We start from the raw sequence: 57,671 nt of genomic DNA on the forward strand, positions 1-57,671 counted from the left end.
AGCATCGAGCCGAAGGTCTTGGCAATGACGAACGTATTGATCGAACGCACCTGGGTGTTGCAGATGAACTCGGCCGTAGCCTTGATGCCCGAGACGAACATGCGCTGACGGCGTGGACGATGAATGCGCAGTTCCTTGGCGCCTTCGGCAATCGCGTTGTAGTGCTTTTGCAGTTCATCTTCGGCCTCACGGGCGGCCATGAAACCCTGAACACCCTTGCTTTGGGCGTAAGCCTGAATGGCCGTGCCGATCAGGATGGCGGCGACCATGATCAGGAACATTGGCCACGACAGAATGGCCAGGTAGCCCATGCAACCCAGGGTCACGGTGACGGAAATGGCCAGCGGGGCGAAGGCGAAAGCGAAGTCGCTGATGGTGTCGACGTCGTGGGTCAGCACCGGGATCAGGCGGTGGCTGCGATAGCGCTCGATTTGTTCGATCGGTGCCGACAGGACTTTTTCACCCAACTGTTTACGCAGCTTGGCGATGATGTGCTGGCCGACATAGTTTGTACCGATGTCCGAGCAAATTGAACTGGCCAGTGCCAGCAGGCACAGGCCGGCAAACAGGGCGACGACGCCTTGGGTCAGGCCGGTGTCCGAATGCAGGGCGTTGTTGATGGTCGCCAGCAATACCGTGACGCTCAGGCCGCCGACCATGCCCAGGAAAATGGACACGGCGACGATGAGCCGAAACGGTTTCAACAGGGCGAACAACTCGCCGATGGCGCCACGGGTAGGCTGGGTCATGGAAGACAGTTCCTTGGGTCGTAAAGGCAGATACCCAGTAGAACGTCTGGTGGAAGGCTTAATTTAGCGGGGGGCCGACTGGCGGCGAGGCAATGGTCACTGACTCCACAAAACCCTGTGGGAGCGAGCTTGGTCCGGGCGGCGTTCCGACGATGACTGCATCACAGTCGATAGATATGTCGACTGTTAGTCCGCTATCGCGAGCAAGCTCGCTCCCACAGGGTAAGGGGTGTGGCTTAAAGGTCACGCACTATGCGGAACCCCATCCAGTCGCCGCGTTCTTGCGGGTACTGGCTGTTGCGGTTGCCGGAGCGGGAGAACACCGGCGCTTCGCCCCAGTCGTTGCCGCGAATCCGCACGGCTTCGCATTTGGACTCGACCCAGGCGCTGCCATCGGCGGGGGCACCGACGTAGTCCGGGTGTTCGCAGTCTTCGACCCATTCATAAACGTTGCCGTGCATGTCGTACATGCCAAAGGCGTTCGGCGGGTAGCTGCCCACTGGCGAGCTGTAGCTGTAACCGTCCGCCGGGCCATAGGTGTTGGCGTGCTTGGCGATGCTGTATTCCTTGCCCTCATCGAACGGGAAGGGGAACGGCCCTTTGCTGCCGCCGCGCGCGGCATATTCGCGTTGGGCTTCGCTGACCATGTGGTACTTCTGCCCGGTTTTTTTCGACAGCCAGGCGACGTAGTTTTTTACGTCATCGAAGTTCATGCATACCGCCGGCTGACGCGGGCTTTGCGGATAGCGCGGCTTGCTGGCGACGCACTCGCGACCCGGTCGGGTGTCGCCATTGGCGATGGTCACGCCACTCTCGCGCACGTAGCTGTCCCATTCACCGGCAGTGACCTGGAAGCGGCTCATGGCGAACGGTTTGGCAAAGGTCACCTCGTGCATCGGACCTTCATCGGGTTCTCGCCCGACTTCGTCATCGGGGGTGCCCATGGTGAAGGTGCCGGCGGGCAGCACGACCATTTCCGGGCAGTCTCGGCAGTCCTTGAACACCTTGCCCGGTTGCGCCGTTGCCGCGGCCTGGGCGGTGGTCGGCAAAAGTCCGACCATGAATGCGGTCAGGGCCAAGGCTTTGAGCGGCAAGGTCAATTGATCTCGGTTCATGAGTCATCTCGATATAAAAAAACGGGTGTCAGGCCAGGTCCAATGTGGGAGCGAGCCTGCTCGCGATTGGGCCATCACATTCAACATTGATGGTGACTGATCCACCGCTATCGCGAGCAGGCTCGCTCCCACAGGGTTCTGCGTCATGGCGTCAGGCGGTTTTGTTCAGCACGGCAATGAAACGGTCGATATCGTTTTCGGTGTTGAGCAGGCCGGGGGCGATGCGGATCACCGGGCCGACGTCGCGGTCGACCGAGTCGCAGACCACGCGGTTTTCCATCAGTTGGACGGCGACTTTTTCACAGTCCCGATCCTTGATCCGGAAGAAGGTAAAACCGGCCGACAGGTCCGGGCTTTTTGGCGTCACCAGTTCGATCTGCGGGTGCTCCAGCAAGCGGTTTTTCGCATAGGTATTGAGCGCGTGGATGCGCGCTTGCACCTCGGCCTTGCCCAGGTCCAGGTGCAGCTTGAAGGCTTCGTTCAGGGCCCAGCGATGTTCGAAGCTGTGATAGCCGCCGGGGGTCATGATGGTCGAGAAGGTGGTGGCTTCGGAGAACGTCGGGATGGTCGGCGTCACGTCCTTGAGCTCGGCCGAACGCGCGCAGATGATCCCGGTACCGCGCGGGCCGAACATCCATTTGTGCGTGCCGGCGATGAAGAAATCGCAATGCATGTCGGGGAAGTCGAGGTCCTCGACGCCGAAGCCATGGACGCCGTCGACCACATACAGAATGCGGTCCTTTTCTGCGCGGTTGCGGTTCTGTTCGTCCACCAGTTTGCCGATCTCGCCGATTGGCAGTTTGACGCCGCTGCCCGATTGTACCCACGTCATGCCGAGCACTCGGGTTTCGGGGCGAATGCCTTTGGCAATCGAGCCCAGCACTTCATCCACGGAAATGCTTTGACTGTTCTCGAACAGCTTGAGCTTGCGAACCTTGACCCCGTCCTTTTGCTGGCGATACCCCAGCGCATAGTTCGTCGCGTAGTGTTCGTGTTCGCTGGTGAGGATTTCCTGGTCGGGGCGCACATGAATGCCGCCGTAGATCAGTGAAAGACCTTCGGTGGTGCTGCCTGTGAGGGCGATCTGCTCGGGCTTGGCCTTGAGGTAACGACCGGCCCAGACGCGTACTTCCTGCTCGCGTTTTTCGGTTTCCCCCAGGTCCCAGTCCATGGCCAGGCCAGGGTTGCGGTCGAGGTTGGCGCGGTGCAGGTCGATGGCGTCACGCACAGGTTTGGGGTGTGAGGTCACCAGAAAGTTGGCGAAGTGCAGGTAATCCGGGTCCTGATCGAACATCTGGCGTAGTTGCGCCCATTTATCCTTCGGCAGCGGCGCAGGATTGGCGGCAAGCGCCGGCAGGTTCACGGCAGCGCCCAAGGGCAGGCCGGCCGCGAGAATACCGGCCTGCTTGAGGAATGAACGACGGTTGGTCATGAGCTCGGTTCGCTTCTGCAGAGGGGATCAGTTTTTCGCCACAGGCTTGGAAGACTTCTGCACCTGGTCCCAGACCCGCAGGAAGTTGCCGCCCCAGAGCTTGGCGATATCGGCTTCGCCGTAGCCACGACTGATCAGCTCGGCCGTTACGTTGCGTGCCTCGCTGACGTCTTTCCAGCCGTCCAGGCCGCCGCCGTCGTTGAAGTCGGAACTGATGCCGACGTGGTCGATGCCGATTTTCTTCACCGCGTAGTCGATCGCGTCGCCGTAGTCCTTGAGGGTGGCCTTGGGTTCCTCGTCGACGATGGCGTAGAGCTGGCTGGCGTACTCGCCGAAACGTTGTTCGGACCAGACGGTGATCACCGGATCGCCCGGCATCAGCGCCATCTCCAGGCCTTGCAGCGGTTGCAGGTCGAAGCGTGCGCGCAGGGCGTTGAGTTTGTCCTGGGTAGCCTGGCTGAGTGGGCGGATGTAGGTCGGGAAACCGACGATCTGCACCACGCCGCCGCTGTTTTTGATCAGCTGCATTTCCTGATCGCTGAGGTTGCGCGGGATGTCCACCAATCCGCGTGGTGCCGAGTGGGACGCGACCATCGGCGCACGGCTCAGCTGGGCAACTTGCTCCAGGGCCTTGGTCGACATCTGCGAAACGTCGATGATCACGCCGAGGTCGTTGAGGCGGTGCACGGCTTGCTTGCCAATCTCCGAGAGGCCGCCGAGGGCGTCGCGGGAATCGTTGAAAAAAGGCAACGGCCGGGACGAATCAGCCCAGGCGTTGTTGCCCACATAGCTGAAGCCGAACATGCGCATGCCGCGCGCCGCCCACTTGTCCAGGGCGTTCAGGTCGTTGCCCAGCGGATAGGCGTTGAGCATGCTCATGAAGATCGCGAACTTGCCTTCGCCATGCAGGCGTCGGAAGTCGTCGGGGGTGTAGGCGATGGCAACCTGATTGGGGAAGTCGCGAACCAGTGTGCTGATGATTTTGTAGCGGGTTTCCTGCTCGAACCGTGCTTCGTCGACGAACCCGGCGGTGGGGCGGTGCGGGGCGTTGGCGCCGTTCCAGATTTCCGGCCAGCCAAAGATGGTCAGCGCCGCGCCGGACAAACGTCCGCGCCCGGTCTTGACCAGGTCGAATTGCCCGGTGCCGTCCTTGTCGGCTTCATTGCCGGCGGTGCCGAAGTCCAGCGGGACGGTGACGTGGCTGTCGAAGGAGAGGATTCGCTCGTGCAGCTCATCGGCCTGTTTCATCACCTTGACCGGGTAACCGGGATTGTCCTTGAACCCGTAATCCCAGGCCGCAAAGCCTGCACCGGCGCTGATCGCCAGGGCCAGCGGCAGGCCGATGTAAAGAGCCTTTTTCGAACGTGGTTTTGTCATTGCCGTCTCAGTCAGGTTCGCCGTTGGGGTGCAGGCACAAGGGGCCTTTGCTATCTGGGAAGAACGAGTGGCCGACGAAGGAATTTAGTGTTTGTGCTGACGCCATCGCGAGCAAGCTCGCTCCCACAGGTGATCTTCAGTGTTCACAAATCTTTGCTCGCGATGCTTTTAAATTTGTCGGCACAACAAACGTTCTAGCTTGGATAAAGCCTGCTTCATGGCTGACACAGGTAGGGCAATGACGATTTCTCGACGATGGTTCATGGCAGGCCTGGCGCTGACCGGTGCCGCCGTGCCTGCGGCTTTTTATGGGCATCGTGAATGGACGAAACCGGATCCGACGATCACCCCCGGCGAAGCGTCATTCGATGTCGCGGATGTCGCTGGCCAGCACTTGGCGAACACTTTGCGCGGTGTCTGGCAGATTCGTTTCGAAGGTCATGACGCCGGCATCGAAGGCCTGCCACGGGACGGGCTGGAGGTGTTTCTCGACATCGGCCACAAAGGTCGCGGCCTGAGCGGGTTCCTCGACACCGCCGAGCGTTTGCGTTCGAGCGAAGCGCCGCGTTATCGGGTGCTCGGCGACCTGGCCGGCGCCAAACCGGCGCAACTGAGCTGGCGGCTGCTTAGCTCCAGTGGCACAGCGGATTATGAATTCAGCATGGCGCTGGACGAAGTCTGGGCCGGTTTCGGCAACGCTGGCAGCGGCACTCTCAGTGGCCGAGTGGTGAATCTGGATCGTCCGCTGATGTTGACGGCCCAGGACAACTGCTTCATTGCCGTCAAGCGCGTGTTCCCCGAAGCCCGCGAGCGCACTGGTCTCAATCCGACGTTGCTGGCCTGGCTGGTTTCGCCCGAGCATCGGCTGTTTCATCAGCTCTGGCATGCCTCCCGGGACAAATGGCACACCCTGTCCGAAGACAAGCGCGGCGCCTTGCGCGGCATTGGCTGGCAGCCTGGCCCGCGGGACAAGGAGCGTGATGCCCGTGGCGCGCGCAAGGATCGTAACGGCTCGGGTGTGGATTTCTTCTTCATGCACCGGCACATGCTCGGCAAGGCGCGCTCCCTGCAAGACTTGCCGTCCTGGTCGCACTTCCCCTTGCCACAGCCGGAACTGGCGCGGGATCGCGTTGGCTTCGCTAATTATTTCGACAACCATGACGGCACCGCGCTGCCGCCGATCTGGCTGGCCGACGACGATGCCGAGTACTCGCAATGGGTCAGCGACATCAAGACCGCCGAGACCTACCACAGCAATTTCGAGGTCTGGGAATCGCAGTACCGCGATCCGCGTTACCTGTCGAAATTGACCTTGGGTCAGTTCGGTTCAGAGGTCGAATTGGGGCTGCACGACTGGCTGCACATGCGCTGGGCCTCGGTGCCGCGTGATCCGTCCAACGGTCAGCCGGTGCCGTTTGCCCGGGATCCGGCGGACTTTTCCGCGCGCTGGTATGCGCCGGAAAACGATTTTCTCGGCGACCCGTTTTCGTCTCATGTAAACCCGGTGTTCTGGCATTTCCATGGCTGGATCGATGATCGACTGGAAGACTGGTTCCGTGCGCACGAGCGCTTTCATCCGGGGGAGGTCAGTCGGCTTGAGGTCAATGGCGTGGCGTGGTTTGCACCTGGGCGTTGGGTCGAGATCGACGACCCGTGGCTCGGCCCGAGCACCCATGGATGCAGTACTACGCCGGGATTGCAGGCTGGCAAGTCGGTGGAGATGGACCCGGAAACCATGAAGCTGGCGTTGCGGATTACCTTTGGTGACGACGAGAAGAAACTGGCGGACTTGTTCCGCAAGGTGCCGCAGCGGCCTTGGTATGCGCGGCATTTGAAGGCTAAGCAAAGCCAGGTTTGATGACTGCGTTATCGTTCAATCGCGAGCAAGCTCGCTCCCACAGGTTATGTGTCGTGCCCAAATCATGCGGCAAACACAACCCCCTGTGGGAGCGAGCTTGCTCGCGATAGCGGCCTCTCAGCCACCCCAATCACAACGCCTGCCACCCGCCGCCAAGCGCCTTGTACAACGCAATGCTCGCCTGCAACCGCGACAACCGCAGTTGCACGTTCAAATCCTGCGCCGCATACAGCGTGCGCTGTGTCTCCAGCACCGTCAGCAAATCCTCGGCACCGGCCTGATAACGGCTTTGCGCAATGTTGAATGCCGTCTGCGCCTGGTTCAGTTCTTCACCTTGCCACTGCCGCTGTTCGTCCAGTCCGCGAATGCTGTTCAACGCTTTTTCCACATCGGCGAAGCCATTGATGATCGCCCCGCGATACGTCTCCAGCAGTTCTTCCTGACGGGCCGTGGCCTTGTCGCGCTCGGCGCTCAAGCGCCCATTGTTGAAGACCGGTGCGAGCAGTCCGGCGGTGAGGTTGTAGAAGGGGTTGCGCAGGACGTCGGCGGCGCGGTCGGCACCGGAGCCGATTTCTGCGCTCAGGGTTACGGCCGGCAGCATGGCGGCACGGGCGACGGTGACGTTGGCTTGTGCGGCAGCCAATTGCGCTTCGGCGCGGGCGATGTCCGGGCGACGGCTGATCAGTTCGCTGGGCAGGCCGGCGCCAATGGTCGGCCATGACAGTTGATCAAAGCGTTCCTGACCCAAAGACAATTCCTGCACCGGCCGGCCGAGCAGGGCGGCAAGGCTGATCTGTGCGTCCTGAGCCTGTTGCTGCACCAACGGCAATTGTCGTTGTTGCGCGGCGACCAGGCTCTTCTGCTGCGCCAGTTCCAAAGCCGTCGCCGAGCCTGAGTCAAAACGCGTCTGCACCAGTTTCAATACATTTTGCGCGTTCGCCAGATTCAACTCAGCGATGCGACTTTGCTCGCGCAACGACAAGCTTTGCGCGTAACTGTTGGCGACGCTGCTGAGCAGCGTCAACTCCACTGTCGCCTGATCGAATTCGCTGGCCTGCAAGCCGAATTGCGCACTGTCGCGGGAGGCGCGTTGGCCGCCCCAGAAGTCGACTTCGTAAGTGGCGCTGAGGTTGGCGTCGAAGTAGTCCACAGCCTTGTTGCTGCTGTCGGCATCCAATTGGCTGTAGCCGTTGCCGCGCAGCAGTTTCTGGCGGTTGGCGTTCAGGGCAGCCGTGACTTCAGGCAGCAACGTGCCGCCGGCAATTACCGTGTCGGCTTGCGCTTGACGCACCCGAGCGATAGCGGCGGCCAGGTCGTAACTGCCGACCCGGGCCTGCTCGATCAGGCGATCAAGCTCCGGGCTGCCGAACTGCGTCCACCATTGCAGATGGTTGCGGGTAGCGCTTTGAGTGTGTGGCGATTGCCAGGCGGCGGGCGGCTGGAGGCCGCTGTCCGGGCGCTGGGCGGGACTGCCGCAGGCGCCGAGCAACAGGCATAGGGTCAGCAGGCTGAGTTGCGGCTTCATAGATCGATCATTCACTGGTAAGGGCCGTGACCGGGTCGAGTCGGGCAGCTTTGCGGGCCGGCATGAAGCCGAAGACAACACCGGTGACCAGGGCGCAGCCGAAGGCGCCGAGCACCGCTATCAAGGAGAACGCGACGGCGACTTCGCTGAGGATCAGCACGCCACCGACGATCATCGCCAGGGCGATCCCGGCGAGCCCGCCGACCACCGAGAGCATCACCGCTTCGGTGAGGAACTGGCGCAGGATGTCCCGTTGGCGAGCGCCGGTGGCCATGCGGATACCAATTTCACGGGTGCGTTCGCGCACGGTCATGAGCATGATGTTCATCACACCGATCCCGCCCACCAGCAACGAAATCGCGGCAATCGAGCCGAGCATCAGCGACAGCGTATTTTGCGTGCGTGCCTCGGCCTGAATCATCGCCGCGTTGTTGGTCAGTTCGAAATCCTTCTTGCCGTTGTGCAGGCGCAGCATCAATTGTTCGATGGCTTTTTCCGTCTCTTTGACCTTGCGCGCATCGGCGGCGGCGATGGCCACGTATTCGGGGTTGTGGGTGCCAAACAGTCGGACACTGGCGGCGGAGTAGGGGATGGCGATGCGGTCGTCGCTGTCGGAGTCGCCCGAGCTGGCACCTTTTTCCGCGAGCACGCCAACCACCTGGAACGGCACGTTCTCGATCAGGATGTACTGGCCAATCGGGTTAGCGACGTCCTTGAGCAACTTGGTCCGCACCTTGTGGCCAATCACCGCGACCGCCGCGGCGTTGCGTTCATCGTCTTGGGTGAAATAGCTGCCTTCTACCACCGGCCAGTTGAAAATCGCCGGAAAGTTGGTGTCGTTGCCGCCGACGTAACTCAAGTGGTCGAGGTTGCCGAAACGCACCCCGGCCTCCTGGCCGTTGACCGGCATGATCCGCGTCACTTGCGGCAGGCTCGCCACCGCCGCGACGTCATCCAGGGTGACGATGCCCAGCGGTGTTCGCGGGTTTGGCGACGAGCCGCTGAGGTAAATGATGTTGGAACCGAACGCGCCCATTTGCGCCATCACCTGGCGCTTGCTGCCTTCACCGACGGCCAGCATGACCACCACCGACGCGACGCCGATGATGATCCCGAGCAACGTCAGCGCGGTGCGAAAGCGGTTGATCCACATCACCCGCCACGCGGCTTGCACCGCATCGATCAGTTCGCCTTTCCAGGCCCCGGTGGCTTCGGCGCCTTCGGTCAGGCGCTTGCGCAGATCCACCGCTTGCAGCGCGCCAGGGTTGGCCGAGGTCTGCGCTTCGGGATTGTCGCGGGCACTGTCGCTGATGATCAGCCCGTCGCGAATTTCGATGATGCGTTTGGCTCGAGCCGCGACTTCGCGGTCGTGGGTAATGAGGATCACCACGTGGCCCTGGCTCGCCAGTTCGTCGAGCAGGGTCATGACCTCGGCGCCGCTGTGGCTGTCGAGGGCACCGGTGGGTTCGTCGGCGAGGATGATGTGGCCGCCGTTCATCAAGGCGCGGGCAATCGATACCCGTTGTTGTTGGCCGCCGGAAAGTTGATGCGGACGGTTGCCGGTGCGCGAAGCGAGGCCGAGGCGGTCGAGCAGGGCGGCGGCGCGGGCGTGGCGTTCGGCGGCCGGTAAGCCTGCGTAGATGGCCGGCATCTCGACGTTTTCCTGGGCCGAGCCGGACGGAATCAGGTGATAACCCTGGAACACAAAGCCAAAGGCTTCGCGGCGCAGCCAGGCCAGTTCGTCGCTGTCGAGTGCGGCGACGTTTTCCCCGGCGAAGCGGTATTCGCCCGAGGTCGGGCGGTCGAGGCAGCCGAGGATGTTCATCAGTGTCGACTTACCGGAGCCGGACGCGCCGACGATCGCCACGAACTCCCCGGCATGAATCGACAGGTCGATGCCGCGCAACACGTGGACTTCTGGTGAATCGCCGCCGCCGTAGGCTTTGCGGATGTCGTGCAGGTCGATCAGGGGCGTCAGCATTCAGCCGCCACTCCCGTCGGCCGGGCCGATCAGCAGGTGATCGCCTTCCTGCAAGCCATCGAGAACCTGCACCCGCAGGCGATCGCTGATGCCGGTGCGGACGTCGCGCTGTTCGATGCGGCCGTTTTTGGTGACGACTTGTGCGGTCTGATTGTCCGTTCCAGTGCCGGCTTGCAGGGCCGCGATGGGCGCGGTGAGGACGTTTTTCGCCTGCTCGGCGACGAAGAAGACTTGCGTGGTCATTTCCGCCATCAGCGTGTTGTCGGTGTTGTCGACGTCGAGCAATACGGTGTACAGCACCACGCGAGCGCTGCCGCTTTTGCTCGAACTGGCGGGGCTGCCGCCGCCCTGGCTGGTCTGGTCCAGCGGTTTGGGCGGCACCGGCAGAATCTGCCGCACGGTGCTGTTCCAGCGACGGTTGCCACCGCTGAGGGTGGTGAACCAGGCCGTCATGCCGGGTTTGACGTGACCGATGTCGGCTTCCGACACCTCGGCCCAGACGGTCATCGGCGACAACTTGGCGATGCGCAGGATCAGTGGCGTTTGTTGTTGGGCGTTGAGGGTCTGGCCTTCTCGGGCGTCGAGTGCGACGACGGTTCCGCTCATGGGCGCATAAATGCGGGTGTAACCGAGTTCTGCCTGATCGCTGCGCAGGCTGGCCTGGGCCTGGCGGATCTGCGCCTGGAACATGTCGATGCGGGCCTGGGTGGCGCGCAGTTCGGCCTGGGCGGTCTGCACGTCTTCTTCGCGGGTAGCGCCGCCGGCCTTGAGGTTCTGCTGGCGCTGGAATTTCTGCCGGGCGAGGTCGTGCTGCGCCCGTTGTTCCTGCAGCTGCGCCTTGAGGTTTTCGATGGAAAATCGCCCAGCGTCGAGTTTGGCCTGTTGCGTGGACGGATCGATTTCCACCAGCAACTGACCTTCCTTCACCACATCGCCGACTTCCACGTGAATCTTGTGGATCTGCCCGGACGCTTGGGCGCCGACGTCGACATAGCGTCGAGGTTGCAGGGTGCCCAAGGCCGTGACGCTGCTTTCAATGTCGGCGCGGGTGACCTGCACGGTGGCGAACTGGTCTCGACCGGGCGGGATGATCTGCCAGGCGGCGACGGCGATAACGGGGATCAGACAAAGTGCTACAAGCAGGGCGCGTCGGGTCTGTCGGGGACGTTTCATGCAGGGTTCCGGCCAATGGGTATCGGCCCGTCGTTCAACCTGCGCACGAAAAACGGCGGCAGGTGAACGCTGTCGGGGAGCCGACAGACACGGGGAGCTGTCCTGTAAACGAGGAAAGTCGCGGGGAATTTAGGTGCGGAAACAGGTCGATACAAACGGGGATAAATCCCATCGCCACATAGGTGTAGCACGACTATTTATCGGGTAAGTCAAAGCAACACTTTAAATCTATATGAGAATTACTATAAATTACGCGGCTCGAACTGCCACCATCTTGCCACTGCCCATTTGTGCGGTCGCAGAAGTGGCTCAAGGATAGAAACCGCACCCTGTGCGGCCGGGAGTCATGTTGGAAAACTACTATCGCGAGCTGGTGTGTTTCCTGAACGCCAAGCTAGGCAACCGTCAGGTGGCCGAAGATGTGGTGCATGACGCTTATCTGCGGGTGCTGGAGCGTTCCAGTGACACGCCGATCGAGCAGCCCCGGGCCTTCCTTTATCGCACCGCGCTGAACCTGGTGATCGACGATCATCGCCGCAACGCCTTGCGCCAGGTCGAATCGCTGGACGTGCTCGACAACGAAGAGCGCTACTTCACCCCGTCCCCGCACAACTGCCTCGATCATGGCCAGCGCCTGGAGATGCTCCAGCGTGCATTGGCGGAATTGCCACGGCTGTGCCGCGAGAGTTTCCTGCTGCGCAAGATCGATGGCCTGTCGCACCCGGAAATTGCCGAGCACCTCGGTATCTCGCGCTCGCTGGTGGAGAAGCACATCGTCAATGCCATGAAGCATTGCCGCGTGCGGATGCGCCAGTGGGACGCCCATTGATCCCTTCGCTCTAAATTTTTTTTCATTGTCCTCGTTCCTACTCAACAGACGACCTGCTGTCTTGCATCAGGTTACTTAGGCTTATTCCCCTTGTTGAGGGGTTCATCCAGAGGACACTGGAAATGACACAGGCAATTGCATCGCCCATCGTTCACGACCTGATCGGCGTCGGTTTCGGCCCTTCGAACCTGGCGCTGGCCATCGCTCTGCAAGAGCGCGGGCCGAGTCAGGGCGAGCTGGATGTTCTGTTTCTCGACAAGCAGGCCGACTACCGCTGGCACGGCAACACCCTGGTGACCCAGAGCGAGTTGCAGATTTCCTTCCTCAAGGACCTGGTGACCCTGCGCAACCCGACCAGCCCATATTCGTTCGTCAATTACCTCAAGCATCACGGGCGCCTGGTGGACTTCATCAACCTGGGCACCTTCTATCCGTGCCGCATGGAGTACAACGACTACCTGCGCTGGGTCGCCGGGCAGTTCAACGAACAGAGCCGCTACGGTGAAGAAGTGCTGACCATCGAGCCGGTGGTGCACCAGCAGCAGGTCGAGGCATTGCGGGTGATTTCCCGTGATGCATTGGGGCACCAGCATATTCGCACCACCCGTTCGGTGGTGGTCAGCGCTGGCGGTACGCCACGCATTCCCGAAGCGTTCAAGGCGCTCAAGGATGACAGCCGCGTGTTCCACCACTCCCAGTACCTGGCGCAGATGGCCAAGCAGCCGTGCGTGAACAACCAACCGATGAGCATCGCAATCATCGGCGGCGGGCAGAGCGCGGCAGAAGCGTTCATCGATCTGAACGACAGCTTCCCGTCGGTGCAGGTGGACATGATCCTGCGTGGCTCGGCCCTGAAGCCGGCGGACGACAGCCCGTTCGTCAACGAAGTGTTCTCGCCGGAGTTCACTGATCTGGTGTTCCAGCAGGCGAGCAGCGAGCGCGAGCGTCTGGTCAACGAGTACCACAACACCAACTATTCGGTGGTGGACATCGACCTGATCGAACGCATCTACGGCATCTTCTATCGCCAAAAAGTCTCGGGCATCGCGCGTCATGCGTTCCGCACCCTGACCACCATTGAAAAGGCCACCGCCACCGAGCGCGGTATCGAGTTGGCCGTGCGCAACAACGCCACTGGCGAAGTCACCGTCCGTCATTACGACGCCGTGGTGCTGGCCACCGGTTACGAGCGCCAGATGCACCGCAAACTGCTGGCTCCGCTGGAGCAGTATCTGGGCGATTTCGAGGTTGACCGTAATTACAAACTGATCACTGACGAGCGCTGCAAGGCCGGTATTTACATGCAGGGCTTCTGCCAGGCGAGCCACGGTTTGAGCGATACCTTGCTGTCGATCCTGCCGATTCGGGCGGATGAGATTGCCGGTTCGTTGTATGACCATGGCAAGGCTCGTGGGCATGGTCGGTCGGTGATGGATTTGTTGCTGGCCACCGCCAGCTAAGATTTCCGGCGCCTGTAAAGCCGCTATCGTCGGAACGCCGCCCGGAGCAAGCTCGCTCCCACATTTGATCTCTGTCTTACACAAAATCTGTGTTTACTGAAGATCCACTGTGGAAGCGAGCTTGCTCGCGATGGGGCCCTCACTAGCTCCACAAATCCCGAATCCTGAACCCTTCCTGAAGAACCCCGCAATTCCCCCGCCACCCACCGTTCCTTCGTTTACTCTCCAGAAATCGGGGCGTAAGCTTCGCGCGTTTTCAATCAATAGCGGAGACCCACAGTGGGTACTTGTTCGAGTGACAGTAGTCGGCCGGTTTCGATAACCGGCACCTTCCCGGCAAGATAACGCGCAACCTTTTGTGCCGTTGTCTCGCCGAAAAGCGAGCAGCGGCATCCCGATCGCGGCCAGTCCTGGTCCGTATCCCGACGTCCCTCTCATCGACGCTGAACCGTGCGTGATGTTCGACTTTGTGTCGTCATCGCGGCGTATCGACACGCCTGCTTGAAGGTTTCCCGGCTGACCCTGGGGGAACTGCCATGAACCTGACCCTGCTCAAAGAATTCTTCGCCGGATTCCTGCGCACTCGCCACATCGCCCGACACTTCCGTCGACTGGCGCTGCTGGAAAACTTCACCGACACCACGGTCAGCCGCGAGGTGCCGCCCACCCTGGCGCAAACCCTGGTGAGCGCTGCCAACAGCGACACCGGCCGACTGCTGGACAATCTCGGCAGCCACACCGATGGCCTGAGCGAACTCGAAGCCGATGCACTGCGCGTGCAATACGGCCTCAACGAAGTCGAGCACGAACAGCCGCTACCGTGGTGGACGCACCTGTGGCACTGCTACAAAAATCCGTTCAACCTGCTGCTGACCTTGCTCGCGGTCATCTCCTGGCTGACCGAAGACATGAAAGCCGCCATCGTGATTTTCTCCATGGTGGTGCTCTCGACCTTGCTGCGCTTCTGGCAGGAAACCAAATCCAACAAAGCCGCCGATGCCCTCAAGGCAATGGTCAGCAACACCGCTACGGTGTTGCGTCGGGATGCGTCGCGCACTGAGCTGCCGATCAAGCAATTGGTGCCAGGCGACCTGATCGTGCTCTCGGCCGGCGACATGATTCCCGCCGATTGCCGGGTGCTCGGCGCCAAAGACTTGTTCGTCAGCCAGGCCGCGATGACCGGCGAATCGATGCCGGTGGAAAAATTCCGCCGTCAGCAAGACAGTGACACCCGTAACCCGCTGGACCTCGACAACATTCTGTTCATGGGCACCAACGTGGTGTCCGGCACGGCCATGGCGGTGATTCTCACCACCGGCAACAACACCTATTTCGGCGCCTTGGCCCAGCGGGTTGGCGCTACCAATCGCGCACCCACTTCATTCCAGACGGGCGTCAACAAAGTCAGCTGGCTGCTCATCCGCTTCATGTTCGTCATGGCGCCGCTGGTGTTGTTCATCAACGGCTTCACCAAGGGCGACTGGACCCAGGCGTTGCTGTTCGCGCTGTCGATTGCCGTGGGCCTGACCCCGGAAATGCTGCCGATGATCGTCACCTCGACCCTGGCCAAGGGCGCGGTGTTCCTGTCGCGTAAAAAAGTCATCGTCAAACGCCTCGATGCGATCCAGAACTTTGGCGCCATGGACGTGCTGTGCACCGACAAGACCGGCACCCTGACTCAGGACAAGATCTTCCTGGCGCGTAACGTCGATGTCTGGGGCAGCGATTCCGATGACGTATTGGAAATGGCCTACCTCAACAGCTACTACCAGACCGGCCTGAAAAACCTGCTGGACGTGGCGGTGCTCGAGCACGTGGAAATCCACCGTGAACTGAAAGTCGGCACGGCGTTCCGCAAGGTCGACGAGATCCCGTTCGACTTCACTCGCCGACGCATGTCGGTGGTGGTCGCCGAGCGCGATTACTCGCACCTGCTGATCTGCAAAGGCGCGGTGGAAGAAGTACTGGCGGTCTGCACGCGGGTGCGTCATGGCGAGGTCGATGAAGCACTGAGCGATGAATTGCTGGTGCGGATTCGCCAGGTCACCGCATCGTTCAACGCCGAAGGACTTCGTGTCGTCGCCGTCGCCGCACGGCCAATGATTGAAGGGCGCGATACCTACAGCCTGGCGGATGAACAGGCGCTGACGCTGATCGGTTACGTGGCGTTTCTCGATCCACCGAAGGAAAGCACCGCGCCAGCCCTCAAGGCATTGGCCGCTCACGGCGTGGCCGTAAAAGTGCTGACCGGCGACAACGATCTGGTGACCGCGAAGATCTGTCGCGAAGTCGGCCTGGAGCAGCAAGGCCTGCTGATGGGCAACGACATCGAGCGCATGAGCGACGCCGAACTGGCAGTAGCGGTGGAGACCACCAACGTCTTCGCCAAACTCACCCCGTCGCACAAGGAACGCATCGTGCGTTTGCTTAAGGGGAACGGTCATGTGGTCGGTTTCATGGGCGACGGCATCAACGACGCGCCAGCGCTGCGCACCGCAGACATCGGCATTTCGGTGGACAGCGCCGTCGACATCGCCAAGGAAGCGGCGGACATCATCCTGCTGGAGAAAAGCCTGATGGTGCTGGAGGAGGGCGTACTGGAAGGGCGGCGGACCTTCGCCAACATGCTCAAGTACATAAAAATGACCGCCAGCTCGAACTTCGGCAACGTGTTCTCGGTGCTGGTGGCCAGTGCGTTCATCCCGTTCCTGCCGATGCTGCCGATGCACCTGCTGGTGCAGAACCTGCTCTATGACATTTCGCAGATCGCCATCCCGTTCGATCACGTCGACGAGGACATGCTGAAAACACCACAACGCTGGCAGCCGGTGGACGTCGGGCGTTTCATGCTGTTTTTCGGACCGATCAGCTCGATCTTCGACATCAGCACGTTTGCCTTGATGTGGTACGTCTTCGACGCCAATACCCCGGACCATCAAACCCTGTTCCAGTCCGGCTGGTTCGTGGTCGGGCTGCTGACCCAGACCCTGATCGTGCACATGATCCGCACGCCGAAAATCCCCTTCCTGCAAAGCCGCGCAGCGATGCCACTGATGGTGATGACTGGAATCATCATGGCCGTCGGCATCTTCTTGCCGATGGGACCGCTGGCGCACTACTTCAAATTGCAGGCGCTACCGTCGCTGTACTTCGTGTTCCTGCCGGTGATTCTGCTGGCGTACATGGCACTGACCCAGGCGGTGAAGGGGTTCTATATCCGCCGGTTTGGCTGGCAATAAAGCCGAACAGTTCCTTTGTGGCGAGGGAGCTTTCCTGTGGGAGCGAGCTTGCTCGCGATAGCGGTCTGACAGTCACATAGACAGTGAATGTGCCGCCGTCATCGCGAGCAAGCTCGCTCCCACAGGAAAGCCCCCTCGCCACAGGAGTCGTGTGTTACTCAAGGATTTTTTATGCAAGCGCTCAACAACATCAACCTGACCTCCTTGGTCGACACCCTGGTCAGCCTCAGCGCGGCCTTCATCCTCGGCGGCCTGATCGGTTTCGAGCGCCAGTACCGCCAACGCACCGCCGGCCTGCGCACCAATGTGCTGGTGGCTGTGGGGGCGACGATCTTTGTCGACATGGCTAACCGCCTCGGTGGTGCCGAAGGTGCCGTGCGAGTGGTGGCCTACGTGGTCTCCGGGATCGGCTTTCTCGGTGCGGGGGTGATCATGCGCGAGGAAGGCAATGTCCGCGGGCTCAACACCGCTGCCACCCTATGGGCTTCGGCGGCGGTGGGGGCTTGCGCAGGCGCCGACCTGCTGCTCGAAGCGCTGCTGGGCACGTTGTTCGTACTGGCGGCCAATACCTTGCTGCGGCCGATCGTCAACAACATCAACCGTCAGCCGCTGGATGTGATTTCGGCGGAAGTCACCAACATCGTGTACGTGATCGCCCGGCGCTCGCAACAACAGGCGGTACTGGCCTTGTTAGAGGCAGAGCTTGAGCGCAGCAACTACCCGGCGAGCGATATGGATGTGCACGCGTTCGGCACGGATGAGATCGAAATCGAAGCAACGCTGGCGACAACGTCGGTCGATGGCGATGAACTGGATGCACTGGTGGGGCGGATTTCGACGTCGACGTTGGTGGTGCAAGCGTTCTGGAGTCCGAGTACCACGGAATAGTCGTTCTTTCGATTTTCCTTCTGCCACCGGAGGAAGCGCCCTGGTTTTTAGGAAGTCCTACAGAAAGCTCGGCGGGTCTTCCGTAGCCTTGCGCCCTCACGAATCTGCCACTCTCCTGGGGGCCCACGTTGTTGAACAAAGCCTTACGTATCCTGATCGCCGACGAGTTGCATTTTCACCGCATGAAGGTCGAGCGACTGTTCAATCAACTCGACTACTACCGGATAGCACCGGTGCACAGCCTTGAAGAACTGCTGACCCTGGTCGAGTACGGTTGCGAGCCATTTGATCTGGTGGTCATCAATGCATCGCTGGCGGGTGGAGCGTTGAATCTGCTCGATTTTTTCCTCGATAACCCACAGGTTCATCACGCATTGATCTACGACGGTCAGCAAGCGCAGTTGCCGCCCATTCCTGCCTGCGTCCAACAGACGGTCGAGGTGAGCCACGCGACGCTGCCTGATTTGGCGTCCATTGGGCGGCTCATGGCGATCATCGATTCACATCTACCGTTCGTCGGTACTGTCATTTCTGTCAGGTAGTTGTGCCCGGTTTTCCATGCAAAAGTCTATGCGCAGCCGGTGCGTTCAACCGGGCCGGGTTCATGGGCATTGATTGCTCAATCGTCGTGTTTTTTTGCACAGGAAGTTGCCATGAAGTCAGTGTTGATTGTGGACGATCATCCGGTGGTTCGCGCCGCAGTCAAAATCGTACTGGTGCAGGAGGGTTTCAAGCAGATACACGAAGCGGCGAGTGGTAATGAGGTCTTATCGAAGATCCGCGAACACAAGCCTGATCTGGTGGTACTGGATCTGGTGATGCCCTCGCTCGACGGGCTGGATGTACTGGCGCGGATCAAGACCAGTGGGGTGCCCAGCCGAGTACTGGTCTTCACGTCCCTGGAACCCATGTTTTATCAGGATCGTTGCATGCACGCCGGCGCCGCAGGCTATATCGCCAAGTCCAATGACTTGCAGCACTTGCACCGCGCCGTGCACGCCGTGATGGCCGGTTACACCTATTTCGCCCAGCTACCCTCGGCGTCGGTGTCGCTGACTTCGATGCAACGCAGTGAAAAGCAGATGATCGATAAACTCTCCGACCGGGAACTGACGATCTTTCAGCATCTGGCCCGGGGCATCAGTAACAAGGCGATCGCTGAAATCATGCACTTGAGTCACAAAACCGTCAGCACCTACAAGACCCGTTTGGTTGGAAAACTCAACGTGGAATCGGCGGTGTACCTGAGGGATTTTGCCAAGCGTAATCATCTGATCTGAGTGAGCCCGATCATGCGCGATTGTTTGTGGGCTCTGTTGCTGTTCTGTGGACTGGGAGCACCGGTGACGGCGGCCGATGAGCCAAAGCTTTTGCATGTGCTGGGGCGTTCCGCGGTGGAGGGTTATCAGGTCCAGCTGGATGAAAAAGACTGGCAGTGGTTGCGTGGCAAACGAGTCTTGCGCCTCGGGGTGTCGGGGCCGGACTACCCACCGTTCGAGATCACGCGAAACGTTGATGAGCTGGAAGGCATCACCGCAGACTATGCCGCACTGTTGGGGCAACTGCTGCACGTAAAAATCGACGTGCTTCGTTATCGCACACGCGAAGCGGCCATGGATGCGCTCAAACGCGATGATCTGGATCTGCTTGGCACGTCTAACAACTTTGAGGCGGCTGACCCGGAGTTGACCCGGTCCAGTGCCTATGCCGAAGATCAGCCGATGCTGGTTACCCGCCTGGACGACTCGATGCCTGTCGACCTCGCGGGCAAACGCATCGCCATGGTCGATGACTATCTGCAGGCGCAGACTGTCGAAGCCTTCTATCCCGAGGCGAGCTTGCAACGCTACCCCTCTGCACTCGACGCGATCGGGGCGGTGGCGTTCGGGCAGGATGATGTGTACCTCGGGGACTTCATCAGCGCCAATTACCTCATCAATAACAACTACCTCAGTAACGTTCGCATGGTGGGGCCTTCCGGCCTGGACGCCAATCCGTTTGGCTTTGCCTTCAGCCGGGGCAACCCCCGTCTGAAGAGCATTGTCGATAAGGCTCTGGCGGCGATTCCCATGGATCAGCGCACGGCCATCGAGCAGCGCTGGAGTGCCGGAAGAGCCAACATGGCGGGTCAAGAGCGAGTACGTTTGAGCGCCAGTGAGCAACGTTGGCTGGATCAACATCCGACGGTGGAAGTGGGGGCCGTCGAGAGCTTTGCACCGCTGACTTTTTACGATGCACAGGGACAACTCAGCGGGTTGACCGCGCAATTGCTGACGTTGATCAGTCAGCGCAGCGGCTTGACCTTCAAGGTGCAGCGGGGTAACTCCCTCGATCAGCAGATCCAGCAACTCAAGGACGGCAAGATCGACGTGTTACCTGTGGTCACGCCCGGTATCGAACGCGAAGTCGACCTGCGTTTCACTCGGGCCTACTTGAACAATCCGTTTGTACTGGTCAGTGCGACCACCCCGGGAAGCCCCAGGACCCTGGATGACATGGTCGGTAAACGCCTGGCGATTTATCGCGGTCATCCGTTGCTCGGGTTCATCCGCGCTCGGGCGCCCAGTGTACGTCTGGTCGAAGTGCAGAGTCCGGCGCAGGGTATGGAGTGGGTGATCAAGGGCCAGGCCGACGGGGCAGTCAGCTCATTGATCGTGGCTCGGTATCTGATCACCCGGCAATACCGCGAGCGTCTGCGGATCAGCAGCACCGTGGGTGATGAACCGGCGCGTATCGCTCTGGCCACCAGCCGTGGAGCGCTGGAGTTACACTCGATTCTGAACAAGGCACTGCTGAGCATTTCGCCCCGGGAGATGGATGAGCTGTTAGCCCGCTGGAGCAATGATGTGGTGGTCGATGACAGCTACTGGCTGCGTCATCGCCAAGGCATTCTCCAGGCGTTTGCCGTTGCGGGCGCCTTGCTGTTGCTCGCACTGGCCTGGATTGCCTGGCAGCGTCGGCAGATAAGTCAACGCCAACAACTGCTCGGGCAATTGCAGGACGCCAAGGACGCCGCCGACGATGCCAACCGTGCCAAAACTACCTTTCTGGCGACCATGAGTCATGAAATCCGCACGCCGATGAATGCCCTGATCGGCATGCTCGAACTGGCGCTGAAGCGAGCGGAAGAGGGCTTCACTGATCGCTCCGCCATCGAAGTGGCATCCAATGCCGCGCAGCAATTGCTGGCGTTGATCGGCGACATCCTGGACATCGCCCGCATCGAGTCCGGGCATTTGTCGCTGACCCCTGAGCGGGCGAATCTACGCACGCTGGTGGAGTCGGTGTGCCGGGTTTTCGAAGGTCTGGCACGGCAGAAGAACTTGCAGTGGCGGGTCGAATTGGCCGAACACAGCGATCGTGACGTGTTAGTCGACCCCACGCGCTTCAAGCAGGTGCTGTCCAACCTGCTGAGCAACGCGATCAAGTTCACCCGTGAAGGTGAGGTGAGTCTGACACTGCGAGTAGAGCCCGGTGTGTCGGGGCATCTGGCAGTCAGTGTGCGTATTGAGGACAGCGGCATCGGTGTCAGTGTGGTCGATCAGCAACGACTGTTCAGCCCGTTCGTGCAGGCCGGTAACAGCCAGCAGTCAGGCCACAATGGCTCCGGCCTGGGACTGGTGATCAGCCGCACTTTGTGCGAAATGATGGGCGGCCGATTGCAGCTCGACAGCGTCCTCGGACTGGGTACGCAGGTCGACTTCAGTTTTGATCTGATTGCGTTGCAACCATTGACCTGCGGCGAGTGGGCGGATAGCGGATTGCAGGTGGCCACTCGGCTGCTGACGATTCTGGTGGTCGACGATTACCGGGCCAATCGATTGTTGCTCTCACGGCAGCTGAGCTACCTGGGGCATCGGGTGCTGGAGGTTGAGGATGGCGAGCGTGGTCTTGCGCAGTGGCGCGAGCATGAGCTCGATTTGGTCATCACCGATTGCAACATGCCGGTGGTCAATGGTTATGAATTGGCGGGTGCGATACGCGATGAAGAGCGCGCTAATGGCTTGCCACCCACGCTGATTCTTGGGTTTAGCGCCAATGCGCAGCCGGAGGAAAAGATCCGCTGCCTTGAAGCGGGCATGGACGACTGTCTGTTCAAACCGATCCGGCTGGCAGATTTGAGTGCCTGGTTGGCGTCCCGATTTGTGAATGAGCCGCCAGCGCCGGTTGAAGAGCAAGCAACGTTCGAGATCGACTTGACCGGCCTGGAGCTCTATGTCGGTGAAGACCGGACGCTGATCAATCAATTGTTGCGCGAGCTGGCTGAGACCAATCGCTACGATCGCGATGATCTGCTTGCAGCGCACGTCAGTGGCAATCGTCACCGGCTGCAAGACCTGGCGCATCGCATCAAAGGGGGGGCGCGGATGGTTCGTGCAAAACGTTTGATCGAGTGTTGCGAACATCTGGAGCGTGCCTGCGCCGAAGGGCGCGCGACGTTGATCGACGAGGCCGTCGATCAATTGCAGCACGCCATGGCACGCCTGGATCAGAGCCTCAAGAGAGCCTGACGCTTAATCCCAGTGGGGCGCGATGCCTTTGGGGCTGGTCAGTCGATGGCCACGATCCAGACCCGCGATCAGCGCCATGTCGGCGTCGCTCAAGGTCAGTGTGCGGGCGTGCAGGTTACTTTGCAGGTTGGTGCGTTTGGTCGACGAGGGGATCACGGCGTAACCCAGTTGCATGGCCCAGGCCAGGGTGACTTGTGCCGGCGTCGCCTGAAGACGATCAGCGATCTGCTGGATGACCGGGTCTTTTAGCACTTCGCCGTAAGCGAGGGTCATGTACGAGGTGATCTGGATGCCCTGGCTCTGTGCGAATTCAACGACTTTGCGGTTTTGCAGGTAGGGGTGCAGTTCAATCTGGTTGGTCGCGATGTGTTCGGCACCGACCGCGGCGATCGCCTGTTCCATCAGGTCGACGGTGAAGTTGGACACGCCGATCTGCCGGGTCAGGCCCAGTTGTTTGGCTTCGAGCAGGGCACCCATGAACTCCTCGACCGGCACCTGATCTTCCGGAGACGGCCAATGGATCAGGGTCAGGTCCAGGTAGTCGGTTTGCAGCTTTTGCAGGCTTTCCTTGAGGCTGTCGATCAGGCGATCCCCGGCGAAGTTGGCAACCCAGATCTTGCTGGTGATGAACAACTCGTCACGGGCAATGCCGCTGGCGGCGATGGCCTCGCCGACCTCGGCTTCGTTCTCGTAGATTTGCGCGGTATCGATGACTCGATAGCCCAGTTCCAGGCCAGTGCTCACCGAATCGATGACCACCTGGCCTTGCAAGCGAAACGTACCAAGACCGAATGCGGGAATAGACATCAATGACTCCAGGGTTGCAGTGGGAATGGGCACGAGTATCCGCGCCCGCACCCATGAGAAAAACCGCTGGATCGGCAAAGCAATGTTTACCGCAAGTCATGAATCAAAATCTTAAGCTCTACCCCCGCGCCTCAAGAATCATGCAGGTGGTCGACCCCGTCGCATACAACCGCCCATCCACGTCATAAATCCGCCCCTCGGCCAGCGCCGTCGAGCGCCCCAGATGAACAATCTTGCCCTCGGCCCGCACCGGTCCGCTGGCACCGTTCAGCGCACGAACATAGCTGATGCGCAAATCCAGCGTCGTATAACCCTGACCCTTTTTCAGCTGCGTATGAATCGCACAGCCCATGCACGAATCCAGCAACGTCGCGGCATAGCCGCCATGCACGCTGCCCAACGGGTTGTAATGCCGCGAATCCGGCGTGCCTTGAAAAATGAACACCCCGGCAGACCATTCGATGGGTATGAAGTCCATCAGTGTGCCGATCGGTGGCGAGGGAAGTTCCCCGTTGCCGATGCCTTCGAAAAACTCGGTGGGTGAAAGGGCGCTGACCTCGGCCATGGACAGACTGCCAGGGCCGGCGAGACGGGCGCGCATGGCCTGTTCCTGGGCGATCCATTGGGCGAGCGTGGCTTCGCGGTTCGGGCTTTGCATGGGGATGTCCTCGGGCGGAGTGAATATTATGCTTGTAATCCGGATTGATATTATGTCCGAAATAAAAACTCCGCCAGCCCCGCGTGTCGTGCCCCTCAAGCAATATCGCTGTGGCTGAATTCCTCGCCCAGAAAGTCGATCAATGCGCGCACCGACGGCAGCAGCCCACGGCGTGACGGGAAAATCGCGTGCACGATTCCGCACTTGGGGGCCCAGCCCGGCACCAGTTCCACCAGGCGTCCTGCGGCAATGTCATCGCGCACCACCACGCTGGGCAGGTGAGCGATGCCGATCCCGGCCACCACGGCGTGACGCAATGCCAACAGGTCATCGGTGACCATTCGTGGCGCATGCCGAATCACCGCGCAGGCCCCGTCCGCCCCAAACAATTCCCACTGATATTCACGCTGCGCCGCGCCCCAGTGCAGGCTCGGCAACCCGCTGAGGTCAGCCGGGGAGGCCGGTGATGACAGGCGCGGCACGAAGGCCGGACTGCCCACCAGGCACTGAGTGCTGTTGCCCAGCACCTTCATCACCATGTCGGTGTTTTCCAGCGGCGGAAAGCGCACCCGCAGGGCGATGTCGAAACCCTCGTGGATCAGGTCGACCCGGCGGTTGGTGCTCTCGATGAACAACTCCACCAGCGGGTACTTGAGCATGTAGCGAGTCAGCATCGGCCCGACCCAGGAGTTGAGCAGCGCGGTCGGGCAACTGACGCGCACCAGGCCCTGGGGTTCGGAGCGGTTGCGTTCGATCAGTTCGGCAGCGCTTTCCGCTTCCACGCGCATCGCCAGGCAACGCTGGTAATAGGCCTGGCCAATTTCCGTCAGTGAACAATGCCGGCTGGTGCGGTGCAGCAGGCGTACGCCGAGGCGCTCTTCGAGCTCGGCAATGCGTCGGCTCAGCTTCGACTTGGGCATGTCCAGCGCCCGGCCAGCCGGGGCGAAACCGTGGTGTTCCACCACTTGGGTGAAGTAGTAGAGGGTGTTGAGGTCTTCCACCATCGTTCTCCATATAGAACGCTAAGGCTGATTTTTGCAGTCTAGTGCATCAAAGGGTTCAGTTTTAAGCTTTGTCCATCGCGTCACTCACCAGATTCGGAGGCGGAATGAAAAACATCATCGGTATCTACACCAGCCCACGGACCCATTGGGTCGGCGACGGTTTTCCGGTTCGCACGCTGTTTTCCTACGACAACCTGGGCAAACACATCAGCCCGTTTTTGCTGCTCGATCACGCCGGTCCCGCTGAATTCACCCCGACCACCGAGCGTCGTGGCGTCGGCCAGCACCCGCACCGCGGTTTCGAGACGGTGACCATCGTCTACAAGGGCGAACTGGAGCACCGCGACTCCACCGGCAGCGGCGGCAAGATCGGGCCGGGCGACGTGCAATGGATGACGGCAGCCTCCGGGATTCTCCACGAAGAATTCCACTCCGAAGGATTCGCCAAGCGCGGCGGCACCCTGGAAATGGTTCAGCTGTGGGTCAACCTGCCGGCCAAGGACAAAATGGCCGACGCCGGTTACCAGACGATTCTCGATGGCGACATCCCGAGCATCCCGCTCAAGGACAAGGCCGGCAGCCTGCGCTTGATCGCCGGTGAGTTCGACGGCCGCACCGGCCCGGCGCGCACGTTTACCCCAATTGACGTCTGGGACCTGCGCCTCAACGGCGGCAAGTTGCTGACCCTGGACCTGCACGAAGGTCGTAACACAGCATTGGTAGTGTTGCGTGGCACGGTTCAGGTCAACGGTGTGGAACTGGTGCGCGAAGGGCAGTTGGCGTTGTTCGAACGCAATGGCAATCAGCTCAGTCTGGAAGCCAATAACGACGCAGTGGTGCTGCTGCTCAGCGGTGAGCCAATCGACGAACCCATCGTCGGCCATGGCCCGTTCGTGATGAACAGCGAGCAGGAAATCCACCAGGCCTTTGCTGACTTCCAGTCAGGCCGGTTCGGTCGGATGAGCGGATGAACTCATTGTTGTAACGCTGTGGCGTGTCGGGCGTGGGCGACTACCCTTGCTTGGCCGCGTTTTAACCAACTTTCAGGTTTCTCTCACGCCGGCCTGTTCGGCATCGATAAAAAGCGAGGATTACTCCCATGACTACCTCTTACAAACGTCTCGACAAGGATAACGCCGCCGTTCTGTTGGTCGATCACCAGGCGGGTCTGCTTTCTCTGGTGCGCGACATCGAGCCGGACCGTTTCAAGAACAACGTGCTGGCCCTGGCTGACCTGGCCAAGTACTTCAAGTTGCCGACGATTCTCACCACCAGTTTCGAAACCGGCCCCAACGGCCCGCTGGTGCCCGAGCTCAAGGCGCTGTTCCCGGATGCGCCGTACATTGCCCGTCCTGGCCAGATCAATGCCTGGGACAACGAAGACTTCGTCAAGGCGATCAAGGCCACCGGCAAGAAACAACTGATCATCGCTGGCGTGGTGACCGAAGTATGCGTGGCGTTCCCGGCGCTGTCGGCTCTGGCTGAAGGCTTCGAGGTGTTCGTGGTGACTGACGCTTCCGGCACCTTCAACGAACTGACCCGTCAATCGGCCTGGGACCGCATGTCGGCCTCCGGCGCACAGTTGATGACCTGGTTCGGCCTGGCCTGTGAGCTGCATCGCGACTGGCGCAATGATGTGGAAGGCTTGGCTACTTTGTTCTCCAATCACATCCCGGATTACCGCAACCTGATGACCAGCTACAACACCCTGACTAACAGCAAGTAACCCCTGACAACATAGATCCCCTGTGGGAGCGAGCTTGCTCGCGATAGCGGTATGCCAGCCACCATCAATGGTGACTGGCATGGCCTCATCGCGAGCAAGCTCGCTCCCACATTGTTTTGCATTGTTCTGAAGACATCAAACACTCCTACACTGTGCCCAATGTGTGAGATCTTCGCGCCATTGGCCTTCGCTGGAGTTGCTTGATGCTGTCACTGCTCACCGATCACCCGCTGCTCTGCGCGATGGCTTTGATCCTTATCGATCTTGGGCTGTGGCGCCTGCTCAGTGCCAATGGCAGCAACTGGAAGCTGGTCGTGCGGTTGGTGATTTTCTCGTTGTTCAGTGTCCTGCTGTTCAACGAAGGCCTGAACCCCATGGAGACGGCGCCCTGGGCCGACAACGTCCCGCTGCACCTGGCGGCCACCGGATTGCAGATCGGCTGGTGGTTGTTCGGCGCGCGCACCCTGACGGTGCTGATCGGCGCAGTGATGATGCAACGGGTCGGGCACACAGGGCGCTTGCTCCAGGATTTGCTCGGCGCGGTGATTTTCCTGATCGCGATCATCGCGGCTTTGGCGTACGTACTCGATCTGCCGGTCAAGGGTGTGCTGGCGACCTCCGGCGCGTTGGCGATCATCGTCGGCCTGGCCTTGCAAAGTACCCTCAGCGACGTGTTCTCCGGGATCGTCCTGAACACCACCAAACCCTATCAGCTGGATGACTGGATCTCGATCGACGGCACTGAAGGCCGGGTCACCGATATCGACTGGCGCGCGACGCGCCTGCAAACGTCCCAAGGCAGCATGGCGGTGATCCCCAACTCCCTGGCGGCCAAGGCCAAGATCATCAACTTCAGTCGGCCCAGTGACATTTTCGGCGTATCCATCAGCCTGCAATTGAGCCCGCACGCGCGTCCGCAAACCGTCATTGAAGCGCTGGAGCGGGCGATGGAGGGTTGCCGTTATCTGTTGAGCAAACCGGCGCCGTGTGTCGCGTTGAAAGGTTCCAGCGCCACCGGCGTGGAATACGAAATCAGTGGTTTCGTGGTCTCCATGGACCAGAAACGCATGGTCCGTAATCTGCTGTTCGACCTGGCATTCCGGCACTTGCAGGCCAGCGGTGTCAGCCTGCTGTCGAACGTCGAACCCAATGCACCTGCCAACCTGTCGCGGCCACGGGCATTGCTGGACGCGTCGAACATTTTCTCGACCCTGCGTCAGGAAGAGAAAGAAACCTTCAGCCAGAACATGACCCTGCAAACCTTCCGCGCCGGTGAAATGATCCTGCCGGCGGGGGAGGTCAGCGATCATTTGTTCATCATCGAGTCCGGTGTTGTATCGGTGGAGCTGAGCCGTGGTGGGGTCAAGTTCGAATCCGGGCGCATGGGGCCAGGTGAGGTGATCGGCGAGGGCGGGATTTTGTCCGATACGGCACTACCGGCGGACTTCAGCGCCAAGACGTTCTGCAGCTTGTACCGGATCGAGAAGGAGTACCTCAAACCGTGTCTGGATGCGCGACATGACATCAGCGAAGCGATGAAGGCGTTACTGGATTTCCGCTTGAACAAGGCTCAGACGTTGACTCAGGAAGCGCCTAGGGTTGTGCAGAAGAAGGGGTTTTTGCAGTGGCTGCGCAATCGAGCGTAGGGGCTTGAAGGTCATGGGCGCGGGTGCAATCGAGTGAGTCGGCAGCAGGCGCCTGGCCAACAAGCTGTGTGCCGACCTGGGTACGGTCATGACTGTTCCAGTACTCGAACGGCGCATGTTGCCAAATCATGCCGACGGGGCCGGCGATCAACAGCAAGGCTAGATACACCAGGGTTTGTCGACGCGTCAGCGGTTTTTTGCTCGCCGACCGCCGCGCTGCGATCCGGGCGCGGCCATGTCCATGAATCTGGGCGAGCAGAAAGGCTTCGCGTGCCTGTTCCGGCATTTCCCACAATAAGGATTCCAGGTGCCAACGCGATTCGGAATTCGGCGAAGTAGAAGGTGGCAAAGGCATTTCGGATGAGGACGACATGAGCAGGATGTACTCGATTCCGGCGTCCCGGCCGCGTTATCAGGAATGAATCGCATTCTAGTGGTGTCGGTGCGGTGATGGCAATTACCCATCTAGATTATTTTCAAGCCCGCCCATTGGCATCCTCAACTTCCCAATAATTGGCTATTTGCTGCCTGTCAGTGCGGGATTAACTTAGCTCCACACCCCTGACTGGAGCCCACCATGCAACCGCGTATCGATTTCTACACTGCTTCCCCAGATGCACTCAAAGCCATGATCGCGCTGGAAACCGCTGTCTCGAAGCTGCCTCTGGAAAAATCCCTGATTGAACTGGTCAAGCTGCGCGCCTCCCAGATCAATGGCAGCGCCTTCTGCGTCGACATGCACACCGCCGATGCCCGCAAGGGCGGCGAAACCGAGCGTCGGCTGTATGGGGTGTCGGTCTGGCGGGAAACGCCGTTCTTCACACCCCGCGAACGTGCGGCGCTGGCCTGGACCGAATCCCTGACGCTGCTGAGCCAGTCCCATGCCCCTGACGAAGACTACGAACTGGCCACCGCGCAGTTCACCCCCAAGGAAATGGTCGACCTGACCGTGGCGATTTCCACCATCAACAGCTGGAACCGTCTGGCGGTAGGTTTCCGCAAAATGCCTCAGGAGTGATACCTGGGCTCAATGAGCATCCGCACTCGGCGCGGCCGGTGGTTGCACCTTGCGCATCAAGGGCACCATCGCCGTGGCGATGATGAAGCAGACCATGATCATCAGGAACGCATCGCCGTAGGTTTGCGTCTGCGCTTCGCGGTAGGTCAGCAGCCACAGCTGATGCAGGCTGGCGGTGACACCCACGTCACCGCTTTGGCCTAGGGCGGCGAAGTTGTTGCCGACCTGGGACAGCCACTGATTCAGTGCTTCATTGGTGCTGTTGAGGTTTTCCGCCAACCGGGTGAAGTGCAGGTTGGTGCGGTCATTCAGAATGGTCGCGCACGCGGCAATGCCAATGGCGCCACCCAGGTTTCGCATCAGGTTGAATAACCCTGAAGCATGTTTGAGCCGCGCCGGTGCCAGCCCACCCAAGGTCAGCGTCACCGCCGGCGGCACCGCCAATTGCTGGGCAATCCCGCGCAAGGCTTGCGGCAACATCAATTCTTTAGCCCCCCAGTCATGGGTGATCGGGCTGAAATCCCACATCGACAACGCGAACAACCCCAGGCCGAACATCATGATCCAGCGCAGATCGATGCGGTTGGCCAGAAAGGCGTACAGCGGAATCGCCATGATCTGGAACACCCCGGTGGAGAAAACCGCCAGACCAATGTCCAGCGCACCGTAGCCACGCACCCGGCCGAGAAACAGCGGCGTCAGGTAAATGGTGGCGAACAGGCCGATGCCGGTGACGAACGAAAAGAAACAGCCAAGGGCAAAGTTGCGGTCTTTCAGGGCGCGCAAATCGACGATCGGGTTGGCGACGTGCAGGGTTCGACCAATGAACGCCAGGCCGGCCAGTCCGCTGATCCACGCCGTGGTCACAATCGTGCTGTCGCTGAACCAGTTCCAGCGCGGGCCTTCTTCGAGGGTGTATTCCAGGCAACCGAGAAACAGCGCCATGAACACCATGCTCAAGTAGTCGGCACCTTTGAGCAGCGACAATTCTGGCTGGTCGATTTTCACCAGCATCGGCACCGCCACCGCGACGAAAATCCCCGGCACCAGGTTGATGTAGAACAGCCAGTGCCAGGATGAAATGTCAGTAATCCAGCCACCGATCACCGGCCCCAGGGTCGGCGCCAATGAGGCCACCGCGCCGATGGTCGCGGCGGCGATCACCCGTTGCTTGCCAGTGAAGAAAACGAACGCCGTGGTGAACACCAGCGGAATCATCGAACCACCGAGAAACCCTTGCAGGGCGCGGAAGGCGATCATGCTCTGAATGTTCCAGGCCGCGCCGCAGAGCAGGCTGGCCAGGGTGAAACCCACTGCGGATGCGCAGAACAGCCAACGCGTTGAGAACACTCGGGACAGCCAGCCGGACAGCGGGATCACGATGATTTCGGCAATCAGGTAACTGGTTTGCACCCACGCCGTTTCATCGGTGCCCGCCGAGAGCCCGCCGCCGATGTCACGCAACGACGCCGAGACGATCTGGATATCCAGCAGCGCAATGAACATGCCGATGCACATGGTGGCGAAGGCGAAAACCTTGGTCGCCGTTGCCATGTCGGCGGCATTGAACGGTTGCGCGGGGACGGCGAGGGCGCGGCTCATGGTGCGCTGGCTACGGCGGGCGTTTCAGGTTCCTTGCGCGTGTCCACTTCAGCGGTGACCGACAGGCCCGGACGCAGATGGCCGAGCACGCCATCGGCCGGATCAAGCACGATGCGCACCGGCACCCGCTGAACGATTTTGGTGAAGTTGCCGGTGGCGTTTTCCGGTGGCAGCACGCTGAACTGTGAACCACTGGCCGGCGCGAGGCTGTCCAGATGACCGTGGAATTCCTGCCCCGAGAGCACGTCGGCATGAATGATCACCCGTTGCCCCGGTGTCATTCGCGATAGCTGATCTTCCTTGAAATTGGCATCGACCCACAGCCCGCTGGCCGGTACCACCGACAACAGTTGCGAACCGGCCTGGGCATACGCGCCGACCCGCGCCCGACGATTGCCGATCACGCCGTCCACCGGGGCCTTCAGTTCGGTGTAACCCACGTTCAATTGCGCCAGATCACGTTCGGCACGAGCCTGCATCAGCGCGGCGCGGGCTTGCTGTTTCTGGGTTTCGATCACGTTCAGCTGACGCTGGGACGCGAGCAGTTCAGCCTGGGCCCGGGCGCTGAGGGCTTGGGCGGTCTTGAAGGTGGCGTTGGCGCGTTGGGCGCTTTCCACCGAGACGGCGTTGCTGCCGACCAGTTTTTTGTAGCGAGCATCGTCATCCCGTGAGCGGGCGGTTTCGGCGCCGGCGGCATCGATCCCGGCGCGGGCCTGGCCGATCACTGCGTGTTGCAATTGTTCGGTGGCATCAAGGTTGGCGAGCAGCGCTTCTTCGGCGGCCACCGCACCTTCGGCCTTGGCGAGATTGGCGCGGTAATCGCGGGAGTCGAGACGAATCAACACATCGCCGGCCTTGACCTTCTGGTTGTCGGTGACCAGCACCTCTTCGATGTAACCCGCCACCTTCGGCCCGATCACCGTCACATCGCCGCCGATGTAGGCATCGTCGGTTTCTTCGATGAAACGGCCGGCGGTCCACCAGTGCGTCGCGTACAGCCCGGCGAACACCAGGGCAGCGATGACCGCAGCCAGCAAGATCAACCGTTTGAGCAAGGGAGGCTTGGGTGTGCTCACCGGGACAGCAAGGTCGGGTTCAAGGCTGGGCATGCTGGTCATGGAGATTACCTGTGGGAATCGGGTCTTTATTACGCATGTAATATGACGTAGGTAATATTTTGTGGCAAATGATTTCTGTTGCCGGTCGTCAGGTGGTTATTTGAGCCACTTGCCCGGGGTGATGCCGGTCATGTCCTCGAAGAAGGCGATGAATGCACTGTCACTGGCAAACCCCAGGTCGAAGGCGCTGTAGCCAATGTTCCGCCCGGTAGCGAGCAGCTCGATGGCGCGCATCAGCCGCCATTGCTGATAACTCGTGCCAGTTTCACGCTGGAAAATTCGCCCGATGGTCCGTGGCGTCAACGGCCAGCCATATGAGCATTTCGCCAATCCCTATTTGAAGCTGAATGTCGGTTCAAAGTCGGAGATGTTTGTCCTGTTTATCGAGAGGTTTCGCTAGCACTGATATCAAAAGATAGCAGCCGTGACAGCTCCTACTGGGGGATGCAGTTCCATGTAGGAACTGTCGCAGGCGTCCTTGCGGCAGGTGCTGTGGAACAGACGTATTAACCAATCGCGGTCCGATTGCTCTGTGCTATCAGTAATTAGTTACCAATAGAACTGCTAGTGTATTGGGCTTACGCTCACGGCTGGGCTAAGGAAGTCTATGTGATAGCCGGAAGATCCATCACCAATTGCTAAGTGAACCCCACTGATACCTTCATTCATCTGTGAGTTGATTTTGTAGTCAATACTTGGCGCGATAGCCTCGTTTACCCCGATAGCGAACTCGGTCAGCGTAAGTCCGCGAGAACCAGCCGCAAGATCCAGAAGTTTTATATGTTCCTCGTTGTTTACTTTCAGTGAGGTGATGATGTTGTCTTCAACTGATAAGAATGCCCCTGCTTCCGATACGCGATCACTCAGCCATTTTAATGAGATCTTCAATCCTTCTGGCAATGTCGGGTTAGGTTTTCTCAGTACTGTCAGTATTCCTGCGATTTTCAAAGTTCCGCTAAAAGAAAACGGGCAAGATTCTTGTGGGTTCATATGTGCATAATGAACTTCAAAAAATTCTGCCACGGACTGAACAAAGTCGTGTTCGATGTCTTCGGCAAGTAGTGCGTATGGTTGTGCGTGAGGGAAAATAGTGACGCGCGCATCAGCGTCATTACCAGACAGGAAAAAGGATTCATTTGAATTGAGCATGTTCAACACAGATCGCTGTGTGCATAAGGCATGTTCAAAATTGTTGCTCAGCAAGAGCTCCAGGCTGTAGAGTGCACTAGCTAAGGAAGGCTCGAACACTTGCGTTGCGCAAAAAACGCTTTTTTTGTTTTTTGTGTTTTTTGCGATATCAAACGTCAATTTTGCAGCGTCATTGCTAAAGGAAAAAATAATACTATTTTTTGGTAGTTTCTCAATCTCAGAAATATTTGCCGTATTGAAACCTAGGTGCGCACATTCTCTGAGAAAGTCTTCTGAATCCGAAATTATAGATAACTCCCCCTGACCGAAGAGCGCCGATATCATTTTTGATGTTGACATAAAATCCTCCTCTTTATTTCCAATGAGCGGCAAGAGAGTTCTTGTCGCTCATTGGTATTATTTACTCTCCAGTGTGAGCCCACGCCAGAGGTGCCCAACCAAAATTATCCGGGCCAGAAGTGATTCGGTTGAGTTTTTCTTTGGTGATATTTTTCTTTTTCATTTGATCTTCCTTTTTCATTTTGTTGGTTTGTACTCCCTGGAATGTTTGGGAGTGGACTAATTAATACAGAATTTTTTGATGTGTTAAATGGTTTATTAGGGGGTTTTTAGAATTAATTTGACTGTTGGAGTTCTCGTAAAGCTCAATAGGTTATTTGTGTAGGGCGTATCTGTAATCCTGTTCTGAAAATTTAATATTTCCATTTTTTTTGGTTGTGGTTGATGACCTGATGTCGTTAGGTTTGTTTGTGGAGTTTGTTTTTTAAAGCCAAATGTTCAACAGTTAATAGAGGGCTATATAGTGCATGCATCAAAGAAATACCTGACAGATACGTCTGTCCATCAAGCCCTGCTACTGGTTGATCTTACCGAGGCAAGCGCTCCCGATCACGCCGTCCGACTATTGTTAAATGAAGTTCTTCAGGGGCTTGCTGAAAAAGGCTGGCCCCAAGCGCAACTTCAGACCGGTCCGCGAATTGTGTCCGCTGAAGAAAATTACGGTTTGCTGGGTTATGACCCAGCAGAAGTCACTCTTGGGAGTGAACACACCCGTTGGGTCGATGAGTGTTCCCTTTTGCGTACACAAACCACCAGTCAAATTCCGGCGGCACTTCAGCGTGCGGCTCATGTGCGGCAACCGGGGGAGACGATATTGCTGGCCGCGCCAGGTATCACTTTTCGTCGAGATAGTCGGGACCGTTGGCATTGCGCAGAACCACATCAAATGGATATCTGGGTGCTGGGTGATTCGGAACTGTCGACGCATGACCACTTGTTGCGTCTGGTCAGCGATATCCTCAAAACAGCAGTTCCTGACAAGCGTTGGGTCTACAGCGATAGCCCGCATCACTACACGGAGGGCGGAATCGAAGTGAATGTGTTGAATGACGGCGCTCCGGTCGAGGTGCTGGAGTGCGGTCGTATTGCTACGTCTTTGTTAGAGCGCTTGAAGATTGATCCGCAGCGTCATGGAGGGCTGGCGCTCGGGATGGGGTTGGATCGACTGACCATGCTGCGCAAGGGAATTCCGGATATTCGCTTGCTACGTGATCAGAACGTACGAGTACAGGCGCAGATGCATGATTTGAATCCCTGGAGCGCTGTATCACGTTTGCCTTCGATTGCTCGTGATATTTCGTTGGCGGTAACGCCGGGGTTAAGTGAGGAAGTGTTGACCGAGAGGATGTTACAAGCTGCTGGCGACAACTCTGACTGGATCGAGGAGATGCAGGTCAAGGGACGTTGGGGATTCTCGGATTTACCTGTGCAGGCAATTGAACGCCTCGGACTGCTGCCGGGCCAGGAAAATGTGCTTCTGCGCGTTGTACTGCGTGATTGTTCGCGATCAATCACTACCCACGAGGCGAACGCCTTGTATGCGAACATTCAGTCAGCGTTGCATGAAGGTGCGCCGGGGGCGGGTTACAGAATGGATATTCCAAAGGCTTGAAACCGCCATTGTCGAACGCCCAAGTAGTCACTGAGGCACCGTGTAATCGTTCATCGCGAGCAAGTTCGCTCCCACAGGGACCGCGTAACTGCCGTATGAAGCGGGTCATCAGTGATGACTGTTTTGAAAATCCCGCGGGAATCCAGCATAGAAATGACACAAACGGAAATCGGAGACGGTCATTTCGGAAACCTCCCACATCCAGAATTTGAGCTTCCCGGTAGGGTCAACGGCCCCGGCGTCCTGCCGGGACACCTCCAAGGAAGAACGAACCATGACCAGAAAGGCCGTTATCGTATTCAGCGGCGGACAAGACTCGACCACCTGCTTGATCCATGCATTGCCGATGTACGATGAAATTCATTGCATTACGTTTGATTATGGCCAGCGCCATCGTGCGGAAATCGAAGTGGCGCAACAGCTATCAAAACAGCTTGGCGTGAAGGTGCACAAAGTATTAGACACCTCATTGTTGAGCGAACTGGCCATTAGCAGTTTGACGCGCGACCACATTCCAATTGCAAGGAGTACGGGGAACGGCGTGCCTGATACGTTCGTGCCTGGCAGGAATATTTTGTTTTTAACGTTGGCTTCTATTTATGCCTATCAGGTTGGCGCTGAAGTTGTCATTACAGGTGTGTGTGAAACAGAGAGCTCTGGTTATCCTGATTGTGGTGATGAGTTTGTTAAGGTGTTGAACAGCGCCATCCACTTGGGCATGGACTATAAGATACGAATCGAGACGCCGCTTATGCGGTTGAATAAGGCAGAGACATGGGCCTTGGCTGATTACCATAAGCAGCTGGATTTGATTCGTTACCATACATTGACTTGCTACAACGGGATAATGGGGAGTGGATGTGGTGACTGTGATGCTTGTAGTCTTCGTTCAAAAGGGTTGAGTGAGTTTTTGGAAGATAGAGCAGAGGTTATTCACAGTCTAAAAGTTAAATTAGAACTATAGGATGTAGCGCATAACGGGGGAGGGGCGATTAGCCGCTAATTTACACTCCCCTAAGTCTTATGCGGTTTTAGCTTCAGATATGTATCTTTTAAATAATGATCTTGCCACATAGGCTGGCAGAATATTGAAAATGGCGAAGCACATTTTTATGGCTATTTGTACATAAATTATCTTAAGGATATCGCTGTTTTGCATGGTTTCATAAAACGCAATAAAGCAAAAAATGAAACTGTCTATTATTACGGCAAAAAAAGTGCTGAAAAATACTCGCAAGAATAAAAATCTTGAGTTTGTATTTTTTTTTATTTTGCACAGAAGATAAGAGTTGACGTATTCAGAAAAAAGGAAAGAAATGCAGGATGCTACTAATGCAGATGACACATGTGTAATCACCTCGCTGTAGGGTTCGTCAAGTTTCCAACCAGTTAAGCCTGGAAGATAGCTGGTGGTGCTCAGCAAAATTATAATAAATGCATTACTTGCAAAAGCGAACAGTATGGCTCGTCTCGCGAGTCTGAGTCCGTAAGATTCATTCAGTATGTCAACAACTAAAAAGGTTAGTGGGTATAGAAAAACACCCGGCGTAACAACGATGTCAAATAGTTTTATGTATACCAGTTTCGTCGAGGCAACATTTGTGAAGATGTAAAGTGCGAAAAGAAGCAGGTTGAGGGCAACGTAAGTCATCCACGACCTTTCATTGCGATCATTCATTTCGTAGGTGGTTAACGCAGTACCGCCAGAATAATATTTTCGGTATATGTCCTTGATTTCCACCTTGCTGAGGTTATCTATTATTTCGCTTTTCAGTATCTCGCCTAGCTTTACTTTTATAATTTTCCCTGTAGAGATCACCATGATAACGACAAGGTTTTTATTTTTCTCAAAACCCAACAATTTGTATTTGCTATTTTCGGCTTCGTTGTTAGTTGCCATTAAATCTTTCCTCGATCACTGTTCCAATAATGTAGCTAGTTTCAGTGTCAAAGCCGTCAGTGGTAATGCGTAGTTTTTTTGTTGTTTTATCGTATGCCAATTTTTCTCCATCGCCACTCGATAAACCCTTCTTGACTATCAAGATATCTCCGGGCTCGTTCATTCCACTAATTCCATTCTCCAGAAGCACGCCTATTAAATTGCAGGCCGTGCCGAAGTAATATGTCAGCGGATGCGTGATGGCCAACTCACCAATTCTTTTGTCCAGACTTTCAATCAGCAAACTCTCTCTAATGACCGGGACTGCTGCGGGATTCATGTTCCCATGTGGTGAGACGCTACTCTCTATTATTTCTTTCTCTTCAAAATCTAGTGTCTCTATTTCCTTATAAGACACGCCAAAAAAGTCCGATATTTTTTGAATGGTAGATTGTTGTACGTGGACAACCCTTCCTTCCAAAATGTTATAGATGGTCGTTCTGGTCAATCCGCTAGCATTGCACAAGGAAAGCCGAGTCTCTCCACGGCTCTTTATCAGATACTTGATGTTGTTTTTTAACTTTTCCGTTCTATCTTTCTTGTGCATTAGATATTTACCATTTGCTTGTCGTTGCAATAGATTGCACGTATGGAGGTGATTCGCTTTAAGTGCAGCATCCTACACGCCTGGCCACTGGACAAAAAAGATAATTTTTCACGCAGGTTAAACATCTGTGGAATATTTTCTATTGCCGCGATTGAGTTCTGATATTGCATGTAGGACGCCGCCTACTCAGGCTATAGAATTTTCTTACAGTAACTAGGAAGAGCCAAAAAATATTAATTTGGCGAGAATCATTTAATTACACAGATGTTCATTTATTTGATTAATTAAATGGAATTTTCTGGTAATAAATCTACCGGTCCGCCCTGTATAGCCGTCACCCAATCCTGGTTGAGGGCAAGAGACGGACGCTTTCTTACCCTTGCAAGGAGCTCCGGCATGAAAAAGATCACCTCAATCGCAATTGAACCGTCAGACCTTCCGGCCGACGACACCGTCGATTCATCCAGTCCCGCCAAAGTCACCGAACAACTCGTCAGCGTGCCCCTGCGCAATCACACACGTCCCGCATCTGCCAACTATTTCTTCGCCGTCGTTCCGGATGTCGACACGGAATCCCTGCTCTGTCACGCCTCTGAAACCCTCGCCTCCCTCAGTGTCATGGCCACCGATCTCGCCCGTGAACTGGAAGGCCCTCGTCGCCATGTCATTGTGGGTATTCAGCAACTGTCCGCGCTGGGCGAATTGCTGGTCAATCGAGCGCTGGACAACCTGGAACCGCCCCGGGGTTCGTCTGAAGGTCGTCCAACTGCCAACGCTGAATAATCGTGTGCCTTTACCCAATGGAGGTTTTTCATTCATGGATCGATACATGCCTATCACTGGCATCGACTGCAACATCCCATCATTGCTGATCGACACTGAAGCACCACTGGACGTGTTGCATGAAACCGCGGCCTACCGCATTCGTACCGCAACGCAACTGCTGGAGAGCATTGCGTTTGGCGAGGGTGTTCACAGTGAGCTGGCGCGGGTGTTGGTGACTTCACTGCGCGATGGCTGTGATTTGATGGATGTCGTCGGACGACGATTGCAGGGGCAGGTTTCAGCGTAGAAAAAAGGCGCCTTTGGGCTAATGCCAATCAGTTAAGCCGTAATGCAATCTGCAGCTGGCGAAGCCTGCGTTCGGCTGCGCAGCAGTCGTGAAATCAGACGATGCGGTGTTTCAGGAAGACCGCAAACTCAGGTTTTACGACTGCTTCGCAGCCGAACGCAGGCTTCGCCAGCTGCTACGGTCCGTGTTGTTCCTTAACGGGTCGGCTCCTACGGGATTTTTAATCCCATTGCTTCAAGTTAATAGGAAGCATTACTATTCACGCCCCGTCTTCACAGCACACCGCAATGACCCCCAAGCTGCCCCGCAGACACGGCTTTTTCGAGCATTACGAAGAGTTGGTCGGGACCTGGACCCGTCGCCTGAGAAATCGTCAGCAGGCCGAGGACCTGGCCCACGACACCTTTGTGAGGGTGCTTGAGTCCGATTCGGCTTTGGTTGCACAACCTCGGGCGTATTTGCACCAGACCGCACGCAACATCGCGGTGGATGGTTATCGGCGGGAGGATCGGCGGGGCGCCATGGAATCGGAGGCGGTTGATCACAGTGTGTCGTCGTCCGGCGACCCGGAGCATTTCATGCATGCGATCCAGTTGGCTGACTCCATCGAACGGGCGCTCACCGAGCTGCCGGTCAACTGCCGCAAGGTGTTTGTCTGGCAGAAGATCGAAGGCCTGACCCAGGCCGAAATCGCCGAACGCCTGGGGCTGTCCAAGAACATGGTGGAAAAGTATATGATCCGCACGCTGCGGCATCTGCGCGACCGCCTTGACGGATTGCAGCCATGATCGGCGGTGCCTTCTCATCCCCAGCCAAACAGGAACTTCCATGATGGATACTCGTGATTGTGCGTGCGGGCAAACAACGGTTCGCGACGAGGCGGCGCGGTGGTTTGTGCGTTTGCAGGAACCTGCGGTGAATGTCGAAGAGTATCGGCATTTCGAAGCCTGGCTGGACGAACACCCTCAGCATCGCGACGAATTCCAGTTGCTCCAGGGCTTGTGGTCGGCGGCGGATTTGCTGCCAGCGGCGCGCCTGCAAGCCTTGTGTGAAACCCCGCCGGCCCGCAGCAAGCGTCGCCCGCTGGTGCGTTATGCGGTGGCCGCCAGTGTGTTGGCCGTCGCGCTCGGCTTGGGGTTGTTCAGCGGTTTGAATCACCCGGCGATCTACACCGCCGAATTTTCTACGGCCTTGGGTGATCGACGTCATGTGGCGTTGCCGGACGGTTCGGTGATTGACCTGAACAGCCGCAGCCGCGTTCAGGTGCGCTATGAAAACGACCGCCGCGTCATCGAGCTGGCGCAGGGCGAAGCGATGTTCAGCGTCGAGCACGATACCCGTCGGCCCTTTGTGGTCGAGGCGGGCAGCGGCAAGGTCACGGTCACCGGCACCCGTTTTGATGTGCGCCGCGACACCGCCCAAACCCGGGTCGTGGTGGAGCAGGGCACCGTCAAGGTTCAGGGGCACGCAGCGGCGGACAGCGATTTCATCAGCCTCACGGCCGGCCTCGGTACACACATCGATGGCCAAGGCAAAGTGGCCGCTGCCTACGCGGTCAACCCTGCCGAGTTGACCGCCTGGCGCTGCGGAAAACTGGTGTTCACCAACGCGAGACTCAGCGACGTCGCCGAGGAAGTCTCGCGCTATCGGGAGAAACCGCTCACCGTCGACAACGATAAAGTGGGCAATCTGCGCCTGACCAGCGTGTTCAAATCCGACAACACCGACGCGCTGCTCAAGGCCTTGCCGAGCATTCTGCCGGTGGCCGTGCGCACCCTCGATGACGGCAGTCAGGAAATAATTTCAAAATAAATTCAGGTTTTTTTCGAGTTGATCGTCTTCCTGTCCAACTGCAACTGGTTTGCATTAACAAGCGCACACTCTTGCGATCCACAGGACTCCGTTCGACGTGAAAAAAGCCACCGCTAAAAACAACAAATCACCTTGGTTGCCGCTGGCCCTTGCGCTGGCGGTCAACATTGCGCTGCCCCAGGCCTTTGCCGCCGACGCAATTCACATCCCGGCGCAACCCCTGGGTCAGGCCCTGAGTGAACTGGGCCAGCAAACCTCGCTGCAGGTGTTCTTCAGCCCTGAGCTGGTCGCCGGCAAACAGGCCCCGGCGGTGGACGGCAACCTTTCGCCAGAAGACGCGCTGCGCCAACTGCTGCAAGGCAGCGGTCTGCAATACCAGATCGACGAAGGTTCGGTCACGTTGATGCCTGCACCGACGTCTGCTGCCAGCGGCCCGCTGGAGCTGGGCGTAACCGATATCAAGGTGGTCGGCGACTGGCTCGGTAACGCCGATGCCGCCGTGGTGCAGAACCACCCCGGCGCGCGTACGGTGATTCGCCGCGAGGCAATGGTCGAGCAGGGCGCGATGAACGTCGGCGACGTGTTGAAGCGCGTGCCCGGGGTGCAAGTGCAGGACGCCAACGGCACCGGCGGCAGCGACATTTCCCTGAACGTCGGCGTGCGCGGCCTGACTTCACGCCTGTCGCCACGCTCCACCGTGCTGATCGACGGCGTGCCGGCAGCGTTCGCCCCGTACGGCCAGCCGCAGTTGTCCATGGCTCCGATTTCCTCCGGCAACCTCGACAGCATCGACGTGGTTCGCGGCGCCGGCTCCGTGCGCTATGGGCCGCAGAACGTCGGTGGCGTGATCAACTTCGTCACTCGCGCGATCCCGGAAAAAGCCACCGGTGAAATCGGCTCGACCCTGGAAACCTCCCGGCACGGTGGCTGGAAGCACATCGACACGGCGTTTCTCGGCGGCACCGCGGACAACGGCATCGGCATGGCGCTGCTGTACTCGGGCGTGAACGGCAACGGTTACCGTGAACGCAACAACGGCAACGACATCGACGACGTGATCCTCAAGACCCACTGGGCACCCACCGATGTGGACGATTTCAGCCTCAACTTTCACTACTACGACGCCAGCGCCGACATGCCCGGCGGCCTGACCCAGGCGCAGTACGACGCCAATCCGTTCCAGTCCGACCGCAACAACGACAACTTCAGCGGCCGTCGCAAGGACGTCTCGTTCAAGTGGGCACGGCAGATCGACGACCGCACCCAGGCCGAAGTGCTGACCTACTATTCCGACAGCTTCCGTGGCAGCAACATCGCCGCTCGCGATCAGAAAACCCTCGGCTCGTTTCCGCGTACTTACTACACCTTCGGGATTGAACCGCGGGTGTCCCGTGTGTTCGACGTCGGCCCGACCACCCAGGAAGTCAGTGTCGGTTATCGCTACCTCAAGGAAGGCATGCACGAAGAGGCGAGCCGCCTGGCGCTGGTCAACAACGAGCCGGTCGTGACCAAGAGCTCGGACGGCCATGTCTATCAGGATCGCACCGGTGGCACTGAAGCCAACTCGGTGTACGTCGATAACAAAATCGACGTCGGCAACTGGACCATCACCCCCGGCATCCGCTTTGAACACATCAGCACCGACTGGCACGACCGCCCGGTGCTCGACACCGCCGGCAAACCGGTGCTGGAAAAGAACCGCAGCATCGAAAGCAACGAGCCGCTGCCGGCCCTGAGCGTGATGTATCACGTGTCCGATGCCTGGAAACTGTTCGCCAACTACGAAACCTCGTTTGGCAGCCTGCAGTATTTCCAGCTCGGGCAGGGTGGCGCGGGTGACGAACCCGCCAATGGCCTGGAGCCGGAAAAGGCCAAGACCTACGAGGTCGGCACGCGCTACAACAATGATGTGTGGGGCGGGGAAGTGACGCTGTTCTACATCGACTTCGATAAAGAGCTGCAATACATCAGCAACGATGCGGGCTGGACCAACCTCGGCGCGACCACGCACCAGGGCCTCGAAGCCTCGGTGCACTACGACATGGCGGCACTGGACCCACGGCTCGACGGCCTGACCGCCAATGCCGGTTTCACCTACACGCGCGCCGTTTATGAAGGCGAGATCCCGGGCTTCAAGGGTCGTGACCTGCCGTTCTATTCGCGTCAGGTGGCGACTGCCGGTCTGCGTTACGACATCAACCGTTGGACCTACAACCTCGATGCGTTTGCCCAGTCCAAGCAGCGTTCGCCGGGCGTGGCTGTGAACGCTGATGGCAGTTTCAGCGGCAACTACATCACCGAAGGCACCGCGGACGGTCAGTACGGCGACATCCCGGGCTACGTCACCTGGAACGTGCGCGGCGGTTATGACTTCGGCGCGACGCTTTCGAACCTGAAAGTCGGCGCCGGGGTGAAGAACATTTTCGACAAGCAGTACTTCACCCGCTCCAGCGACAACAACTCGGGGATGTACGTTGGCGCACCGCGCACGTTCTTTGTGCAGGCTAGCGTCGGGTTCTGATAGACCGAGTTGCCCTCATCGCGAGCAGGCTCGCTCCCACAAGGTTTCGTGTGATCCCTGTGGGAGCGAGCTTGCTCGCGATGCTTTTCAGACCTTCAACACCTTCCCGCCAATGGCCACCGCCACCAGCAACACCGCCATCAACCCGAAAGCAAAACTCAAACTGCTGCCGTGGGCGATAAACCCGATCAACGCAGGCCCTGCAAGAATGCCCGCATAACCCAGCGTGGTAATGGCCGGAACGGCGACACTTTCGGGCATCACCGTCTGTTTACCCACCGCGGTGTACAGCACCGGCACAATGTTCGAACAACCTGCCCCCAAAAAGGCATAACCCACCAGCGCCGCTTCCCAACTCGGGGCGAACGTCGCCACAAACAGGCCCGCTGCGGCCGTCAACCCACCGAATACAATCACCCGCGTAGCGCCGAGACGACGCACGATTGAATCACCGGTCAAACGTCCGACGGTCATGGTCAACGCAAACGCCGCGTAACCCAGCCCCGCATAAGCGGTGTCGATCCCGCGTTCCTGCGCCAGGAACACCGCGCTCCAGTCGAGCGCCGCGCCTTCGGCGAGGAACACGATGAAACACATCCCGCCGATGAACAGCACGATGCCATGGGGAACGGCAAACGCCGGCCCCGAACTTTCGCTGCCGTAAGGCAATAGGTGCGGCGCGGCCTTGGCCAGGGCGATCAGCAACATCACGATCACCACCAGCGTCGCCCCCAGCGGTGAAACCCCGAAGCCGAGCAGGGCGCTGACGCCCGCCGCACCGACAATCCCGCCGAGGCTGAACAGCCCATGGAAACCCGACATCATGGTCTTGCCGCTGGCCCGTTCGACGATGACCGCTTGCAGGTTAACCGTCGAATCCACCGTGCCAAGGCCCGCGCCGAACATGAACAACGCGCCAATCAAGGCCGGAATCGACGACACCGTCGCCAACAGCGGCAGGGCCGCGCAAATCAGCAACACCCCGGCGCTCACTACTCGGCGACAGCCGAAACGCGTGGCCAGAAGCCCTGCCATCGGCATCGCCAGAATCGACCCCACCCCCAGGCACAACAGCAGCAAACCGAGCGTCCCTTCATCCAGCCCGGCCCGAGCCTTGGCGTAGGGCACCAGTGGCGCCCATGCTGCAATGCCGAAACCGGCAATGAAAAAGGCGATGCGTGTGGACATCTGTTCCAGGCGTCCGGGAACAAATGCGGTTTGAGTGTTGAGGTTGGTCATATCAATCCTTGGCAAAAAACGTCGCGTACCCAAGGGACAGTGATCGACCTGCGAGGGTTCGATCAGCGTCCGCACAGATTCGCGGTCAGGCAGGGTGACATCCTTGCACAGCCTGCCCCTCCATCGCGAGCGCGGCTGTCAGTGCCCTTCGCACAATCCACGCAGGCGTTCGTCACGCACTTGCAGAATCTCGAACAAACCCAACGCCCGTAACGCCGGCAAAGCCTCGACGATGTCGTGCTCGGCCAGCCGCCGTTGTTCTTCGCTGGCACCCGGATCGGCAAGCCTGCGCGCGTTGATCAAAAAAGCCCCGACTGTGCCTTTGCGCACAGCAATGCCGTTGAATTGGCCTTGGTCGAGATGATCGGGAAGCAGGTCTTCAGCGCGCATAAGGGTGTCCCTTCTTTTGAATGAGTGCTCAGCCTAAAACGCTGTTCATGGCTAAACTGCGTCATCCAGGTCATTCGATAACGTAAAACTGCCAATGGTTAAACCGCTGATATCCACTGAACTGGCGCAGTCTTCCACGGCGGCGCGGGTGATCGCCGTCACTCAGGACAGCCCGGTCGAGCGCCAAAGTGCCTTGCACCAGCATGCCCGCGGCCAATTGCTGGGGGCACGGCGCGGTTTGCTGTCTGTGGACGCGGCTGATCATCATTGGGTGGTGCCGGCCACCCACGCGGTTTGGATTCCGCCGGACTGCCTGCACGGCCTGCGTTCCCACGGGCCGTTCCATGGCTGGAGCGTCTATGTGGCGGCGCCGGATTGTGCAGCGTTACCGGAGCAGCCGTGCATCATCGCGACCTCGGGCCTGCTCCGAGAGGCTGTCGACCGCGCTGCGACTTGGGGGGAGGGCGCCCTTGATGAGCGACAGGAACGGATCGCCCAACTCATTCTCGATGAAATCGCCGCATCGCCCGCCAAACCTTTCGGCCTGCCGCTGCCCCACGATCCGCGATTGCGCCGGATCACTCAGGCGCTGGTCGATGACCTGGCAGACAACCGCTCACTGGAACAATGGGCGCAGTGGGGCGGTGTGTCGGCGCGAACCCTGGCTCGACGCTTCGTCAGCGAAACCGGTTTCACCTTCAGCCAATGGCGCCAGCGCGCGCGGTTGTTGCGCGCGCTGGAGCTTTTGGCGGCAGGGGAGACGGTGACGATGATTGCGTTGGAACAGGGTTATGAAAACGTCAGCGCGTTTATTGCGATGTTTCGGCGCACGTTTGGGGTGACGCCGGGGCGGTATTTTAGTGAGCCTCATTGAAAAACAGCGCTACTGAGGCTTGATACTCTCAGTCAATTTCAAGAACCGCGGAACCACCGCTTCGGGGGGCGGCGTCAGGTCTTTCAGCCCATCAGTGCCTTGCTTGAAGGTGAACATCTGCACGGCCATTAATGGACTGGCAAGACCACCGACATGTGCAATGGCAAACCAGGCGCGTTCCTTCTCGCCGGACTCGGGGCGAGGGTCCAGACGCCAGCCTTCGAGGGTGGTCATCCGCTCACCAAAATAAAACTTCTCCATGATCTTCGACTTTTTCCATTTTTCCGCGTCGTAGCCTGGGTGGTGATCGGTGTCGTAGGTGCCGGTGGTGGCTTTGGTTGGATCGTCTTGCGAGGAGTTGATGATGCTCATGATTACGTTTGGCGTACTGGTGAAGCGCAGGCTATTTTTGACACTAAAACTGGTTTTTCCATCGTCGTGGATAAAGCCGTAGGGGATGCAGACGCCGGGGCCTTTGGGGACTTGATAGAGGTCGCGCGTTTCGAAGCGGGCGATCAACTCTTTGATGCGTTGTGCCGAATCGGCAGTAGGGTTGTTCATGCTGAAGTAGTAAATGCGTGAATTGCGCCATAGCAAAAATTCGTGCGGTGTTGATTTACTGCCCAGAACGTAAGCATCGGGAATACCCAAGTCATGTTCGTGGATCGTTGCTTGGGTGATCGACTGTTCCAGCTTGTTGATATCGTTTTTCTGATTGGTGACGTCCGCTGACGCGTAGTTCGAATCTTCCAGGTCTTTCAGAATTCTTTTGTTCGAGTCCAGATCCTTTTGCAGCGATTTCTTGAAGTCTTCAGATTTTCGAAAAATGTAGTTGCGCTGCCGATCAAGTTTCTCGCGGTCTACCTTTTGGCTGACTCGGATGACCAACCCGTCGTAGTCGTATGCAATGGAGTCGCCAACAGCGCTAATTTCCTTGCTGAATGAATGTCCTCCCCCTTCACTGATTTGACTGCGGCTGAACGTGAAGGTCGCCCATTCCATCCCTTCGGGACTATCGAACGTGATACGGCCCAGGCATTCAGGTCGTGAGGGCTCAGCTAAAGCGTAAGGTGTCGGAGAGAGAACCAAAACTAGAAAAAAGGAGGCGGATTTATTTGTTAAAAGCGATATCCATCTCATAAATAAATCCATCCTCCTTTTCCACTGAAATCGTACGGCGTGATTACTGAGACTTGATGCTCTCAGTCAATTTCAAGAATCGCGGAACCACCGCTTCGGGTGGCGGCGTCAGGTCTTTCAGTCCATCGGTGCCTTGCTTGAAGGTGAACATCTGCACGGCCATTAATGGACTGGCAAGACCACCGACATGTGCAATAGCAAACCAGGCGCGTTCCTGCTCGCCGGAATCGGGGCGAGGGTCCAGACGCCAGCCTTCCAGTGTGGTCATCCGCTCACCGAAAAAGAACTTCTCCATGATCTTCGATTTTTTCCATTTCTCTGCGTCGTAGCCAGGGCTGTGATCGGCGTCGTAGGTGCCGGTGGTGGCTTTGGTTGGATCGTCTTGCGAGGAGTTGATGATGCTCATGATTACGTTAGGCGTGCTGGTGAAGCGCAGGCTATTTTTGACGCTGAATCCGGTTTTTCCGTCGTCGTGGATAAAGCCGTAGGGGATGCAGACGCCGGGGCCTTCGGGGACTTGATAGAGATCGCGCGGTTCGAAGCGGGCGATCAAGTCTTTGATGCGTTGTGCCGAATTGTTGGTGGGTTTATTCATGCTGAAGTAATAGATACGCTTGTTTCGATAAAGCAATACATCGTGAGGAGTGGACTTGCTTCCAAGAATGTAGGCATCTGCAATGCCTAGGTCGTGTTCATATATTACGGCCTGAGGGATTTCTGATTCTGTTTTTCTTATGTTTTCTTTAAGTCTAATTATGGTGTTTTTGACATCATTGTCATCTTTGATGGTGCTTAGGTCATTTATAATATCTTGCTTTTCTGAAATGCCATCTTCGAGTTCTTTTTTATAACTTTTAGCTTTATGAAGAATGTAGTTGCGCTGGCGATCAAATTCATCGCTGGTTGTTATTTTGCTGACTTTAACTATCAGTTCGTCGTACTGATAAATTGTCGAGTCGCCAACCGCCACTATATTTTTAGTGAATGCGCTTCCCCCAGTATTTCCTATTGGGTAGTCATTTACTGGAAATGTAGCCCACGCTATATCTTCGGGGGTGTTAAAAGTTATGCGGCCCAGCATTCGGTGCGAGTAGAGGCTGCGAATGAGTTAGTCGTTGTTAGGGTTATGAAAATAGCCCATATGGCAATGTTGGATCTCATGTTTTCTGCATGCCTGGTGCGATAGATAAATCTCTCAAGTGTTTCACTTTTTCGCTCCAGATAGTTTCTACTATTCTCGCGCCTGCGTATTGGCAGAGATTCCTTTTACGCCTGGAAGCTTGCGAAAGCTTTTTGGCGTAGAAGAAGGTTGTTGAATTATTGATTATTGAAATATTTATTGGACGTTGTCTTTGGGCCAGCATATCGCAACCACGCCACCGGCCAAGCTCAAGAAAAAGAGCACTTTGGCCGCCATGAACGCGACATCCACGTCACCGGAGACCCTTCCTCCGCCGGAGGCTGCGCCAGCGATACCGCCCAGTCCGATCAGTGCACTGAAAATTGAGATGGCCAGCAATATGGCGGCGAGTATTCCGAGTGTTTTACGCATGATGTAACTCCTGAATTGTTGGGTCTTCCATGGGGGATTCGGGTTATAGCGCTGGGCGCCGATCTGGGTGTTCGGCGTCGAAGCCTTGTTTGGGATGGGCGGGTAGTGGGTGGTCTTTCATGAGGTTTGGGAAGCGTAAGTTAGGGTTGGCATTTAGTTGCTCCCATAGGCCGGCATACAGTTCATGAAGTGTAGGATTTGGCTGATACCCAAAATTATCTATAGGTTGCGGTTGAGACGAAAATACTCCGCTGAGGTAACTTAATCCCGTGGAACTACCCAGTGAAGCCGCCCGTTGGTAGTAAAACAGTGAAAGGGGCATGTTCTGCTTGGCGTTTTTATAAAAACTTGCAGTTTTTGCTACGGCGTCAGGATTGTCCTGAGCACCCGCGCATCGGTAGTAAGGTTCAGCCATGTCATCATCCTGCTTATCCCTTGGGAGTCCAAAAGCGAAGTATTGGCCGATTTGAACCTGTGCTAACGGACTACCCAATTGCGCCGCCTGGAACATATAGGAACTCGCCATCCGATCCGACTTAAAAATACCTCTTCCGTTCTCGGCCACCACGGCCCAGTTGTAATAACCCAATGGTACTTTTAGCTTTACCATGCGCTCGTAGAGGTCAAGCATCTTGCCGGTGTTCTGCTCAACACCGGGTTGCCCTGGCCACCCGGTGCGATAGAGCGCCGCCATATTGTGCATGGCCTTCCAGTGATCTTTAGCGATGGCTTTGTCGTAAAGACCAACAATTGCTACCCAGTCTTTGACGCCTCGCACTTTCTCCAGAACGCGTGCCTGTTGAAACCAACTCTCGGCCTCCGCATCCAACGGCGGGTTGTGGTCTTTTTCATAGGCACAGGTAAAGGTTGGATAGGCCATAGCTGGAGTTCCGCCCAGCAAACTGTAAAGAACGATGCATAAAACAGCAGATTTAGCGGCAGCCACAGGTCCCTTCCAGTGTCGATGTGTCATGAATTAAGGGTGCCACATGACAAGTAAGTCATATTTCCGGTCTACGTTCTGGGTGTTCTGCGTCGAAGCCTTGTTTGGGGTGCGCGGGAAGTGGATGCTCTTTTATGAGGTTAGGGAAACGTAGTTGAGGGTTGGCATTAAGTTGCTCCCGTAGATCGGAGTAAAATTTGTAGAGTTTCTCATCTGGCTGGTAGCCGTAGTTATATATCGGCTGAGGGTGTTCCGCAAATACGCCTTGTAGGTTGTTTAGTCCGATAGTGCTGCCTAGTTCCGCGGCTCGTTGATAATAGAATAGAGCACGTGGTTTGTTTTTCTTCGCAGTATCATAAAAGCTAGCTGTTTTTTCTATGGCATCGGGATTGTCCTGAGCGCCTGCGCATCGATAATAACGCTCAGCCATGTCGTCATCCTGCTTGTCTCTAGGGAGCCCAAAAGCAAAGTACTGACCCAGCTGCACCTGTGCCATTGGATTACCTAGTTGTGCCGCCTGAAACATATAGGAACTGACCATCCTGTCTGACTTCATAACGCCTTGTCCGTTCTCAACAACTACGGCCCAGTTGTAATAACCCAGTGGCACCTTGAGCTTTACCATACGTTCGTAGAGATCTAGCATCTTGTTAGTGTCTTGTTCTACACCTGGCTGACCAGGCCAGCCGGTGCGATATAGAGCCGCCATGTTGTGCATAGCCTTCCAATGGTCTTTGGCGATGGCTTTGTCATATAGGGAAACGATCGCTCCCCAGTCTTTGACACCACGCACTTTCTCTAAAGCACGAGCTTGTTGAAACCAGCGCTCGGCTTCTGCATCCAGTGGTGGGTTGTGATCTTTTTCATAGGCACAGGTAAAGGTTGGATAGGCCATGGCTGGAGCTCCACTCAACAAAATAGAAAGAATGAGGGCACAAAAAGAAATGGATTTAGTCAACGGCTTTGGCATAAGGCGTCTCCACATCCCAAAAGCGAGTTAAATGAGCAGTTAAAGGTTCGTTTCTGCCTTTGTTTTCCCAGTTTTTGTCCATAATTTCATTCCATTTCTTGAAGTTGGCTGCCGCATCACACCGCCCCTTACCATCATTAACTGACTCCCCTACATGCAACTTCCACAACTCCTCCCGCCAATGCTTCGCCAACTCCGGATCTGGCGTAGCAACCCCCAGCTCCGAGTCGGTATGCAGACTCCGCGTATTGATATTCGCTGAGCTCAGCAAGCTGAAGACATCGTCCACCACCAGCAGTTTTGAGTGCACGTAGATGTCCCGAAAATAGGCCTGATCGCCTTTGGCTAGCGTGCCCCCAGGTTCTGGCGTGCAGGCAGTAAGCGTCGCGATGGCGACTTTGAGGCCAGGCAAATCCTTGAGGGTATAGGGTTTTGCATCATCCCCATCCTCCGATTTCGATTTGCTGAGTTCGGGGATGTCTTTTTGTTTGAGGCCGCCCATGCGTTCTTCCACTTCAGGGGTGACGCCCTTTTTTTCCAGCTCGGTGATCTCGCGTTTCAGCACTTCGGCGCGATTGAGCTGATTCCGTTGCACGTAGGCGTCATTGTGTGGGTGGGTTTCGAGCCAGGCCAATTGGCTGCGTTTACGCAGCATGTCTTCTGCCAGGCTCCGCTGGGCCTGGGGCATCAGTTGCTCCTGCCCCAGCTCCTGCAGGCTCGCATAGGTGGTACTGGAAAAGTCTTTGGAGTTCGGATTGTTGGTCACCACGAACACGTACAAGTCTTTGTCCCGGCCTTTGGCAATGTAAGCCGCTGCCAGTTCGCGCAACTGCCGGGAGAACGGCGGGTAGCGGAAGTACTGGTTCTCAAAGTAGACGTAGTCGCGCACGTTGCCCAACGCCTTGTGGTAAAGCTCCAGAATCGAAGTCTCGGCCCCTTCTTGCGGTTGTGTCCGGCAAATCTGCGCCATGCTCGTACCGGCGGCTTTGAAGTTGTCGGGTTTAATGGCTTGGCGCTGCGCCTGCATACCATCGTCAAACCATTTTTTGACCCAGGAAGTTTCTCGATCCCAGGCGGTCGTGAAGTTGTGGTTCAAGTCATGCAGGGCCGGGCCTTGTACCTTGGTGGACAAGTCCTGCCACGGCCCGAAACCCGGACTGCGCTGTGCGGCCTTGTCGTTGTACAAATGCGCACTGGTGTCCCAATAGTTGCGATGCATGTTGTGGCCCATGACGAAGCCAACTGCGGCCGCGGTATCTTCATAGTCCACCAACACCATTTTCTGGTGGTGGCTGGCGAACAGGGTCAACGCCAGCATGTGCGCGAAGTTAGTGTCTGGCGCTTCGCCTTGCATCAAGCGATAAAGGGTCGCGAGGCGTCCTTTTTCCTTGGCCATCTGCGGACCACGAATGGCGGCATTCAGTGGTATTTCGGTGGAGAAGTCACGGGTACGAAACTCGACGTTCTGCATACGTCCACCGTGGAGGCGGCTGAACCACTCCTGGGTGTATTCCTCATCTTCAGGTGAATACCCTGGAGCTCCGGAGCCTCTGAGTTTGTTGTAACCACCTTGCCCGTTCAGCTGGTTTTCCGTATCGAGCAGAATTGCCTGCAGCTCCTTTTCGCGCTGCTCGTAGCGATAACCACTGGTGCCATAGGCGGGGATTTCCCCGGCGCGAAGTTTGGTCAATTCATGTTGGTGAATCGTGCGGCGATACTCCAGGCGCTGGCGATCTTCGAGTGTCCGCTTGGAGCCGGCGCTTCCCTTGGCCAGGCCGGAGCCCATGGCAGTGCCACCAGAGCCTGCCAGGCCATCGCCAATGATGGTGTTTTCCACAAAGTTGGCCAGCGGGTTTTTCCAGATCAGCACGCGGGTTTTTACGCCGCTGCGACCTCGAACATCCAGCAGCTCACCGATGCGGTCGCCACCGGGCTTGAAACGCATCGCCGGGTCGAATCCCCAGCTGATGATTTCGACACTCTTCTGTGCTGACTGAATAGCATCGTAAACAGCACCGAACGCCTTATCACCATTGATCAACGGAGTGACCTTGATGCCGGCTCGCGGTGGGTACATCGCTTTGGTCGCGAACCAGTCCATGGTCAAGGCGGTGGAGTTGTGGTCTTTAGGCGTCAGCTGGATCACTTCTTTGCTGTAATCAGTCGTCATTCGATTGCTTCCTGCACTCAAAGGCTCTTCGGCTTGTTTGCCGGGTTCAAGGCCGCGGAACGGTAGTCATCCGTTGAGCCCAAGGGTTCAAGTTGATCCGCTTGCGCGTGGTAATCGCGATAGCCCTGGCGCGCCAATTGCTGGCTTTGCGAGGCTGCTTCGGCGCTTTCTTCCTTGGGTTCGATCTCGAAGCGATGACCGTTCACCAGTTCCACCGCGTAGGCCTGAGTGCCGGGGACGTGATCAAACTTGATCATGCCGTCTTCGCCGGTAAGGCCTTCCTGAATCACTGCGCCATCGGCGAACAGCGTATAGGGTTCGTCCTCGTAGCCAGGATGACCGGGAACCGCGCTGATCACTGCGCTGAGTTTGTGAATGACTTCCGGTGCCGGTTGCGACTCGCCACGTTCGGGTACTTCACCAGCCTTGTCAGAGGCGGCCGGCAACGGCACCAGTGGCAGGAGCGCGGCATTGCCAGTCCCGACACCAGGTGCTCCGCCGGCATTCAGTTTGATGACTGGCCCCACCACGGTTATGCCACCCGCATCCAGCTTGATGAAACTCCCTCCGGCTTTCACGGTGAGTTCCATGCCTGCTTCGATGACCATCTTTTGCCCGGCCTTGAGATGGATTTCATTACCGGCCTTCATCAATTGCGCGGTACCCAGTTTGATGTGTTGGTTTTGGCCAATCACCAAGTGATCGTTCGCTTTGACCTCAACCTTACGATCCGCAATCGTGGTCCGATGTTCCTCAGCCTTCAGTTCGGTGTAGGTGTTCTTCTCCACCGTGTCATGGCGTTCATTCCCGACGCGAATCTTCTGATCATGCTCAACGTTTTCATCCCAATCCCGCTGGGCATGGATGTAAATCTGCTCCGCCCCTTTCTTGTCCTCAATCCGCAGTTCGTTGTACCCACCGCCACCCGGTGAGCTGAGGGTTTTGAACACGCTGCGGGTTTTGTTCGCCGGCAGGTCGTAGGGGACCTGGTTTTCCTTGTGGTACAGGCAACCGGTCACCACGGGCTGATCGGGGTCGCCTTCGAGGAAGGTCACCAGCACTTCCATGCCGATGCGCGGGACGGCGATGGCGCCATAACGATCGCCGGCCCAACTCGAAGAGACGCGCATCCAGCAGCTGGTTTTGTCGTCAGCCAACCCTTCGCGGTCCCAGTGGAATTGCACCTTGATGCGGCCGTACTGGTCGCAGTGAATCTCTTCACCTTTGGGGCCGGTGACCATGGCGGTCTGGCTGCCGAGGACCCGGGGTTTCGGGTGTTGCAGGGCCGGGCGGTAGAACACGTCCCACGGCGTGGCGAGGAAGCGGTTGCGGTAGCCCTGGTGGAAGTCGTCCTTGTGGGCGGTGGTGTCGCTGGTGACCGACTCTTCGAGGACTTGCGGCTGTTTGCCTTCGTGGAAGATTTCAGTGAGCAGCCACAGGTCGTTCCACTCGCTGCGCGGGTGGTCGGAGAGTTCCAGGAAGTGGCCGCTGACCAAACGCGTCTGATCGCCTTTACCTTCGGCTTGCCGGTAGTCGGCGCGGTGGCGTTCGAGGGCGCGTTGGCTGAGGAATTTGCCGCGTGCGCGGTCGATGAAGCGGCCGGGGTAGTCGTAGTCTTCCAGGTCCGGCGCGTCGCTTTGCGTCTCGGGTTTGTAGGCGGACTCGAGTTGCAGGCGTGGTTTTTCGAAGTCGTAGTCGCGGCGGGTGACGCGGCCGGTGCGGGTTTCCAGGCGCAGTTTGAAACCTTTGATCACCGGCTCGTCGGCGACCATGCCGCTGCCTTGCACATAGGCCGTGGGCTGGCCGAGTTTCGGGAACACGGTCTGGTCGTCGCCGAACACCAGCTGATGGGCTTTTTCGCTGTGCTGGAAGTGGTAGTGAATGCCTTCTTCTTCGCACAGGCGCTGCACGAAATGCAGGTCGGTTTCGTCGTACTGCACGCAGTAGTCGCGGTCCGGGCACGGTTGGCTGAGCTGGAAGTTGTAGGCGTTGCCTTTGATGCCATGCTCGTCGAGGATCAGCGCGATGATTTTCGGCGCGGACATCTGCTGGTAGATGCGCTGGTTGGTGCGGTGATGCAGGTATTGCAGTTGCGGCACCAGGGAGATTTTGTAGCGGGTCAGGCGTTTGCCGGCATCGCCTTGGGCGATGCGGTAGATCTGGCCATGGATGCCACTGCCTTTATCGTCCATCGCGAGAAACGCCTGTTTGTGCAGCAGGGTTTCCAGGTCGAGGTCGGGGTTTTCGCTGACCAGTTCCAGGTCGAAGCGATATGGCTGGCTGATGCCTTCGGTGCCGGTGAACGACAGCACTTGAAGGTCGCCGACGTAGTCTTCGACAGTCAGGCTGAAATGGGTCTGGTTGGCAGGGCTGAACATCTCGGACTCCTTGAGGTGTTGCTCGTTCCATGAAGTACTGCGTCCACGCGAAGGCGTGAGCCAGAACCGTGCGGGATCATAAAGGTTAAAAGTTGCGCAAAAAGTTGCGCACATGGGCTGAGAGGACCGGCCTGTCTGCTCATACTGGTTTTGATACAAGATGTTTCTTGGCGGAGTGCTATCACTTTCTCCCTGAAAAGGGTGTTTTTTCAGGTTTGAAGCGTGATGGCAGGCCTGCTGAAGCATTAGAGTGGGCACCGCCCCAAGAGATATAAAAGGACCGGTACATGGCGCAGTTCTACGATGCACGCGGCAATATTTATGGCGTGGTATCTCCCGCAGCGGTGCGTCGCGCCGGTGTCGACCTGCCGACAACGGCTGGCCACGCCGCGTCATCCCGGACGGCCTGGAGCCGGCAATCGGTGGATGCATTCTGCGAATGGCCGTCGCATTCGCGGCCGGCCAATGCCAAGTCGCATCGCTGCGATGGCTTGCTGATCGGGCCGTTTCAAGACTCTCCACCGTTTGACCTGCTGATCGTCAACACCGACGGCACCCTGGCCGAGCGCAGTGGCAACGGGCTGACGATTTTCTCTCAGGCCTTGAGTGAGCAAGGGCTGCTGCCGAGGGACCAGGCTTGTGTGCTCAGGGTTCATCACGACAAGGCTGATGCGGTTTCACCGGTGGGCACTTCGGTGAAACCGGCCGAGATCGAGGGTGTGAAAGGCTTCTGGCTGGATTTGGGCAAACCCTCGTTCGGGGCGGACGCGGTGGGGGCTAAAGGGGTTGAAAGCGTGCTGTTGAACGGTCGCGACGTCAGCCAAGTGCAGTCGTTGTCGGCGCTCGATTCCGCCTGGTCTCGAAGCCAGTTCGTGCGCATCGGCAATCCACATTGTGTGACGCTTTTAGAAAGCGCCGATGCATTGCCAAGCAATGAGCAGATGCGCGAGCCGGGACTGTCCGAAGGGCTGACGCGTATCGCTTACGCCGTGCCGACCGGGGCAGGGGCGCCGTGTGCAGCTGGCGTGAATCTGCAATGGGCGATGCTTGAGTCAGAAGGGCGAGTCGTTGCGCGGGTATTCGAGCGCGGAGAGGGGCCGACGGCGTCGTCGGGCACCAGCGCCAGTGCGGTGGCTTGCGCGGCGTGGCGGGTGGGGTGGGTCAGTGCAGGGGAAGTGAAGGTGGTGATGCCTGGCGGCACGGCGCCGATTCTTCTGGAAGAAGAGCAGGGCGAGTTGAGTCGAGTCAGGTTGTTCGGTACGGCGCGGTTGATGGGGTGATTGTTAGATCGCCATCGCGAGCAAGCTCGCTCCCACAGGGGATTTGTGAACGACACAGATCCAATGTGGGAGCGAGCTTGCTCGCGATGAGGCAAGCTCAGCCAACGCAAAGTTCAGCTCTGATCGCCGAAGAACTCCACCACCGGCATCTGCCGCTTCATCAACACCTTGCCATCGCGCACCGAAAACAACGGCAGGCCCTGGCTGCGGATCACCTCGTAATCACTGTCCGCCGACAGAATCAGCAAATTCGCTGGCCGCCCGCGTTCCAGCCCATAACGATCACCCAGGTTCATGGCCTTGGCGCTGTTGTCGGTAATCAGGTCCAGCGCGCTTTGCAGGTTGCGGTAACCGAGCATGTGGCAGATGTGCAGGCCGGCTTCGAGCACCCGCAAGATATTGCCGTTGCCCAGCGGATACCACGGGTCGACGATCGAATCCTGACCGAAACACACGTTCATTCCGGCTTCGAGCAGCTCGTTGACACGGGTCACGCCACGGCGTTTCGGGAAGTTGTCGAAGCGCCCTTGCAGGTGAATGCTTTCGGTGGGGCAGGAGACAAAACTGATCCCCGAATGGCCGAGCAGGCGAAACAGTTTGGCGCAGTAAGCGTTGTCGTAAGAGCCCATGGCCGTGGTGTGGCTGGCGGTAACCCGTGAGCCCATGTCGCGGCTGCGGGCTTCTTCGGCCAGCACCTCCAGAAAGCGTGAGTGCGGGTCGTCGGTTTCATCGCAATGCACGTCCACCAGGCAACCGGTGCGCTCGGCCAGGTCCATCAGGAATTTCACTGAACTCACGCCTTGATCGCGTGTGTACTCGAAATGCGGAATGCCGCCGACCACATCGGCACCCATGCGGATCGCTTCTTCCATCAGCTCGCGACCGTTGCGGTACGACTCGATGCCTTCCTGCGGGAACGCAACGATCTGCATATCGATCAGGTGACGGCTTTCCTCGCGCACTTCGAGCATCGCCTTGAGCGCGGTGAGCTGCGGGTCGGTGACGTCGACGTGGGTGCGCACGTGCTGGATGCCGTGGGCGGCGAGGGTCTGGATGGTTTTCTTGGCGCGGGTTTTGGTGTCCTCTTCGGTGATGGTCACCTTGCGCTCGCCCCAGCACTCGATGCCTTCGAACAGTGTGCCGCTCATGTTCCAGCGCGGTTCGCCGGCGGTGAGCGTGGCGTCGAGGTGGATGTGTGGCTCGACGAAGGGTGGCACCACCAGGTTGCCGCCGGCGTCCAGATCATCGGGGCCCAGGGTCGGGGCTTCGGTCTGTCGGGCGATGTTGCTGATCAGGCCGTTTTCCAGGTGCAACTCATGCAGGCCATCTTGGTTGCGCAGGCGGGCGTTGATGATGTGCATCAGGCGAATCCTTTTATAGATCTTGTAATGGTGCGTTGGCAGTACGGGCACCCAGCACGCCGGTCAGTAACACATACGTTAACGCGGCAGCGGCAATCCCTACCAGCGGCGCGACCCACGGTGAACTGAACGCAGCAACGGTGCCGACTGCGTAAGCGGCCAAACCAGACCAGTTGAACGCCGGCAACCGGGCATCGGCCAGACGTGGGTATTGACCACGATAGCGGTAGAAGAAGTCCGCCATGATCACGCCGCCAATCGGCGGAATCACGGTGCCCAGCAGAATCAGGTAGGGCACCAGCATGTCGTACATGCCCAGCAGTGCCAGCAACGTGCCGATCACCGCGCCAGCCAGGGTCACGGTCTTGCGACGGCCGGTGCGCAGCAGGTTGCAACCGGCGACGGCGAAGTTGTAGATGGTGTTGTCCTGGGTGCTCCAGATATTGAGCAGCAACATCGCCATCGCCGCCATGGCGAAGCCTTGCAGCAGCAACACTTCGACTACGTCCGGTTGTTGGTACACGATTGCGCCATAGGCACCGATCAACACCATCAGGCCGTTGCCGATGAAGAAGCCGATCAGGCTCGCCAGCACCGCGACGCGTGCTGAACGGGAGAAACGCGTCCAGTTGGTCGCCTGGGTTGCGCCGCTGACAAAGGTGCCGAA

At 58.0% G+C, this 57,671-nt stretch carries 48 protein-coding genes and 1 pseudogene (2 of these 49 running past the window's edge); 21 read left to right on the plus strand and 28 right to left on the minus strand.

What is annotated here, in order from left to right:
* The 4 genes from ACA056_RS08770 to pvdM form a co-directional block, all read right to left on the minus strand.
* Positions 1-749, minus strand: partial view of a cyclic peptide export ABC transporter gene (locus ACA056_RS08770; protein ID WP_497271957.1) — the beginning only. The gene continues 901 nt to the left of window position 1, outside the view; the window shows 749 of its 1,650 coding nt (coding positions 1-749); the start codon lies at positions 747-749; its stop codon lies beyond the left edge, outside the window.
* A gap of 236 nt (positions 750-985) precedes the next feature.
* Positions 986-1,864, minus strand: a complete 879-nt coding sequence (gene pvdO / locus ACA056_RS08775) for a dihydropyoverdine dehydrogenase (RefSeq protein ID WP_497271959.1) — start codon at positions 1,862-1,864, stop codon at positions 986-988.
* 151 nt (positions 1,865-2,015) lie between these two features.
* Positions 2,016-3,296 (minus strand): pyoverdine-tailoring periplasmic protein PvdN, encoded by a 1,281-nt coding sequence (gene pvdN, locus ACA056_RS08780; RefSeq protein WP_497271961.1) that lies wholly within the window; start codon positions 3,294-3,296, stop codon positions 2,016-2,018.
* A gap of 27 nt (positions 3,297-3,323) precedes the next feature.
* Positions 3,324-4,673, minus strand: a complete 1,350-nt coding sequence (pvdM, locus tag ACA056_RS08785; protein ID WP_415757287.1) for a pyoverdine-tailoring dipeptidase-like protein PvdM — start codon at positions 4,671-4,673, stop codon at positions 3,324-3,326.
* Positions 4,674-4,911: 238 nt separating this feature from the next.
* Between pvdM and pvdP the strand changes: the two genes are divergently transcribed.
* Positions 4,912-6,531 (plus strand): pyoverdine maturation tyrosinase PvdP, encoded by a 1,620-nt coding sequence (gene pvdP / locus ACA056_RS08790; RefSeq protein ID WP_497271963.1) that lies wholly within the window; start codon positions 4,912-4,914, stop codon positions 6,529-6,531.
* A 130-nt stretch (positions 6,532-6,661) separates the two neighbouring features.
* On the opposite strand, the gene ACA056_RS08795 is transcribed toward pvdP, so the two are convergent.
* From ACA056_RS08795 to ACA056_RS08805, 3 genes are read right to left on the minus strand one after another with little or no spacing between them, the layout of a single operon-like run.
* Positions 6,662-8,056, minus strand: a complete 1,395-nt coding sequence (locus ACA056_RS08795; RefSeq protein ID WP_497271965.1) for an efflux transporter outer membrane subunit — start codon at positions 8,054-8,056, stop codon at positions 6,662-6,664.
* 7 nt (positions 8,057-8,063) lie between these two features.
* Entirely contained in the window at positions 8,064-10,037 is a 1,974-nt protein-coding gene (locus ACA056_RS08800; RefSeq protein WP_497271967.1) for a MacB family efflux pump subunit, read from the minus strand.
* Positions 10,038-11,210, minus strand: coding sequence for an efflux RND transporter periplasmic adaptor subunit (locus ACA056_RS08805; RefSeq protein ID WP_497271969.1), 1,173 nt, complete (start codon positions 11,208-11,210; stop codon positions 10,038-10,040).
* A 346-nt stretch (positions 11,211-11,556) separates the two neighbouring features.
* Between ACA056_RS08805 and ACA056_RS08810 the strand changes: the two genes are divergently transcribed.
* The 7 genes from ACA056_RS08810 to ACA056_RS08840 all read left to right on the plus strand — a co-directional run bounded on the left by ACA056_RS08810 (position 11,557) and on the right by ACA056_RS08840 (position 22,137).
* Positions 11,557-12,039, plus strand: coding sequence for a sigma-70 family RNA polymerase sigma factor (locus ACA056_RS08810; RefSeq protein WP_497271971.1), 483 nt, complete (start codon positions 11,557-11,559; stop codon positions 12,037-12,039).
* A gap of 122 nt (positions 12,040-12,161) precedes the next feature.
* Positions 12,162-13,499: a lysine N(6)-hydroxylase/L-ornithine N(5)-oxygenase family protein gene (locus ACA056_RS08815; protein WP_497271973.1), complete on the plus strand. Its 1,338-nt coding sequence runs from the start codon at positions 12,162-12,164 to the stop codon at positions 13,497-13,499.
* A 536-nt stretch (positions 13,500-14,035) separates the two neighbouring features.
* The gene (gene mgtA, locus ACA056_RS08820; RefSeq protein ID WP_497271975.1) at positions 14,036-16,738 is read left to right on the plus strand and encodes a magnesium-translocating P-type ATPase; all 2,703 of its coding nucleotides are present in this window, start codon (positions 14,036-14,038) and stop codon (positions 16,736-16,738) included.
* Positions 16,739-16,909: 171 nt separating this feature from the next.
* On the plus strand, positions 16,910-17,626 hold the full coding sequence (locus ACA056_RS08825) for an MgtC/SapB family protein (protein ID WP_497271977.1): 717 nt from the start codon (positions 16,910-16,912) through the stop codon (positions 17,624-17,626).
* 128 nt (positions 17,627-17,754) lie between these two features.
* Complete coding sequence (locus ACA056_RS08830; protein ID WP_497271979.1) at positions 17,755-18,168, plus strand: response regulator; 414 nt, start codon at positions 17,755-17,757, stop codon at positions 18,166-18,168.
* Positions 18,169-18,279: 111 nt separating this feature from the next.
* The gene (locus ACA056_RS08835) at positions 18,280-18,906 is read left to right on the plus strand and encodes a response regulator (protein ID WP_497271981.1); all 627 of its coding nucleotides are present in this window, start codon (positions 18,280-18,282) and stop codon (positions 18,904-18,906) included.
* A 12-nt stretch (positions 18,907-18,918) separates the two neighbouring features.
* A complete protein-coding gene (locus ACA056_RS08840; RefSeq protein WP_497271983.1) occupies positions 18,919-22,137 on the plus strand; it encodes a transporter substrate-binding domain-containing protein in 3,219 nt (1,072 codons plus the stop codon).
* A gap of 3 nt (positions 22,138-22,140) precedes the next feature.
* On the opposite strand, the gene dkgB is transcribed toward ACA056_RS08840, so the two are convergent.
* The 3 genes from dkgB to ACA056_RS08855 all read right to left on the minus strand — a co-directional run bounded on the left by dkgB (position 22,141) and on the right by ACA056_RS08855 (position 24,606).
* Positions 22,141-22,944, minus strand: coding sequence for a 2,5-didehydrogluconate reductase DkgB (gene dkgB, locus ACA056_RS08845; RefSeq protein ID WP_497271985.1), 804 nt, complete (start codon positions 22,942-22,944; stop codon positions 22,141-22,143).
* 118 nt (positions 22,945-23,062) lie between these two features.
* Entirely contained in the window at positions 23,063-23,602 is a 540-nt protein-coding gene (locus tag ACA056_RS08850; RefSeq protein ID WP_497271987.1) for a PaaI family thioesterase, read from the minus strand.
* 95 nt (positions 23,603-23,697) lie between these two features.
* Positions 23,698-24,606, minus strand: a complete 909-nt coding sequence (locus ACA056_RS08855) for a LysR substrate-binding domain-containing protein (RefSeq protein ID WP_497271989.1) — start codon at positions 24,604-24,606, stop codon at positions 23,698-23,700.
* A 104-nt stretch (positions 24,607-24,710) separates the two neighbouring features.
* Between ACA056_RS08855 and ACA056_RS08860 the strand changes: the two genes are divergently transcribed.
* From ACA056_RS08860 to ACA056_RS08870, 3 genes are all read left to right on the plus strand, one after another.
* The gene (locus tag ACA056_RS08860) at positions 24,711-25,577 is read left to right on the plus strand and encodes a pirin family protein (RefSeq protein WP_497271991.1); all 867 of its coding nucleotides are present in this window, start codon (positions 24,711-24,713) and stop codon (positions 25,575-25,577) included.
* A gap of 128 nt (positions 25,578-25,705) precedes the next feature.
* Positions 25,706-26,332, plus strand: a complete 627-nt coding sequence (gene ycaC / locus ACA056_RS08865; RefSeq protein WP_074878621.1) for an isochorismate family cysteine hydrolase YcaC — start codon at positions 25,706-25,708, stop codon at positions 26,330-26,332.
* A gap of 203 nt (positions 26,333-26,535) precedes the next feature.
* Positions 26,536-27,978: a mechanosensitive ion channel domain-containing protein gene (locus tag ACA056_RS08870; protein WP_497271993.1), complete on the plus strand. Its 1,443-nt coding sequence runs from the start codon at positions 26,536-26,538 to the stop codon at positions 27,976-27,978.
* Here ACA056_RS08870 and ACA056_RS08875 read toward each other — a convergent pair.
* The gene (locus ACA056_RS08875; protein WP_497271995.1) at positions 27,926-28,351 is read right to left on the minus strand and encodes a hypothetical protein; all 426 of its coding nucleotides are present in this window, start codon (positions 28,349-28,351) and stop codon (positions 27,926-27,928) included. The genes ACA056_RS08870 and ACA056_RS08875 overlap by 53 nt on opposite strands.
* 204 nt (positions 28,352-28,555) lie before the next feature.
* On the opposite strand from ACA056_RS08875, the gene ACA056_RS08880 reads away from it, so the two are divergent.
* The gene (locus ACA056_RS08880; RefSeq protein ID WP_497271997.1) at positions 28,556-28,996 is read left to right on the plus strand and encodes a carboxymuconolactone decarboxylase family protein; all 441 of its coding nucleotides are present in this window, start codon (positions 28,556-28,558) and stop codon (positions 28,994-28,996) included.
* Positions 28,997-29,005: 9 nt separating this feature from the next.
* On the opposite strand, the gene ACA056_RS08885 is transcribed toward ACA056_RS08880, so the two are convergent.
* The 4 genes and pseudogenes from ACA056_RS08885 to ACA056_RS08900 all read right to left on the minus strand — a co-directional run bounded on the left by ACA056_RS08885 (position 29,006) and on the right by ACA056_RS08900 (position 33,204).
* Complete coding sequence (locus tag ACA056_RS08885; RefSeq protein ID WP_497271999.1) at positions 29,006-30,598, minus strand: DHA2 family efflux MFS transporter permease subunit; 1,593 nt, start codon at positions 30,596-30,598, stop codon at positions 29,006-29,008.
* Positions 30,595-31,716, minus strand: coding sequence for an HlyD family secretion protein (locus ACA056_RS08890; protein ID WP_497272001.1), 1,122 nt, complete (start codon positions 31,714-31,716; stop codon positions 30,595-30,597). Before ACA056_RS08890 ends, ACA056_RS08885 begins: the two co-directional genes overlap by 4 nt.
* A gap of 96 nt (positions 31,717-31,812) precedes the next feature.
* A pseudogene (locus tag ACA056_RS08895) lies at positions 31,813-32,010 on the minus strand (helix-turn-helix domain-containing protein); the annotation flags it as partial.
* Positions 32,011-32,280: 270 nt separating this feature from the next.
* A complete protein-coding gene (locus ACA056_RS08900; RefSeq protein ID WP_497272003.1) occupies positions 32,281-33,204 on the minus strand; it encodes a CgnE/CgnB domain-containing protein in 924 nt (307 codons plus the stop codon).
* Between the two features lie 463 nt (positions 33,205-33,667).
* On the opposite strand from ACA056_RS08900, the gene srmL reads away from it, so the two are divergent.
* Together srmL and queC are read left to right on the plus strand one after the other, a co-directional pair.
* Complete coding sequence (gene srmL, locus ACA056_RS08905; RefSeq protein WP_497272005.1) at positions 33,668-34,816, plus strand: PheS-related mystery ligase SrmL; 1,149 nt, start codon at positions 33,668-33,670, stop codon at positions 34,814-34,816.
* Between the two features lie 274 nt (positions 34,817-35,090).
* Positions 35,091-35,780 (plus strand): 7-cyano-7-deazaguanine synthase QueC, encoded by a 690-nt coding sequence (queC, locus tag ACA056_RS08910; protein ID WP_497272007.1) that lies wholly within the window; start codon positions 35,091-35,093, stop codon positions 35,778-35,780.
* A gap of 57 nt (positions 35,781-35,837) precedes the next feature.
* Here queC and ACA056_RS08915 read toward each other — a convergent pair whose 3' ends face one another.
* Together ACA056_RS08915 and ACA056_RS08920 are read right to left on the minus strand one after the other, a co-directional pair.
* A complete protein-coding gene (locus tag ACA056_RS08915; RefSeq protein WP_497272009.1) occupies positions 35,838-36,716 on the minus strand; it encodes a queuosine precursor transporter in 879 nt (292 codons plus the stop codon).
* Positions 36,706-37,302, minus strand: a complete 597-nt coding sequence (locus ACA056_RS08920; protein ID WP_497272011.1) for a helix-turn-helix transcriptional regulator — start codon at positions 37,300-37,302, stop codon at positions 36,706-36,708. Before ACA056_RS08920 ends, ACA056_RS08915 begins: the two co-directional genes overlap by 11 nt.
* A 396-nt stretch (positions 37,303-37,698) precedes the next feature.
* On the opposite strand from ACA056_RS08920, the gene ACA056_RS08925 reads away from it, so the two are divergent.
* The 5 genes from ACA056_RS08925 to ACA056_RS08945 all read left to right on the plus strand — a co-directional run bounded on the left by ACA056_RS08925 (position 37,699) and on the right by ACA056_RS08945 (position 42,707).
* Complete coding sequence (locus ACA056_RS08925) at positions 37,699-38,085, plus strand: DUF6124 family protein (protein WP_497272013.1); 387 nt, start codon at positions 37,699-37,701, stop codon at positions 38,083-38,085.
* A gap of 34 nt (positions 38,086-38,119) precedes the next feature.
* Positions 38,120-38,374 carry a hypothetical protein gene (locus ACA056_RS08930; RefSeq protein ID WP_033061103.1) on the plus strand — a complete coding sequence of 85 codons (255 nt, stop codon included), beginning with the start codon at positions 38,120-38,122 and terminating at the stop codon, positions 38,372-38,374.
* 287 nt (positions 38,375-38,661) lie between these two features.
* Complete coding sequence (locus ACA056_RS08935; protein ID WP_497272015.1) at positions 38,662-39,162, plus strand: sigma-70 family RNA polymerase sigma factor; 501 nt, start codon at positions 38,662-38,664, stop codon at positions 39,160-39,162.
* 40 nt (positions 39,163-39,202) lie between these two features.
* The gene (locus ACA056_RS08940; RefSeq protein WP_497272017.1) at positions 39,203-40,186 is read left to right on the plus strand and encodes a FecR family protein; all 984 of its coding nucleotides are present in this window, start codon (positions 39,203-39,205) and stop codon (positions 40,184-40,186) included.
* 97 nt (positions 40,187-40,283) lie between these two features.
* On the plus strand, positions 40,284-42,707 hold the full coding sequence (locus ACA056_RS08945) for a TonB-dependent siderophore receptor (RefSeq protein WP_497272019.1): 2,424 nt from the start codon (positions 40,284-40,286) through the stop codon (positions 42,705-42,707).
* Between the two features lie 87 nt (positions 42,708-42,794).
* Here the strand turns inward: ACA056_RS08945 and ACA056_RS08950 are convergent, their stop codons facing one another.
* Both ACA056_RS08950 and ACA056_RS08955 read right to left on the minus strand, forming a co-directional pair.
* On the minus strand, positions 42,795-43,946 hold the full coding sequence (locus ACA056_RS08950; RefSeq protein WP_497272021.1) for an MFS transporter: 1,152 nt from the start codon (positions 43,944-43,946) through the stop codon (positions 42,795-42,797).
* 138 nt (positions 43,947-44,084) lie between these two features.
* Complete coding sequence (locus ACA056_RS08955; RefSeq protein WP_497272023.1) at positions 44,085-44,336, minus strand: hypothetical protein; 252 nt, start codon at positions 44,334-44,336, stop codon at positions 44,085-44,087.
* A 94-nt stretch (positions 44,337-44,430) separates the two neighbouring features.
* Between ACA056_RS08955 and ACA056_RS08960 the strand changes: the two genes are divergently transcribed.
* The gene (locus tag ACA056_RS08960) at positions 44,431-45,210 is read left to right on the plus strand and encodes an AraC family transcriptional regulator (RefSeq protein WP_497272025.1); all 780 of its coding nucleotides are present in this window, start codon (positions 44,431-44,433) and stop codon (positions 45,208-45,210) included.
* Between the two features lie 9 nt (positions 45,211-45,219).
* On the opposite strand, the gene ACA056_RS08965 is transcribed toward ACA056_RS08960, so the two are convergent.
* From ACA056_RS08965 to ACA056_RS08995, 7 genes are all read right to left on the minus strand, one after another.
* Positions 45,220-46,362: a T6SS immunity protein Tli4 family protein gene (locus tag ACA056_RS08965; protein WP_497272027.1), complete on the minus strand. Its 1,143-nt coding sequence runs from the start codon at positions 46,360-46,362 to the stop codon at positions 45,220-45,222.
* Between the two features lie 31 nt (positions 46,363-46,393).
* Positions 46,394-47,320, minus strand: a complete 927-nt coding sequence (locus ACA056_RS08970) for a T6SS immunity protein Tli4 family protein (protein ID WP_497272029.1) — start codon at positions 47,318-47,320, stop codon at positions 46,394-46,396.
* 366 nt (positions 47,321-47,686) lie between these two features.
* Positions 47,687-47,902: a hypothetical protein gene (locus ACA056_RS08975; RefSeq protein ID WP_497272031.1), complete on the minus strand. Its 216-nt coding sequence runs from the start codon at positions 47,900-47,902 to the stop codon at positions 47,687-47,689.
* A gap of 43 nt (positions 47,903-47,945) precedes the next feature.
* A complete protein-coding gene (locus ACA056_RS08980; RefSeq protein ID WP_497272033.1) occupies positions 47,946-48,848 on the minus strand; it encodes a tetratricopeptide repeat protein in 903 nt (300 codons plus the stop codon).
* 55 nt (positions 48,849-48,903) lie between these two features.
* The gene (locus ACA056_RS08985; RefSeq protein ID WP_497272035.1) at positions 48,904-49,815 is read right to left on the minus strand and encodes a tetratricopeptide repeat protein; all 912 of its coding nucleotides are present in this window, start codon (positions 49,813-49,815) and stop codon (positions 48,904-48,906) included.
* Entirely contained in the window at positions 49,796-51,985 is a 2,190-nt protein-coding gene (locus tag ACA056_RS08990; RefSeq protein WP_497272037.1) for a phospholipase D-like domain-containing protein, read from the minus strand. The genes ACA056_RS08985 and ACA056_RS08990 overlap by 20 nt, the downstream gene beginning before the upstream one ends.
* Positions 51,986-52,002: 17 nt before the next feature.
* Positions 52,003-54,363 carry a type VI secretion system Vgr family protein gene (locus ACA056_RS08995; RefSeq protein ID WP_497272038.1) on the minus strand — a complete coding sequence of 787 codons (2,361 nt, stop codon included), beginning with the start codon at positions 54,361-54,363 and terminating at the stop codon, positions 52,003-52,005.
* A gap of 287 nt (positions 54,364-54,650) precedes the next feature.
* Here ACA056_RS08995 and ACA056_RS09000 point away from each other — a divergent pair, with 287 nt between their 5' ends.
* Positions 54,651-55,643, plus strand: coding sequence for a diaminopimelate epimerase (locus ACA056_RS09000; protein WP_497272040.1), 993 nt, complete (start codon positions 54,651-54,653; stop codon positions 55,641-55,643).
* A gap of 113 nt (positions 55,644-55,756) precedes the next feature.
* Here the strand turns inward: ACA056_RS09000 and codA are convergent, their stop codons facing one another.
* Positions 55,757-57,004 (minus strand): cytosine deaminase, encoded by a 1,248-nt coding sequence (gene codA / locus ACA056_RS09005; RefSeq protein WP_497272042.1) that lies wholly within the window; start codon positions 57,002-57,004, stop codon positions 55,757-55,759.
* A gap of 13 nt (positions 57,005-57,017) precedes the next feature.
* A protein-coding gene (gene codB, locus ACA056_RS09010) for a cytosine permease (protein WP_046056058.1) crosses the window boundary here: on the minus strand, positions 57,018-57,671 show its 3' portion. 618 nt of this gene lie beyond the right edge of the window; 654 of the gene's 1,272 nt are visible here — the last part of the coding sequence; its start codon lies off the right edge, out of view; it ends in the stop codon at positions 57,018-57,020.

The sequence above is a fragment of the Pseudomonas sp. LBUM1666 genome, assembly GCF_059695775.1.

What these genes read in the sequence shown, in the direction of transcription:
- pvdO (WP_497271959.1), bottom strand. Translation starts at nt 1,864, where the DNA reads ATGAACCGAGATCAATTGACCTTGCCGCTCAAAGCCTTGGCCCTGACC.
- pvdN (WP_497271961.1), bottom strand. Translation starts at nt 3,296, where the DNA reads ATGACCAACCGTCGTTCATTCCTCAAGCAGGCCGGTATTCTCGCGGCC.
- pvdM (WP_415757287.1), bottom strand. Translation starts at nt 4,673, where the DNA reads ATGACAAAACCACGTTCGAAAAAGGCTCTTTACATCGGCCTGCCGCTG.
- pvdP (WP_497271963.1), top strand. Translation starts at nt 4,912, where the DNA reads ATGACGATTTCTCGACGATGGTTCATGGCAGGCCTGGCGCTGACCGGT.
- ACA056_RS08795 (WP_497271965.1), bottom strand. Translation starts at nt 8,056, where the DNA reads ATGAAGCCGCAACTCAGCCTGCTGACCCTATGCCTGTTGCTCGGCGCC.
- ACA056_RS08800 (WP_497271967.1), bottom strand. Translation starts at nt 10,037, where the DNA reads ATGCTGACGCCCCTGATCGACCTGCACGACATCCGCAAAGCCTACGGC.
- ACA056_RS08805 (WP_497271969.1), bottom strand. Translation starts at nt 11,210, where the DNA reads ATGAAACGTCCCCGACAGACCCGACGCGCCCTGCTTGTAGCACTTTGT.
- ACA056_RS08810 (WP_497271971.1), top strand. Translation starts at nt 11,557, where the DNA reads ATGTTGGAAAACTACTATCGCGAGCTGGTGTGTTTCCTGAACGCCAAG.
- ACA056_RS08815 (WP_497271973.1), top strand. Translation starts at nt 12,162, where the DNA reads ATGACACAGGCAATTGCATCGCCCATCGTTCACGACCTGATCGGCGTC.
- mgtA (WP_497271975.1), top strand. Translation starts at nt 14,036, where the DNA reads ATGAACCTGACCCTGCTCAAAGAATTCTTCGCCGGATTCCTGCGCACT.
- ACA056_RS08825 (WP_497271977.1), top strand. Translation starts at nt 16,910, where the DNA reads ATGCAAGCGCTCAACAACATCAACCTGACCTCCTTGGTCGACACCCTG.
- ACA056_RS08835 (WP_497271981.1), top strand. Translation starts at nt 18,280, where the DNA reads ATGAAGTCAGTGTTGATTGTGGACGATCATCCGGTGGTTCGCGCCGCA.
- ACA056_RS08840 (WP_497271983.1), top strand. Translation starts at nt 18,919, where the DNA reads ATGCGCGATTGTTTGTGGGCTCTGTTGCTGTTCTGTGGACTGGGAGCA.
- dkgB (WP_497271985.1), bottom strand. Translation starts at nt 22,944, where the DNA reads ATGTCTATTCCCGCATTCGGTCTTGGTACGTTTCGCTTGCAAGGCCAG.
- ACA056_RS08850 (WP_497271987.1), bottom strand. Translation starts at nt 23,602, where the DNA reads ATGCAAAGCCCGAACCGCGAAGCCACGCTCGCCCAATGGATCGCCCAG.
- ACA056_RS08855 (WP_497271989.1), bottom strand. Translation starts at nt 24,606, where the DNA reads ATGGTGGAAGACCTCAACACCCTCTACTACTTCACCCAAGTGGTGGAA.
- ACA056_RS08860 (WP_497271991.1), top strand. Translation starts at nt 24,711, where the DNA reads ATGAAAAACATCATCGGTATCTACACCAGCCCACGGACCCATTGGGTC.
- ycaC (WP_074878621.1), top strand. Translation starts at nt 25,706, where the DNA reads ATGACTACCTCTTACAAACGTCTCGACAAGGATAACGCCGCCGTTCTG.
- ACA056_RS08870 (WP_497271993.1), top strand. Translation starts at nt 26,536, where the DNA reads ATGCTGTCACTGCTCACCGATCACCCGCTGCTCTGCGCGATGGCTTTG.
- ACA056_RS08875 (WP_497271995.1), bottom strand. Translation starts at nt 28,351, where the DNA reads ATGTCGTCCTCATCCGAAATGCCTTTGCCACCTTCTACTTCGCCGAAT.
- ACA056_RS08880 (WP_497271997.1), top strand. Translation starts at nt 28,556, where the DNA reads ATGCAACCGCGTATCGATTTCTACACTGCTTCCCCAGATGCACTCAAA.
- ACA056_RS08885 (WP_497271999.1), bottom strand. Translation starts at nt 30,598, where the DNA reads ATGAGCCGCGCCCTCGCCGTCCCCGCGCAACCGTTCAATGCCGCCGAC.
- ACA056_RS08890 (WP_497272001.1), bottom strand. Translation starts at nt 31,716, where the DNA reads ATGACCAGCATGCCCAGCCTTGAACCCGACCTTGCTGTCCCGGTGAGC.
- ACA056_RS08900 (WP_497272003.1), bottom strand. Translation starts at nt 33,204, where the DNA reads ATGTCAACATCAAAAATGATATCGGCGCTCTTCGGTCAGGGGGAGTTA.
- queC (WP_497272007.1), top strand. Translation starts at nt 35,091, where the DNA reads ATGACCAGAAAGGCCGTTATCGTATTCAGCGGCGGACAAGACTCGACC.
- ACA056_RS08915 (WP_497272009.1), bottom strand. Translation starts at nt 36,716, where the DNA reads ATGGCAACTAACAACGAAGCCGAAAATAGCAAATACAAATTGTTGGGT.
- ACA056_RS08920 (WP_497272011.1), bottom strand. Translation starts at nt 37,302, where the DNA reads ATGCACAAGAAAGATAGAACGGAAAAGTTAAAAAACAACATCAAGTAT.
- ACA056_RS08925 (WP_497272013.1), top strand. Translation starts at nt 37,699, where the DNA reads ATGAAAAAGATCACCTCAATCGCAATTGAACCGTCAGACCTTCCGGCC.
- ACA056_RS08930 (WP_033061103.1), top strand. Translation starts at nt 38,120, where the DNA reads ATGGATCGATACATGCCTATCACTGGCATCGACTGCAACATCCCATCA.
- ACA056_RS08935 (WP_497272015.1), top strand. Translation starts at nt 38,662, where the DNA reads ATGACCCCCAAGCTGCCCCGCAGACACGGCTTTTTCGAGCATTACGAA.
- ACA056_RS08940 (WP_497272017.1), top strand. Translation starts at nt 39,203, where the DNA reads ATGATGGATACTCGTGATTGTGCGTGCGGGCAAACAACGGTTCGCGAC.
- ACA056_RS08950 (WP_497272021.1), bottom strand. Translation starts at nt 43,946, where the DNA reads ATGACCAACCTCAACACTCAAACCGCATTTGTTCCCGGACGCCTGGAA.
- ACA056_RS08955 (WP_497272023.1), bottom strand. Translation starts at nt 44,336, where the DNA reads ATGCGCGCTGAAGACCTGCTTCCCGATCATCTCGACCAAGGCCAATTC.
- ACA056_RS08960 (WP_497272025.1), top strand. Translation starts at nt 44,431, where the DNA reads ATGGTTAAACCGCTGATATCCACTGAACTGGCGCAGTCTTCCACGGCG.
- ACA056_RS08965 (WP_497272027.1), bottom strand. Translation starts at nt 46,362, where the DNA reads ATGGATTTATTTATGAGATGGATATCGCTTTTAACAAATAAATCCGCC.
- ACA056_RS08975 (WP_497272031.1), bottom strand. Translation starts at nt 47,902, where the DNA reads ATGCGTAAAACACTCGGAATACTCGCCGCCATATTGCTGGCCATCTCA.
- ACA056_RS08985 (WP_497272035.1), bottom strand. Translation starts at nt 49,815, where the DNA reads ATGCCAAAGCCGTTGACTAAATCCATTTCTTTTTGTGCCCTCATTCTT.
- ACA056_RS08990 (WP_497272037.1), bottom strand. Translation starts at nt 51,985, where the DNA reads ATGACGACTGATTACAGCAAAGAAGTGATCCAGCTGACGCCTAAAGAC.
- ACA056_RS08995 (WP_497272038.1), bottom strand. Translation starts at nt 54,363, where the DNA reads ATGTTCAGCCCTGCCAACCAGACCCATTTCAGCCTGACTGTCGAAGAC.
- ACA056_RS09000 (WP_497272040.1), top strand. Translation starts at nt 54,651, where the DNA reads ATGGCGCAGTTCTACGATGCACGCGGCAATATTTATGGCGTGGTATCT.
- codA (WP_497272042.1), bottom strand. Translation starts at nt 57,004, where the DNA reads ATGCACATCATCAACGCCCGCCTGCGCAACCAAGATGGCCTGCATGAG.